This is a genomic window from Rhizobium sp. C1 (genome assembly GCF_021026335.1).
Taxonomy (GTDB): domain Bacteria; phylum Pseudomonadota; class Alphaproteobacteria; order Rhizobiales; family Rhizobiaceae; genus Ensifer_A.
In genome coordinates this window covers 171,111-226,766 of the sequence record NZ_JAJNCY010000007.1, presented here as the reverse complement: position 1 = coordinate 226,766, position 55,656 = coordinate 171,111, and the positions used below count along the sequence as shown (strand labels likewise).

The window sequence follows — 55,656 nt, the reverse complement described above, 5'->3', positions numbered from 1 at the left end:
CAGCGGGAAACGACCTGCGCGACATTGTCTGGGGTCACGACCTCCTGAACCATGGCCTCCGCGCCGGAACCGTCATGCTCTTCGGCAGTCTTGAGCTCCTTTTCGAGACCGGGGATCACGCCATAGGCAAGCTCGCCGGCCTTCTGGAATTCGCCGTTGCGCTGGGCAATCGCCAACTCGTTGCGGGCCTCATCAAGCTTACGCTTGAGTTCGGCGGCATGACCCAGTTTCTGCTTTTCGGCCTGCCAGCGGGCGGTCAGCGCATTGGCGCGCTCTTCCAGATCGGAGAGATCGTGCTCCAGCTTTTCGAGCCGGTCCTTTGAGGCTGTATCGGTTTCCTTCTTCAGCGCTTCGCGCTCGATCTTCATCTGGATGATGCGTCGATCGAGTTCGTCCAGCTCTTCGGGCTTCGAATCCACCTGCATGCGCAACCGCGATGCGGCCTCGTCCATCAGATCGATGGCCTTGTCCGGCAGGAAGCGATCGGTGATGTAGCGGTTCGAGAGCACGGCGGAGGCAACCAGCGCCGAGTCCGAAATCCGGACCTTGTGATGCTGCTCGTATTTTTCCTTCAGACCGCGCAGGATCGAGATCGTATCCTCGACCGTCGGCTCGGAAACCATCACAGGCTGGAACCGGCGGGCAAGGGCCGCATCCTTCTCGACATGCTTGCGATATTCATCGAGCGTGGTCGCACCAACGCAATGCAACTCGCCGCGCGCCAGAGCAGGCTTCAGCAGGTTGGACGCATCCATCGCGCCATCGGCCTTGCCGGCTCCGACCAGCGTGTGCATCTCATCGATGAACAGGATGATATCGCCATTTTCCGACTGCACTTCCGAAAGCACGGCCTTCAGACGTTCTTCGAATTCGCCACGATACTTCGCGCCGGCAATCAGCGCGCCCATATCGAGCGCCATCAGCTTCTTGTCGCGCAGCGATTCCGGCACGTCACCATTGATGATGCGCAGGGCCAGACCTTCGGCGATCGCCGTCTTGCCGACGCCGGGCTCACCGATCAGAACCGGATTGTTCTTCGTGCGGCGCGACAGGACCTGGATCGCGCGACGGATTTCATCGTCGCGGCCAATGACCGGATCGAGTTTGCCGTCACGGGCATCCGCGGTGAGATCACGGGCATATTTCTTCAGCGCGTCAAAGCCCTGTTCGGCATTGGCGCTATCGGCGGTGCGCCCCTTGCGGACATCGTTGATGGCCTGGTTGAGTGCCTGCGGCGTCACACCGGCCTTCTTCAAGGTCGCCGATGTGGAAGCCGAAGACTCGATGCTGAGCGCCTGAAGCAGACGTTCGACGGTCACGAAACTGTCGCCGGCCTTCTTGGCGGCCTCTTCAGCCGTTGCGAAAACCTTGGCCAGCGGCTGAGACAGGTAGACCTGACCGTTGCCGCCCGAAACTTTCGGAAGCTTGGCAAGCGCTGCATCATTGGCAATGCGCGCCTCGCGCGGATCGCCGCCCGCCTTCTGGATAAGCGCCGAAGCCATGCCCTGGTCGTCATCCAGAAGCACTTTCAGCACATGTTCGGCGGTGAATTGCTGGTGTCCGGCAGCAAGAGCGCCGGTTTGAGCCGATTGCAGGAAACCGCGCACGCGCTCGGAATATTTCTCGATATTCATGTCTGTCCTCCGTTCCTCGTTCCGCCCTCGCTGAGGCACGGATCGACGGGTTTGAGATAGGCTCCCTGATAGGCGAACCTTCGATGTGAGATATGGGCGCGGCGCCGCGTTTTTAAAGAGCTTTAAATGCAAAAATCCCCGGAACTTTCGTCCCGGGGATCGTAGAACCCTGAAGGTTTGATATTCGTCATTCGCCGGCTTCGGCAAGCGCAGGCTGCTCCGCCGGAGCCTCGCTGGCTTCGCCTTCGGCAGCTGCATTCTGCCGACGGCGCTGCGGACGGCGGGGACGACGCTGACGCGGCTCCTGCTCGGCGGCGGCTTCCGCGGGAGCCTCTTCGCCCAGGATGACCTCGGCAGGAATACCTTCGATATCGGGCTGCGGACCGCTACCGTCATAGGGCTGTTCCGCCTGCGGCGCGGTCGGCTGATGCGAACGCTGCTGCGGCTGCGACTGCTGTACCGGTGCGGCGTCCGAACCGTTATCGTCCTCGTCTCGATCCGCATAATCGTTGCGGTCGTCGCGCTGGAAGCGTTCCTGCATCTGCGCCTGGGCGCTTGCGATGATACGGTTATAGTGTTCGGCGTGCTGGAGATAGTTCTCCGCCATCACCCGGTCCCCGGAGCTCTGGGCATCACGGGCAAGCTGCGCGTATTTCTCGGCGATATGCTGCGCGGTCCCGCGAATCTTGACGTCCGGTCCGGAGCTGTCATAGGTCCGCGTCAGAGGGTTGGAACCCTTGCGCATATTTCCATTGTTGTTGTTATTGTTATTATTGTTGTTGTTATTGTTGTTACGCCCGCGACCGCGTTTGTTCTGCTGTCCTGGCCTCATCGATGGCTCACCTGAACTTCTTTCTAAATGACCACAAAATGGCTCCGGCCTGCTCTGTCTATGAGACAGGACTTGCGAGCCGCAGCGTTCGCGCGTGACCGCACCTTCTTGCCGCTTGTGAGTTATTGAACAGATTTCCGCACAGGGACTGTCGGTACCCCAGAAACTCTTGTTAAGAGAGCAACCATCTTGGCGAAAGCTGACCCGGGAATAAATTTCGCCGGCGCTTCAGCCCTAGTGCGCACAGGCAAACTAGCCCGCTTCCCCCTCAAATCCAAGCGTTTTTTTCGCGGTCGCGAGATTATTCGCCGGAAAAGCCGGGCTTTCGCGCGAAAATCAACGCCCTGTCGCGCCCGCCATAATCCCGTACGGCTTGGTGAACGGCAAAACCGGCGGCCTCGAAGATCGACTGAACGGCTGCCAGCTGATCCCACCCGAACTCGACTCCGATATATCCGTCCTCCGCAAGATATTGATCCGCCTGATTCGCGATGATTCGATAGGGGTCCAACCCATCCGCACCGCCATCAAGCGCCGCCAGCGGATCATGCTCCCGCACTTCGCGATCGAGGCCGGCGATGTCGGCAGACGGAATATAGGGCGGGTTGGAGACGATGATGTCGAACCGCCCTCGCACCTGCGAAAACCAGTCGCTCTGCCGGACCTCGAACCGCGAGCCTAGACCGTTAAGCTCGGCATTGGTCTTTGCTGTTCCAACGGCATCTTCGGAGATATCGGTCCCTACCCCGCTCGCTTCGGGGCATTCATGAAGCAGCGCCAGACAGATCGCCCCTGTGCCGGTTCCCAGATCCAGAAGGCGCGGTTTGCGCCCGCGCCCAACGATCTCGTGAAGCAACGGCAGTGTTGCATCAATCAGGACCTCGGTATCGGGCCGGGGCTCAAGCGTTCCTTTCGAAAGCCGAAGCCTCAAGCCGTAAAACTCGCGCCAACCGAGAATGCGATAGATCGGCTCTCCGCCAATGCGCCGCCGCGCCGCCGCGCGAATTCGTTCTATGTCATCGACAGACACGGACGAACGCCCGCGCGAAATCATCGCGGCCGGCTCAAGGTCCAGAAGACCACTCACGAGAATGCGCGCTTCCAGCGCCGGATCATCCAGATCGGCTTCGCGAAAGAGACCCCGGACCTCAGCCATCACCTGATCAACGGTGAGATCAGGCTCAGGCATGCTCGTTCCCAAGCTGCGCCAGCTGACCCGCCTGATAATCGGCGACCAGCGCATCGATCACTTCATCCAGCTCGCCCTCGATCACCCGATCCAGCTTGTAGAGCGTCAGGTTGATCCGATGGTCGGTCAGGCGCCCTTGCGGAAAATTATAGGTGCGGATGCGCTCGGACCGGTCGCCCGAACCGACCTGACTCTTGCGCGATGCCGAGCGCTCGTTGTCGGCGCGCTGCCGTTCGATATCATAAAGCCGCGCGCGCAGAACCTGCATGGCCTTCGCCCGGTTCTGGTGCTGCGATTTTTCAGAACTCGTGACGATGATGCCAGTCGGCAGATGGGTGACGCGCACCGCCGAGTCGGTCGTGTTGACGTGCTGTCCGCCCGCACCGGATGAACGCATCGTGTCGATGCGAATGTCTTCGGGCCGAATTTCGATATCGATCTCTTCTGCTTCCGGCAGAACCGCGACGGTCGCAGCGGATGTGTGAATGCGCCCGCCCGCTTCCGTTTCCGGCACGCGCTGAACACGGTGGACGCCGGACTCGAACTTCAGCTTCGCGAAAACGCCGCGCCCGCTGACAGTTGCAATGATTTCCTTGTAGCCGCCCGCCTCACCTTCGCTTTCGGAGAGGATTTCAACCTTCCAGCCGTGTGTCGAGGCATAGCGCTCGTACATTCGGAATAGGTCGCCGGCGAAAAGTGCCGCTTCGTTGCCACCGGTACCGGCGCGAATTTCGAGGATCGCGCTCTTCTCGTCCGCCGCATCCTTCGGCAGAAGCAGGATCTGCATTTCGCCTTCGAGCGTTTCGATGCGCGCCTTCAGCTCCGGCAATTCCATTTCCGCAAGATCGCGCATCTCGCGATCCGTTGCCTTGTCGGCCAGCAGCGTTTCGAGATCGGCAATCTCGCTTTCCGTCTTCTGGAACTCGCGGATCTTCTTCACCACCGGCTCGAGCTCGGAATACTCGGCAGCCAGCTTGATATAGACATCCGCCGCCGGCCCGGCCGACATCCGGGCCTCAACCTCGCTGAACCGGCGCTCCAGTTCGCGCATTTTCTCTATGGGCAGTTTGGCCAAGTTTAAGATCCTAGAGCGGCAGGTTGTTCGCCTGCGCGAACTTTTCCAGGATATGCCGCATCGGCTCGCGCGGGAAACCTTCGTCCAGCGCCGCGTTCATCATGTCGGAAAGCTGCCTGACGTCGAGCCCGAGCAGCATCGCCTTGACCGGGCCGATCGAGGCCGGCGACATGGAGATCGAGCGGAAGCCGAGACCCAAAAGCGCCATGGCCGAGAGCGGCTTACCCGCCATTTCGCCGCAAAGTGTCAGGGACGTCTTGTTGCGCTCGGCAGCGCGAACGATATCGCGCAGGATGCGCAAGAAGGGTCGGCCCAGAATGTCGAAGCGGTCTGACACACGCGCATTGCCGCGATCGACGGCCATCGAAAACTGGAACAGGTCGTTGGAGCCGACCGAAACGAAATCGACTTCGGCCATCAGCTCGTCAAGCTGCCACATCAACGCGGGCACTTCGAGCATCGCGCCGAACTGCAGTTTCTTCGGCAGTTCATAACCGAAGCGCGACAGGTGCTGGAATTCCTTCTGCATCAGCTCCCGCACCGCCCGAAGCTCGGCAACTTCCGTCACCATCGGGATCATCATGCGCAGTTCCTGACCGCTGGCGGCGCGCAGCAGCGCCCGCAGCTGCGTCCGGATCAGGCCAGGCCGGTCGAGCGCCAGACGGATTGCCCGCCAGCCGAGCGCCGGGTTTTCCTCATCCGCCCCCCGGAAATAGGGCACGACCTTGTCGCCGCCGATATCCAGCGTCCGGAATGTGACCGGCCGCCCTGAAGCCTGCCGCAATACGCTGCGATAGAACGCCTCCTGCTCTTCGAGCTTCGGCATGTTCGAGGCGATCATGAATTGCAGTTCGGTGCGGAAAAGTCCGATCCCGATCGCACCCGATTCGTTGAGCTGCGGCAGATCCACCAGCAGGCCCGCATTCATTAGCAGATTGATGCGCTGGCCATCCTTTGTGATGGGCTCGACCGAGCGCAACGCCCGGAACTGTTCCTGCCGGCGGGCGCGGAAGCGCACCTTCTCCTCATAGGAGACGCGCAATTCAGCCGCGGGGCGCAGATGCACGCTGCCGCCATCACCGTCGATGATGATCGGATCGCCGTTTTCGGCCAGCGCAACGAGGCCGGCGGCCTGACCGACAATCGGCACACCCATGGCGCGCGCGACGATCACGACGTGGCTGGTGACAGCGCCCTCTTCGAGCACAAGACCGCGAATATGTTCGCGCGGATAATCCAGAAGTTCGGCCGCCCCCATGGCGCGCGCCACGATGATCGCATCCGTCGGCAACCCGCCGCCGCCCTTCGGGCCATAGCCCGTCAGCTGGCGCAACAGGCGGTTCGCGAGATCGTCGAAGTCGTGCATGCGTTCGCGCAAATAGGGATCCGTCAGGCGGATCATGCGCGCCTTGGTGTCGCTCTGCACCTTCTCGACGGCCGCTTCGGCCGTCAAGCCGTTGCGAATTGCCTCTTCGAGCTTCCGCACCCAGCCGCGGTCGTGGGCAAACATGCGGTAGGTTTCGAGAACCTCGCGATGTTCGCCTTCCATCGACACATCGCGCCGCGAGAGAAGATCGTCGATGGAAATGCGCAGCGAGTCGAGCGCTTCGGTCAGCCGCTTCAGTTCGAAGTCGGTGTCTTCATTGAGCAGATTGGTGACGACGATGCGCGGCTCGTGCAGCACGACATGGCCAAGCCCGATACCTTCGCCATAGCTGTCACCTTCGATCGAAACAGGGCGCGACAGGTCGAGTTCGAGACCGGGACGGGTGATCTTCTTCAGTTCACCCGTAGCAATCATTTCGGCGATGACCATCGCCGTGGTTTCCATCGCCTCGACTTCTTCTTCGCGATAGGTGCGCTGCGCCCTGTTCTGCACGACGAGAACACCCAGCGCGCGACCGGCACGCAGGATCGGCACGCCGAGGAAGGAGTGGAAGATTTCTTCGCCGGTCTCCGGCAGGTAGCGGAAGGCGGGATGCGACTGCGCGTCCGAAAGGTTCAGCGATTGCGCAGACGCAGCAATCGTACCGACAAGACCCTGACCCATCTTGAGCTGGGCAAGGTGCACGGCGTCCTTTTTAAGACCTTCGGTGGCGTAGAGTTCGAGCACGCCGTCCGATCGGAGCACATAGACGGAACACACTTCCGCAACCATGTTCTGGGCGATCTGCTGGACGATCTTGTCGAGGCGTTCCTGCGGTTCAAGCGCTTCCGCCATCAATTCGCGGAGACGCTTGAGAAGAACGCGCGGACCCTGTGAAAGGCCTTTCATCGCGCATGTGCTCCCGGTTCTGGAGTTATTCCGGGCGAGCCGGTGGCAGGATCACTGCCACCGGCGCATCGGAATCGTTTTTTAACTCTTATCGAGACCGTAGCAGGAATGCAAAGTCCGAACAGCAAGTTCGGCATAGGGACCGTCGATCAGGATGGAAATCTTGATTTCCGAGGTCGTGATCGCCTTGATGTTGATGCCCTTCTCGGCCAGCGCCCGGAAGGCCGTGGCGGCAACGCCGGCATGGCTACGCATGCCGATACCGATAACGGAAACCTTCACCAGACCCGTTTCGCTCTGGATGACGTCAAAGCCGATCTTGTCCTTGTTCTGCGCGAGAACGGAAAGCGCCTTCTCGGCATCGCCCGAAGGAACCGTGAACGTCATGTCCGTGCGGGTTCCGTCTTCGGAAATGTTCTGCACGATCATGTCGACATTGATATGCGATTCCGCAAGCGGCCCGAAAATGGCGGCAGAAACGCCCGGACGATCCGACAGACGGCGCAGCGAGATCTGCGCTTCATCCTTGGCGTAAGCGATGCCGGTGACTACTTCCTGTTCCACGATTTCATCCTCGTCACAAATCAGCGTGCCCGGCGGGTTCAGAAGGTCGCCCATTCCCGGAGCATCGGGGTCAACGAAAGAGGAGCGCACGAAGGTGCGCACCTTGTGTACCATGGCCAGTTCCACGGAACGCACCTGCAGAACCTTGGCGCCGAGAGAAGCCATTTCGAGCATTTCCTCGAAGGCGATCTTTTTCATGCGGCGCGCCTTGGGCTCGATGCGCGGGTCGGTCGTGTAGACGCCATCGACGTCGGTATAGATGTCGCAGCGGTCGGCCTTGACGGCAGCGGCAATCGCAACGGCCGAGGTATCGGAACCACCGCGGCCGAGCGTCGCAATGCGGTTATCCGGGCCGATGCCCTGGAAGCCGGCAATCACGGCAACCTGCCCCATCTCGAAACGGCGGATCAACTCGTCGCCATCGATCTCCTGGATACGTGCAGCGCCATGCGCGTTGTCAGTCTTGATCGGGATCTGCCAGCCTTGCCAGGAGCGGGCATCGATATCCATCGACTGCAGCGCAATGGCGAGAAGACCGGCGGTTACCTGTTCGCCGGAGGCAACGACGGCGTCATACTCGCGCGCATCATAGAAAGGCGACTTCGCGCCCGTGACCTTGGGCATGTTCTGAACCCAGGCGACAAGCTCGTTTGTCTTGCCCGACATGGCCGATACGACGACGGCGACCTGGTGACCCGCATCGACTTCGCGTTTGACATGGCGCGCGACGTTATAGATCCGGTCGAGGTCTGCGACGGACGTGCCGCCGAATTTCATCACGATGCGTGCCATTTCAAATGTCCGGTCATGGCCCGCGCGCAACGCGCGGGAACTCAGTCAAACAATCGAAGGCTCGACCCTTGAAAAAGGATCGAGCCCAAAGTTGGCGGTCTCTTAGCGAAAAACCGACCTGACTGCAACAGCAGGCGGCTCGGTTCCGGTACGGTCCCGAACGAGCGAGATCAGTTCTCGCGCAAGGGCGAAATGTGGATTTCGACGCGGCGGTTCTGGGCGCGGCCCGCCTCGGTCGCATTGCTGGCCACCGGCTGCGCATCTGCAAAGCCGACGGCCGACATGCGACGGGCATCCACGCCCTGGCTCGCCAGATAGTTGGCAACCGAAATGGCACGGCGCTGCGACAGGTCCTGGTTATGCTTGAAGCTACCGGTTGAATCGGTGAACCCGTTCACGTCGATCAGCGTCTTGTTGAACTTCTTCAAGACGATCGCAACAGAGTTCAGCGTCGGATAGAATTCCGATTTCACCGCATCCTGATCTGTCGGGAAGGTAATGTTGGACGGCATGTTCAACACGATGGAATCGCCATCACGCGTCACGGAAACGCCCGTGCCCTGCAGCTGGCGGCGCAACTCCGTTTCCTGACTGTCCATGTAATTGCCGATCAGGCCACCGCCGAGCGCACCAATGCCGGCGCCGATGAGCGCTGCATTGCGCCGCGAATTGGCGTCCTGGCCCACGAGCAGACCAGTGACGGCGCCAAGGCCCGCACCGATCATCGCCCCACCGGCAGTGTTCGACATCTGCGGCTGGCCTGTATACGGGTCAGTCGTCGTGCAGGCCGACAGGAAGGTTGCGGCAAGGAGGCTAAGAGCGATTTTCTTGAACATGCGACGGGTCCGTCCTGACGAGGAATCAATGGGTAGGATTTTTGATGTTTGTCTGACGGAAGTCAAATGCCGCGATTCAGGCGAGAACACGGCAGAAATGCTTTCTGAAAGAAGCGCCCCACGTTTTTTTGGCAATGGCGACGAAGAGCCCGATGCGGCGATCCGCGGCAAAATCCGGCCTTGACTTTCAGGCGTAGCAGACCGACTTGAAAAGCGACCAAAAAGGATGTGAACGATGAGCGACGCAGCAAGAACCACAATCGACCAGGCCGAAGTCGACCGCTTCACCGCCATGGCGGCGGAATGGTGGAACCCGGCGGGCAAGTTCAAGCCGCTCCACAAGTTCAATCCGGTTCGCATCCGCTATATTCGCGACAAGGCCGCCGCCCATTTTGGCCGCGAGGCCAGCAGCCACAAGCCGCTGGAAGGCCTGCGTGTTCTCGATATCGGCTGCGGCGGCGGGCTTCTCTCCGAACCCATGGCACGCATGGGCGCAACCGTCATCGGCGCCGACGCGTCCGAGCGCAATATCGGCATCGCCTCGACCCATGCCGCCCAGACGGGCGTGAACGTCGATTACCGCGCCGTCACGGCCGAGCAACTGGCTGCCGAGGGCGAAAAATTCGATATCATTCTCAATATGGAAGTCGTGGAGCACGTCTCCGACGTGGATTTCTTCATTTCGACTTGCGCCTCCATGGTGAAGCCGGGCGGCATGATGTTCGTCGCCACGATCAACCGCACCATGAAGGCTATGGCGCTCGCGATCATTGGTGCGGAACACGTGCTGCGCTGGCTGCCAAAGGGCACCCATCAATATGAAAAGCTGGTCCGCCCTGAAGAACTCGAAAAGCCGCTGACAGCGTCCGGCATGCAGATCGACGAACGCACCGGCGTCTTCTTCAATCCGCTGATGAACCAGTGGAACCTGTCGAAGGATATGGACGTGAATTACATGATGCTGGCGACGCGCCCGGCCGAATAAGGGGCCGAACGCTCAGTTCGCATCTTCCGGCAGGACCGGCAGCGGCGCGATCTCGATGCCTTCTTCAAGAAGCGCGCCGATCTCTTCCTGCTTCGCCTGCCCGATAATACCGCGCGCAGGCGCCTCGCCGTAATGAATCTTGCGCGCCTCCTCAGGGAAGCGTGTGCCGACATCCTCGGAACTGGCCCGGATCTGCGTCACGACCTCGCGCAGTTTTGCGATCATCTCAGCGGGAACCCCGCCGCCCGCCATGGGCATCGGAACCTGGGCATCGGCGGCATGCGCCGTCGCAACCGCCGGAGCCATCAAGGCCTTGCTGACCGAAGCCGAGCCGCAGACAGGGCAGGTCACAAGCCCACGCGCCTGCTGACCGTCGAAGTCGCTGCCCGACGAAAACCAGCCTTCAAAGGCATGATCGGCTTCACATTTGAGCGCATACTTGATCACGGCCGCTAATCCTCAAGCACCGACCGTTTCAACGGCGAATTCGCGCGCGTTCTTCAGATTCGGGATCTTGCCGCGCGCGGCGGCCACCTCAGCCGTGTCGATTTCCGCGACGATCACCTCTTCGCCAGCCCCGCCGGCGCGTGCCAGGATCTGCCCCCACGGGCTGACGATCATCGAATTGCCATAGGTCTCGCGGCCATCTTCATGCACGCCGCCTTGTGCTGCGGCAATCAGGAATGCGCCGTTCTCGATCGCCCGGGCGCGCAACAGGATTTCCCAATGCGCTTCGCCCGTCTGCCTGGTGAATGCAGCCGGGACCGTCAGGATTTCAGCGCCAGCCAAAGCCTCGGCACGGAATAGCTGCGGAAAACGGACATCATAGCAAACGGCAAAACCGAGCTTGCCGAAGGGAAGTTGTGCCACGCGAGCGGCAGCACCCGGATTATAGGTCCGGCTTTCGCGCCAGCTCTCGCCGTTGTCCAGATCGACGTCGAACATGTGGATCTTGTCATAGGAGGTGATCAGCGATCCGTCAGGGCCGAACAAAAAGCCGCGATTGGCGACCTTGTCGCCGCCGAGAGCAATCGCCGTCGAGCCGACATGCACGTAGATCTTGTGCGTCGCGGCCAGTTCCGATGCCGCGCGATAGACGAGATCATGCGCCTCGGGCTTCAGGGAGGCCATCAGCGCCTCGCGGTCGCGTTGCAGCGCGCCCGTCATCTCCGGCGTCTGAACATATGTCGCACCCTGCGCAGCAGCCTCAGTGACGAGCGCGCGCATGCGTTCGACATTCTTCTGCACCGACACGCCGGAGCACATCTGGACGGCAGCAACCTTGACCTTGGTCATCGTCAATTCACCTCACCCGGCCAGCAGGGCGTCGAGCTTGCCCGCGCCGTCGAGCGCATGCAGATCGTCGCAACCGCCGACGTGCTTGTCGCCGATGAAAATCTGCGGGAAGGTCGAGCGGCCGGAACGGTCCATCATTTCCTGACGCAGCTTCGGGTCGAAGCTCGCGTCATGTTCGGTATAGCTCACACCCTTGCGATCGAGCAGCGCCTTGGCGGCGGAACAATAACCGCACATCTGGCGGGTATAAATCGTGACAGGAACCATCTATCTCTCCTCTCGCGGCTCTCGGGGGCGCGCGTTGTCTTAATCGCTATATAGGCTCCGGCAGCGCCATTGAAAAGACGAGCACGGTGATGTCGCCGACACCTGCCCTCCGCAGCGCCCTGGATGCCGCCGTCACCGTTGCTCCGGTCGTATAGACATCGTCGACCAAAAGAACCCGACGGCCGGAAAAGACCATTTTGCCGGCATCGCTGACGGCAAAGGCTCCGCGCACATTGTCCTCACGCGCCCGCTCTCCAAGCCCGACCTGATGAGCGGTGCGCCTGACGCGCTTGAGGTCGACGGCATTAAACGGCTTGCCGCACTGCAGGGCCAGATGCCGCGCCAGTTCTGCAGACTGATTGAACCGCCGCGTAAAAAGACGGGTACGGTGCAGCGGCACCGGCACGATGACATCGGCGTCGGAGAGAAGATCACCTGCCGCCCGCGCCATCCAGCGGGCCATGAGTGGTGCGAGGTCCAGCCGATCATTATATTTCAGCCGATGCACCAGCGTTTGGCAGATCCCGTCGTGGGCGGCCACGGCACGCAGGCGATCGAACACCGGCGGATGCGCGATCGCCTGAGCCGATAGAATGCCGGGACCGAGATCATGGGTGAACGGGGTGCCCATCACCTCGCAGTAAGGCCGCTCGATGAAGCGGATCGTCTGCCAGCATGAAGGACACACGGCCCCGTCGCGCGCGGAAAACCGGCCGCAGCCCGAACAGACCGGCGGATAAATGAAATTGACCAACCCCGAAGCCAGTTGCGCCGGAACCCCGCGCAAGAAAGCCAGAGCCTGTCGAGTTTCTCCTTCACCCATCGGTCGATCACCTGTAGACAGACAAGCCTCGGGCCGCCCGGCGGCCGATTTCAATTTTCAGCAGCGCAAGGCCCAAGATGCAACTGGTTTTTGATCCCGAACTCGTCGAAAGGAACCGGCTCCGCGCCGCACGGATCGGCGACCGCAGTGCAGGCTTTCTTCTCGATATCGCAGCTGAGGAGCTGGCAGACCGGCTCTCCGCTGTCGAACGTCATTTCGCCGTAGGCGTCGAATTGCACGGTATGACCGGAATGACGGCTGCGCAGATCATGGCGACAGGCAAGGTCGACCGCATGATACGGGTCGAGACGAACCAGGAATTCGGCACCGAAAACGGCCCGCTCACGCTTGCGCCGTTGGAGCAGTTGCCGCTCGCGCCGGAAAGCGTCAATCTGATCGTCTCGCCGCTGTCGGCCCACCTGACCAACGATACGCCCGGCCTTTTCATCCAGGCGCGCCGGGCACTGAAACCGGACGGGCTATTTCTCGCGGCGATCCCCGGCGCCGGCACACTGGCTGAATTGCGCGAGGCCTTGCTGAGCGCGGAAGAGGAACTGACCGGCGGGGTGAGCCCACGCGTCATTCCCTTTATCGACGTGCGCGACACCGGGGCTCTGCTGCAACGCGCCGGCTTTACACTGCCGGTTGCCGATGTCGAGACCTACACAGTGCGTTACGATTCAATTTTCCCGCTGATGCGTGACCTTCGCCACATGGGCATGGCCAATCCGCTCACCGGCCGCTCTCGTACGCCGCCGGGCCGGAAACTGTTCGTCAGGGCAGGTGAAATTTACGCCGAACGTTTCTCCGATCCGGATGGCCGCATCCGGGCGACGTTCTCGATCGTCTACGTCTCGGGCTGGGCGCCTCATGAAAGCCAACAAAAGCCGCTTCGTCCGGGCTCCGCAAAGGTCAGTCTGGCAAAGATTCTGAACGACAAATCGGGCCCGCGCTAAGCGGGCCGACCGTCACGCGGCACTCACGGGGAAGCAAGCGTTCCGTTGCCAAGCGCCTGCGTGGATACGTTGTTGAACGTCGTGCCGATGGCCGAGCCGACCTGAGTGACACCCGCAATGATGGCAATGCTCAAAAGCACGCCAATCAGACCGTATTCGATTGCGGTAGCTCCGTTCCGGTCCTTCAAAAGTCGACGCAAGATCAGCATCCGCAAGTCCTTCCAATTCGGCGCAAGACGCCGCAAGTCAAAAAATAAAGTTCAGCAACCGCTCGTCGAGCCGTCGCTGTTGATAATGCATACGGCCCCCGGCGTGTCCTGAAGGACACTGCGCCGGACGATATAGCGCTTAGGGCCGCTATTCGTTGAAATAGAGCCCGTCACGATCTCATCATAGGCCCCGGGCGCCACCGTTCCAGCCAGCCGAGCACTTTTGCGCTCGATGACAGGTGCGAGAATGAGCGTCAGAGCCACTGCTGCCACGCCGAAAATCACGGCAACATTCAGCGCACCCGATTTGGGCGTTCTGAACGGTGCTGCGGCGACTTCGGTCGATCCGTCATACTGATCTTTTTCGGCCATATCGACTGCCTAACCTATACATGCCGTCTCCAATGCCGAAAAATGTCAGAATCTGATAAAGGAAAGGTAAATTTCCGGCGCCAAAGACTGACCGGATCAGAGAAGGTCGTGCAAAAACGGGATTAGCGGTTCATCCGCAGGTGGCATGGGAAAGTCGCGAAGCTGGGCAGCGCGAACCCATTTGATCTCCTGTCCTTCGGCACCTCGGGCTATGCCCTCGTATCGTCGGCAGACATAAAGCGGCATCAGGAGATGGAAGGTTTCGTAGGTGTGGCTTGCGAAGGTGAGCGGCGCGAGACAGGGAACCTTCGTCTCGATGCCCAACTCTTCGCGGAGCTCGCGAACAAGCGTCTCCTCCGGCGTCTCGCCGGCCTCGACCTTGCCGCCGGGAAACTCCCAGAGCCCCGCCAAGGATTTACCCTCCGGCCGCTTCGACAAAAGGATGCGATTGTCGGCATCGATCAGCGCACAGGCTGCAACGAGGAGAATGGGCCGGGTCATGATGCATTTTCCTTGCGCCAATACCGATAGCGATAGGATTCCTTGAACCCCAGATCCGCATAGAGCGCAAGCGCCGGGGCATTGGAGGCTTCGACCTGAAGCCAGCCCGTGGCCGCGCCGCGCAAACGCGCCCATTTCAGCGCCGCAACCGTGATCTGTCGTCCAAGCCCCTGTCGGCGTTCCGACGGCGCGACGGCGACCTGCTGCAGTCCGGCCATGTCGCCATCATGCACACAGAAGGCCACGGCCTTCGGATGATCGCTGGTCTCGCCAAGGATGAACATTCCCGTTTCCGGCTGGACGGCACGGAAAAGACGCTCCATGGCCACGCGCGGGGTCCGGCTTTTGCCGCCCTCGACCACGAGGCAGGCATCGACGAAGCGGGCGACGTCATGGCTCGGGATCATGTCGAGCCCGGTCGACTGCGCATAGTCGGCAAGCGCCACCGTCTGTACGCTGACTTCGCCTTCGTGGTTCCAGCCGCTCTTGCCGAGCCAATCCAGGAGCGGCTTGGGGCATAATGGCGTCTCCTTGACAACAAGGGGCACACCGGCAGCGGCATACCACGCCTCAATGCGCGCCATGCGCTCCCCAATGTCGCGCGTGTCACCCGGATCGAGCGGCACGAGACAATTCGCCCGCCGCGTCGCATGTCCAGGCGTCAGCCGCTTCTGCCAGCTTCCCTCATATTCGACCGTTTCAGCAGGCCAGGCACGGAAGCCAGCCGCCTCAAGCCGCCGAACGGCGGGAAGGCTCGCCATTCGCTCAGCTCCGGTAATCGCCATTGATGGCGACATATTCCTTGGTGAGATCACAGGTGTAAACCGTTGCCTTGCCATTGCCGAGACCGATATCCGCGCGGATGGCGATATCGTCCTGTTCCATCACGGCAGTCGTTGCCGCCTCGGAGTAATCCGGGTCGCGCTCGCCATCGACAGCGACGCGCACATCACCGAACCAGATCGCCAGCTTGTCGCGATCCGCCATCTCGCCGGACTTGCCGACAGCCATGACGACACGGCCCCAGTTGGCGTCTTCGCCAGCAACCGCCGTCTTGACGAGGGGCGAATTGGCAATCGACAGCGCAATCCGCTTTGCGGCAGCATCGCTTTCCGCACCCGTCACGGTGACGGCAACCATCTTGCGCGCGCCCTCGCCGTCGCGAACGACTTGAAGGGCAAGGTTCATCAGCAGATCGTTCAGCGCCGTCTTGAAGCCCTCAAGGCGCGCATCGCCTGCATCTTCGATCTTCGGCTGGCCGTCGGCAGCGGCTGCGCCCGTTGCGAAAAGAAGCAGCGTGTCGGAGGTGGACGTATCGCTATCGACGGTCACGGAATTGAACGACGGACCAACGCCGGCCGAGAGAAGTCCCTGAAGCGCAGCGGGTGCGATATCCGCATCCGTTGCGACAAACGAAAGCATCGTCGCCATGTCCGGCGCGATCATGCCTGCACCCTTGGCAATTCCGTTGATCGTGACCTTGACGCCGGCAATCTCAGCCGTGCGGGTGGCGACCTTCGGATAGGTGTCCGTGGTCATGATGGCCTTGGCGGCCTCGTACCAGAAGTCCGCCTTGCCATCCTTGGCCAGCGTGTCGAGCACGCCGGCAAACTTCGTCGCATCCAGCGGCTCGCCGATCACGCCGGTGGAAGCAAGAAACACTTCGCTTTCCTTGCACCCCACCGCGGTGGCAGCTGACTTCGCCGTCAACGCCGTCGCCTCACGGCCCTTCTTGCCGGTGAAGGCATTGGCATTCCCGGAATTCACCACAACGGCCCGGGCCGCGCCGCCCGCCAGGTTCTGGCGGCAGAAATCGACCGGCGCTGACGGGCAGCGCGAGCGTGTGAAGACACCGGCGACGGCGGCCGGCTGGTCGAAAACCATCATCAGCACGTCAGTACGGCCTTTGTACTTGATGCCGGCAGAGGCGGTTGCCATGCGTACGCCGCGAAGTGCGGGCATGTCGGGAACGGATTTGGGAGCAAGCGGAGAGACGGTCGTGGACATCAGGCTTCCATCAAAACAGGTCGGACATCAGAAAACGAGCGGGGTCCCGTCAGGACCCCGCATCACAACAGGTTACTGCTGCGGCTGCTGCTGTTCTTTGTTGATCTCCTCGTAGCCCTTCTGCAGGGTCGGATCCACGATCTCGATCTTCGTGCCTTCCTTGGCCTTGGCCAGCAGGGCAAGATACTTGTCCCGCATGACGAGCTGACGGATCTGGTCCTTGACCTGATCAAGCGCCGGCGGCGGTGCGATACGCGTGTCTTCGACCTTGATGACATGGTAGCCGAACTGAGTTTTGACCGGCGTCTTGGTGTATTCGCCCTTCTTCAGCGCGAAAGCCGCATCTTCGAATTCCTTGACCATGCGGCCCTTGCCGAAATAGCCGAGATCGCCGCCTTCAGACTTGTTCGGGTCGGAGGACTTGGCCTTGGCCAGTTCCGCGAAATCCTTGCCGGCGTCCAGATCCTTGATGATGGCCTTGGCTTCGTCCTCGGTCTTCACGAGGATGTGGCGGGCGTGAATTTCTTCCTGCGGCGGGATTTTCTTGATCTCGGCGTCATAGCGCGCCTTGATCTCGTCGTCGGTAACCGTGTTGACAACATACTTGCGGAAATAGGCGTTGTGCAGCTCACGCTCACGCAGGAATTCCAGACGCTTCTTGAAATCGTCCGTCTTGTCGACGCCGTCAGCCTCAGCAACCTTGGCAATCGCCTTCACGTCGATGGCGGCGGACAGGGCTGCGAGTTTCTTCTGCTCGTCGGGAAGCTGGGCAAGCTGCGGATCGAGATTGGCGACGCCGAGATCGATGTCCGACTGATGAATTTCCTGGTCGCCGACCTTGGCCACCACGGGATCGGCGCCGTCGGCGGCATAAGCCGCGCCGGACAATCCGAATGCGGTAACAACGGCCGCAAAGAGCATTTTCTGACGATTGAGCATGTTGAAACCTTTCAAGATGTGAGCGCTGACGGGGATCAGCACCCCTTGTTCGAAGTCACGGCCACTCGAATGTGGCGTTTTGATAGCAGTCCACGGTCGGAACTCTTTGCTCCCTGCGCGGCTGCGCCTCGACGCGCCGGCGCAGCCGGATCAAGATCCCAAATCCCCTCGGAAGCCCGCCATTACCAGCTAAGGGCTTCAACATGAAGGATTTTTTACCCATTCAGCAAGTGCCCACACGTTTTCCGCCACAAAGAGCGCAGAAAGCCCGCAAAGCGCCTGCCCGCAAGGGCCGTTGACATCACTTGGCCCCCCTCTTATCTGTCACGCAACTTCGCGTCCAGATGGGTTTCTGGGCTCAACGCGGTTCCCGTCGTTTTTTTGATGGCTGGGATCGCGATAAGCAACCAAACGAGAAAGGACCATCCTGATGGTCAGCCTTGGCGGCATCGCCCGCAAACTGTTCGGCTCCTCAAATGACCGCCGCATCAAGTCCTATCGTCCTGACGTCGCCGCCATCGGTGCGCTGGAAGACAGCATGAAGGCCCTGAGCGACGCTGAACTGGCCGGAAAGACGGCGGACTTCAAGGCGCAACTGGCGGCAGGCAAGACAACGGACGATCTCGTGGTCCCGGCCTTCGCCGTGGTTCGCGAGGCAGCGCGCCGCTCGCTCGGCATGCGTCCCTTCGACGTCCAGCTCATGGGCGGCATGATCCTCAACGACGGCGCCATCGCTGAAATGAAGACGGGTGAAGGCAAGACGCTTGTGGCAACGCTTGCCGTCTACCTCAATGCACTCGCCGGCAAGGGCGTCCACGTCGTCACCGTCAACGACTATCTCGCAAGCCGCGACGCCCAGCAGATGGGCAAGCTCTACGGCTTTCTCGGGCTTTCGACCGGCGTCATCGTTCACGGTCTGGACGATGAACAGCGCAAAGCCGCTTACGCCTGCGACATCACCTATGCCACCAACAACGAACTCGGCTTCGACTATCTGCGCGACAACATGAAGTTCGAGCGCGGCCAGATGGTCCAACGTGGCCATTACTACGCCATCGTCGACGAAGTGGACTCGATCCTCGTTGACGAAGCGCGCACGCCGCTGATCATCTCCGGTCCGCTCGACGACCGTTCGGACCTCTATAACACGATCGACGCCTTCATTCCGATGCTGTCGGAAGGTGACTATGAAATCGACGAGAAGCAGCGCTCCGCCAACTTCTCGGAAGTCGGCACCGAGAAGCTCGAGAACCTGCTGCGTCAGGCCGGCCTGCTCAAGGGCGAAAGCCTCTACGACATCGAGAATGTCGCAATCGTTCACCACATCAACAACGCGCTGAAGGCCCATAAGCTCTTCACCCGCGACAAGGACTACATCGTCCGCAACGGCGAAATCGTCATCATCGACGAATTCACCGGCCGCATGATGCCCGGCCGCCGCTATTCGGAAGGCCAGCACCAGGCGCTGGAAGCCAAGGAAAAGGTGCAGATCCAGCCCGAGAACCAGACGCTCGCCTCGATCACCTTCCAGAACTACTTCCGCATGTATGACAAGCTCGCCGGCATGACCGGTACGGCCTCGACGGAAGCGGAGGAATTCGCCGACATCTATAACCTGAGCGTCATCGAAGTCCCGACGAACCTGCCGATCAAGCGTATCGACGAAGACGACGAAGTCTACCGGACGGCGGAAGAGAAGTATCAGGCGATCATCACCGAGATCAAAGCCTCGCACGAGAAGGGCCAGCCGGTTCTCGTCGGCACGACCTCGATTGAAAAGTCGGAACTGCTCGCCGAACTCCTGCGCCGCGCCGGCTTCGACAAGTTCGCGGTTCTGAACGCCCGCTACCATGAGCAGGAAGCCTTCATCGTCGCGCAGGCCGGTGTGCCCGGTGCCGTGACGATCGCCACCAACATGGCCGGCCGCGGTACTGACATCAAGCTCGGCGGCAACGTCGAGATGCGTATCGAACAGGAACTCGGCGACCTGCCGGAGGGTCCGGAGCGCGAGGCGGCCATCAAGGCCATCGAGGCCGAAGTTCAGGTCCTGAAGGAAAAGGCGCTCGCCGCCGGCGGTCTCTACGTTCTGGCCACCGAACGCCACGAAAGCCGCCGCATCGACAACCAGCTGCGCGGCCGTTCCGGCCGTCAGGGCGACCCCGGCCGCTCGAAGTTCTACCTCTCGCTTCAGGACGACCTGATGCGCATCTTCGGTTCCGAGCGCATGGACGGCATGCTTCAGAAGCTCGGCCTGAAGGACGGCGAAGCCATCGTCCATCCCTGGATCAACAAGGCGCTGGAACGCGCCCAGAAGAAGGTCGAAGCCCGCAACTTCGACATCCGCAAGAATCTTCTGAAATACGACGACGTGCTGAACGACCAACGCAAGGTCATCTTCGAGCAGCGCATCGAAATGATGGATGCCGAGGACCTGTCGGAAATCATGACCGACATGCGTCATGAAGCCATCGACATGATCGTCGAGAAGCATATCCCCGAGCGCGCCTATGCCGAACAGTGGGATGCCGCCGGCCTCAAGGAAAGCATCGCGGAAATCCTCAACCTCGACATTCCGGTCGAGGAATGGATCGCCGAAGAAGGCATTGCCGAGGACGACGTCCGCCAGCGTCTCATCGAACTGTCCGACAAGGCAGCCGCCGAAAAGGCCGAGCGCTTCGGTCCGGAAATCACCATCTATGTCCAGCGCTCGATCCTGTTGCAGACGCTCGACGGCCTGTGGCGCGAGCATATCGTCAACCTCGACCACCTGCGCTCCGTCGTCGGTTTCCGCGGCTATGCCCAGCGCGACCCGTTGCAGGAATACAAGTCGGAAGCGTTCGAACTCTTCCAGGCGCTGCTGAACAACATGCGCCAGGTCGTCACCAGCAACATGTCGCGCGTCGAGATCGTGCAGGAGCCTCAGCCGCAGGAACTGCCGCCGATGCAGGCACATCACATCGACGGTTCGACAGGCGAGGATGAGTTCTCCGCCATGCAGACCCTCATGGCCACGGCACCGGATGAACGTGACCCGAACCAGCCCTCGACCTGGGGCTATGTCGGCCGCAACGAGCCCTGCCCCTGCGGTTCGGGCAAGAAGTACAAGCACTGCCACGGCGCGCTGAACGCCTGATCGGCTCTGGAAGAAAGACATCGAAACGCCCTGCAGCCCGCGCTGCGGGGCGTTTTATTTTGGCTCTTAGGCTTTCAGATAATCTCTGTAGGACGCAATCGTCTTTTGCAGCCCCTCATCGAAGCTGAAGGCCGGACGCCAGCCAAGCACATCCCGCGCCTTGGCGCAGGACAGCTGCATGTCGGGAATTTCCGACTTCGCCGTGTCGTGGATGACGATCTTCGGCTCGACGCCCATCAGCGATCCGATGCGGGCGACCAGCTGCAGCATGTTGAGGTTAGCCTCCAAGGAGAAGTTGAAGGCCTCCCCAAAACCGTCCTTCGCCCCTGCAAAGCGCTCGATGAGCAGATGGTTCACCAGCACGGCATCCTCGATATAGAGGAAATCGCGCGTGAAGCGTCCGCTGGAGCGCAGCGTCACAGGCTGGCCTTCGAGCAACTGTTTGATCGTGAAGGGGATGATGCGGTTGAAGTTGAAGTCGTAGCCGCCGAAATAATTGCCGCAGCGCACCGTTACGGTCTTCAATCCATACTGCTTGGCATAGGTCGCCGTCAGGTGCTCCTGCGCCACCTTCGCCACTTCGTAGATATGCGTCGGTGTCAGCGGCATATCCTCGGTAAAGGGGATCGGGTTGCCGGAATAGACCTTGTCGGTCGTGTGCGAGATGAACAGCGTTTGCGGGCTCAACCGGCGCAGCGCGTCGAGCAGATTGAGCGTCGAGCGCGCGCTCGTTCCAAAGGTCAACGCCGGGTTCTGCGCCGCCAGCGTCACGTCGCCAACGGCAGCCAGGTGGATGACGACATCCGGGCGAACCGTAGCAACCAGCTCGTCAACGACCGCCGGATCGAGAAGATCGACGCGCGCTTCCTCGCATCGCTTATCGAGGCCGCGCATGTAGTACTGCGCCAGATCGTTCTTGCGGATGGAGCTGCCCGGATTGATCAGGGCAACCACGCGATCGCCGCGATCAAGAAACGACGAAACCAGCCATCCTCCGAGAAAGCCTGTCGCCCCCGTCAGGAGGATCGTCTTTTTCTCCACGCCTGCATCAATCATCGGATTTCCCCGCTCTTTCTCAACAAAGTTCTAAACATTATGGTCAGGAATAGCGAGGCGCCCACACCTTTTCTTAACGCTGATTATGCGATGTTTTTGAGAGGGTTCAGACAAGACAGGCCATGACTGCGTTCGAAGAACTGGGCAAGACGCCGGATGCGCAAGGACATGCGCGTGTGCGGCAAGCAATGGTGATGCTGGTTGCCGTCCTCAAGGGCGGCGATGCGCAGGCGCGCGCCCAGCGCATGGCGCTGTCCGCGTTTGCCATTCGCGTCGTCAGCGCCGCCATCGCCTTCGTCTCGCAGATCATCCTTGCACGATTGATGGGCAATTTCGAATACGGTCTTTTCACCTTCGTCTGGGTGATGACGATCCTGATCGGCAACCTGTCCTGCCTCGGCTTTCACACGACGATCATACGTTTCCTTCCCGAATATCGTGAGGCCGGCGCGCATGCCGAAATCCGGGGCCTCACCTCCACCGCCCGGCTCTTTGCCATGACTGTCGCCACCACAATTGGCGGCCTCGGGCTCGTGGCTCTCCATTTTCTCGGCGACCGGATTGAATCCTACTATGTTGCGCCGCTCTTCCTGGCCGTCTTCGCGCTACCGATGGTCGCGCTGGGCGATGTTCAGGAGGGCACGGGACGCGCCAACAGCTGGCCGATCGCGGCCCTGACGCCGACCTATATCATCCGCCCGCTTCTCATCCTGATCTTCATGGCAGCCAGCGTAAAGGCGGGCTATCCGCCGACCGCGCATACGGCCATGGTCTCGGCGCTGGCCGCCGTCTATCTGGCCTCGATCGGGCAGTTCATCTTCGTCATCACGCGCATCGGCAAAAACTATCCGGCCGAAGCGAACCGGATCGACTTCGGCAACTGGTTCAAGGTCGCGGTGCCGATCTTCTTCATCGAAGGTTTCGTCTATTTGCTGACCAATTCGGACGTCGTGATTGTCGGCTTCTATCTGAACCCCACCGACGTCGCGATCTACTTCGCCGCCGCCAAGACGATGGCGCTGGTCCACTTCGTCTTCTTCTCGGTCAAAGCCGCTGCCAGCGCCCGCTTCTCCATGCTGTGGGCTGCCGGAGACCGCGACGGGCTTGCCAACTTCGCGCGTCAGGCTGCACGCTGGAGCTTCTGGCCCTCACTCGCCATCGGCCTACTGGTGCTGCTGGCCGGCAAGTTGCTGCTGTCGCTCTTCGGCCACGCATTCGTCGCCGGCTATCCGCTTCTGGCCATTCTTCTGGTCGGCATTCTGGCCAAGGCTTCCATCGGCCCCGGCGAGGCTTTGCTGGCGATGGTCGGCGAGCAGCGCCGCTGTGTCGCCATCTACATCATGGCGCTCGCCGTCAATCTCGCCCTCAACATGACGTTGATCCCCGTTTACGGGCTCTACGGCGTGGCGATCGCCACATCCGGCGCCATGGTTTTCGAGGCGCTGGCTCTCCACATCACGATCCGTCGCAGACTGGGCATCACGCTTTCTGCCTTTGTCTTCGCTCCGACGAAATCCGAAAATCGAGGTGAAACATGATCGATCCTGCCTTTCCCTTTCGGGCCGAATCGACCGACAACTCCGCCCCGATGGCAGAGGAGTTCGTTCGCGAAACCCACAGGATCGACGTGGGACGTCCGGGCCGGGCCCTCTATCTCTATGACGCAGAGGCCGGTTTCGAACTGCAAAGCGAACTCGACTACCTCTCGAACCGCGCCGTGGAGGCAAACGTATTCTTTGCCGGCCAGTTTCTGGCCCCGGCACTGCCGCGCCTGGAAGAGCGCCAGATCCGCCTTGCCATCCTACGCGATGTTGAAGGCCGCAAACGGGCGCGCTTCCTCATGCCGTTTTCCGTCGAACGGCCGGGTCTTGGGATCGGCTCATCGATCATGCGCGTCTGGGCCAACCATTTCGCGCCGCTCGGCACGCCGCTGATCGACGCGGAAGGCGCTGCCGAGAGCATCGACAACGTTCTGGAGGCGCTGGCCAATCCGAATTCCGGACTGCCGCAGGTTCTGGTGATTCCGGATCTGAAGATCAACCGGCCGGCGGCCCAGCTGATCCGCGCCATCGCCATGAGCCGCAACCTGCCGCTGGCCATGGTCGACGAACGTCTGCGGCCAATGCTGGAAAGTCTTCTAGACGGCGAAGCCTATCTGAGCGAAACCGTCTCCTCCAAGCATAATCACGAGATGCGCCGCCAGTGGCGCAAACTCTCCGAAAAGGGCGAGGTGGCCTATAACGTCGCCCGCCAGCCGCGCGACATCGTCAAGCGCATGGAAGAGTTTCTGCTGCTCGAATCGAGCGGCTGGAAGGGCAAGGAAAAGACGGCGCTCACCATCGACCGGCTGCGCTCTGCTTTCGCCCGCGAGGCCATCTACAATCTTGCCTCTGCCGACAAGGTGCGTATCCACACGATAGACCTCGACGGACGCGCCATCGCCTCGCTGGTCGTCTTCATGAGCGGCGGTGAGGCCTATACGTGGAAAACGGCCTATAACGAGGCCTATGCCTCCTGCTCGCCGGGCAAGATCCTGATGTCGAAGGTGACGGAATGGCATCTCGATGACGCCAATATCGTGCGCACAGACTCGCTTGCCGTTCCGGATCATCCAGTCATGAGCCGGCTCTGGCGCGAGCGCGAGACGATGGCGACGCTGATCGTCGGCCTCACTCCCAACCGCGACCGTGACGTGCGCCAGATCGCCACGCAGCTCCACCTCTACCAGAACACGCGCGACGTCGCCCGCAAGCTGCGCGACCGGATCATGTCGCTGCGCCGGCGCAGATGATCAGGCGCGCGCTCTCAGTTCGCGACGAATGATCTTGCCGGTCGTCGTCATCGGCAAGGCGTCGAGAAACTCGATCTCGCGCGGATATTCATGCATCGAGAGCCGGTGCTTGACCCAGTCTCGGATTTGCACGGCAAGTTCGGCCGTCGCCGAATAGCCGTCCTTGAGCACGACAAAAGCCTTGACGATCTCGGTGCGCACAGGGTCCGGCTTGCCGACGGCCGCCGCCAACCGCACGGCCGGATGGCCCAGAAGACAATCCTCGATCTCCCCGGGTCCGATGCGATAACCCGACGATGTGATGACGTCATCGTCCCTGCCGAAGAACTCGAAATAGCCGTCTTCGTCCATCACGCCCTGATCGCCCGTGGTCATCCAGTCGCCGATGAATTTCTTCCGCGTCGCCGCCTCGTTGTTCCAGTATCCCAGAAACATGACAGGATCCGGCCGCAGAACCGCAACCTGGCCCGCGACGCCAGGCGGCAGGATATTGCCCGCCTCGTCGATGATGGCGACGCGATGACCCGGAACCGGCTTGCCCATGGAACCCGACTTCGTGACGCCGTGGCGCGCGCTCGCCGAAAGCACGAAATTGCATTCGGTCTGACCGTAGAACTCGTTGACGGTGATGCCGAGATGGGTTCGAGCCCATTCATAGGTTTCGCGCCCGAGCGATTCGCCGGCAGACCCGATCGTGCGCAGCTTCAGATCATAGCGCGAAAGCGGATTGTCGACCGGCCGCAGCAGTCTGAGCGCCGTCGGCGGAATGAAAGCGTTGCGTACGCCCATCTCCGCCATGATCCGGAAGGCCATGTCGGGATCGAACTTCTGTCCCGGCGACGACACGACGGGAACGCCCAGCAGGAGCGCCGGCAGGAGACAATTGAGAAGCCCTCCCGCCCAGGCCCAGTCGGCCGGCGTCCACATCTTGTCGCCGGCCTGACCGAGATCTGGATGGGCAAACTGGATGCCGGGCATATGGCCGGGCAGCACCCGGTGAGCATGCAGGGCGCCCTTCGGCGGCCCGGTCGTTCCAGACGTATAGATCATCAACGCCGGATCGTCCGGCCCGGTCGCAGCCTGCGCCTCCAGCGGCGCATGATCGGCAATCAGGCGCTCCAACGACAGTGCGCCCTCCCCCGCATCTCCGGTCATGATGACATGCTTCAAGGCGGGCAAGGCACCGCCAATATCCTGAAGCTTGGAAAAGCCGAAGCGGTTCGTCACGACGGCCGCGGCGCCGGAATCGTTCAGGCGATATTCAATCGCATCCGCACCGAACAGAAGCGCCAGCGGCAGCGCCACCGCGCCGATCTTGTAGGCCGCGACATGCGCGATCACCGTCTCGAAACCCTGCGGCAGCAGGATGGCCACGCGGCTCCCCCGCGTGACGCCCAGAGAAGCCAAGGCTGCGGCAAACCGGGAAGACCGGTCGGCCAACTGTTGGTAGGTCAGGCTGCCATGCGCGCCATCCGGACTGAAATGTTCGAGGCAGACCCGATCCGGCGCGCGCGCGGCCCAGGCATCGCTGACCGCACGGCCGATATTGAAGTCCTGCGGAATGTCCCAGACGAAATCCCGGACAAGCTCTTCGTAAGTCTCGCGTAACGGCAGCAGCATGAAACATCGATCCTTTTGTGCGGTGCGAAATAGCACCCTTCGCGCCAAAGGATCAAGCTTCAAACATCGTCACGGCTTCAGGCGGGCGACGACGATTGTCTGCAAACGCCCGGAGACATTGGTGTTCCAGGCGGTGAACGAACCCAGTTCGACCAGCCTGTCGGCATGATCGAGCGCCTTTAGCAACTCGTACTGCTCACGCGTTGCAACAAGGGCGCTTTCGCCCGGCGAGGTGAGGAAGGCCATGCGTCCAGCCTGATCGCCGGGAACGTCGCGTATGGGGCTATCGACCGGCCAGCCGAGATAAAAGACCAGGCTGGGTTCCAGATAATCTGCGTCGAACACGGGCGTACCCGGCTTGAAGTCCTTGCGCAGCAATTCGGCGACGGGCTTGGACAGCTTGATATCGCGCTCGAGCACCGGAATGACGAGCAGGAACATGCTTTCCATCAGCAGAACGACGGAAACCAGCGCAGTGCGCATGGCCTGTTCATAGTCACTCAGCCGGTGCAGGAGCGAAATGCGGAACGCAAAACCGATGCAGCCGACGGCAATGACGACGAGCGCGATCTTCAAGAGCAATGTCGGCGCCAGCGCCACAACGGCCAGAAGTGCGGCGGCAAGGCCTGCGATCTGAAGAATATAGAGCCAGCGTCCGATCCGCAGCGAGGTCGTGCCGGCGCTTAGCCGGCCGGCTATAACGCCACCTGCCGCAATCGCAAAGGCGGGGATCATCGGCTCGATGTAATGCGGCAGCTTGGTCGCAGCCAGTGAGAACATCACGAAGCCAGGAACGATCCAGGATAGAAGGAACAGCCGCGGCGAAGGGGTACCTTCCGCTGCCGGCTTGCGCACAATGGCCGACAGCGCCGCCGGCAGGAAAAGGGTCGCCGGCATGAAGCCGATGAAAAGCGTCGGAATATAAGCCGGCAGGAAGGCCAGATAGCCAAGCAGTCCCGGCGCACCGTGGCTCTGCATGGGGTTAAGCGCACGATGGATGACATGTTCGCCAAAGCCGGTCTGCAGCATTTCTCCGTGGCTCATGTTATTGGCGGGGACCGCCCAGAGCAGAAAGATGCCGACGCCGATAAAGGTGGATGCCGCCAGCACGACCATCTGCCAGAAGGGCGGCCGCTCGCCCCGCCGGGAGAAGAACCAAGTGATGGCCACCGCAGGCACGATGATGGAAGGTCCGACCGGCCCCTTGGTCAAGAGCGACAGGGACATGGCGACGAGGAAGATCGCCGCCTTGCCCCAGAAACCCTCACGCTCCTGCATGATCGCAACGAAAGCCCACAGTGCCAGGCAAATGAAACAAACCAGAACGGCATCCAGCATCGCCGTAATGCCGAGATAGATCGTCAGCGTCGATGAGGCGAAGACCAGCATCGACCAGAGGCCGGCGCGGCGGTCGAAAAGCCGGCTGGCGATCAGGAAGATCAGGAAGGCCGATGCCGCAGTGGCAGGCGCGGATGCAAAGCGCGCACCGAGTTCGTTCTGGCCGAAAATGCTCATGAAGAACATCATCAGCCAGTAGATCAGCGGCGGCTTGTCGGGGAACACCGCATCATTATAGGTCGGCAGAATCCAGTTGCCGGACTGAAGCATCTCGACGGCAGCGCGCGCGTAGAAGGCCTCGTCGCGATCCCAGAACATGACCGTGGGCATTAGCGTGATGAGAAAAACAGCAATCCCGATCGAAATCAGGAACGGCAGCCAAAGACTGCCAGCACGGTCAGCCGGAGAGTTCGCATGAGCGCTCATCTAAACCTCAAAAGTCTGTGCCGCATGCGGCGTCCGGCGGTCTTTTAGTGCGCCATCGTGGAAATTGGAAGGAAAAGCTGTCAACCGGCTGTGGAGGCGGGCAGCTCGCAGGTGCGGGGGATCAGGTAGCGCCGCGCGGAAATATCCCCCGTCACAACGTTCACATAAAAGTCCCCTGGCCACGCCAATATCGGGATCATCACGCCGTCGGTGCGCCAGGTCGGGCATCCGCCGGCGCCGGCAAACTGAGCCATCGCCACGAAGCCCCCGAAGAGCAGATAGAGGACAGAGCCCGCAATCAGCGACTTCCAGCCCATGCCGAGAAACACGAAAAGGCCACTGATCAACGCCAGCGCGATAACGGAAAGCAGGACCATCATCGCAACATTCTGCATCAAAAACGCACCTTGAGCCTCGGGGGTGAAAGCCAGTGGTGCCCCATGCCGGGGTCGAACCAGCACTCCTTGCGGAACTCGATTTTGAGTCGAGCGCGTCTACCAATTCCGCCAATGGGGCATTGCCGCAAACCAGGCAAAGCATGGCCGCGGACGCGCCGGACTATACGGACAGCCTATCGCCGGTCAACCGGAAAATGTCGTCACACAGCTGCCATTCGCTTCCGATTTGACAAACAGTTGAACGGCAGCCGAATTTACAGACCGTCCAAAGCCCGCTATTGCAGCACAGCAAAACCGCAAACGCGCGCCGCCGGGCGAACCCGCGAAGGACTTCCATGCTCCGCAGACTTTATGATTGGACGATCTCGCTGGCCGGGAAGAAGAGTGCAGAAGTCTGGCTTGCCATCATCGCCTTCGTCGAAAGCTCGTTCTTCCTCGTTCCGGCCGACGTTCTCTTCCTGCCGATGGCGCTGGCCCGGCCTGAGCGCGCCTGGCGCTATGCTCTCGTCGCAACGGTCTTCTCCGTGCTTGGCGGCATTCTGGGCTGGTATATCGGACACTATGCCTTCGAGGCGGTGGCCAAGCCGGTGCTTGAGTTCTACGGCAAGCTGGAGACCTTCGAGCGGCTGAAGACCGAGACCGGCTTCGGCATGATCGTGCTGCTTCTGATCACGTCCGGCCTTGCCCATCTGCCGCCGATCAAGGTCGTGACGATCCTGGCCGGCGTCGCAAATGTCAATCTCGGCCTCTTCATCATGACTGCAATCGTAGCGCGCGGCGCCCGCTTCTTCCTGCTGGCCGCGCTCCTGAAGATCTACGGCGAGCCAATCCGCGAATTCATCGAAAAGCGGCTCGGCCTGATCGCCGGCGTGATCGCCGCCATCCTGATCCTTCTCTATCTCGTGCTGCATTACCTGCACGCATCCTCATGATCGGCAAAACCATGAACGCGTCCGCAAAGCCCCAGTTTCTTCCTGCAATCCTGCTGGCAGTGGCCATGGCGGCGACTGTCGGAACGGCGCTCGGCTTCCAGTATATCGGCGGCTATATCCCGTGCGCGCTCTGCTACATGGAGCGCGAGCCCTATTACTATGCGATCCCCGTCGCGATCGTTGCTGCCATCGCGGCGCTCATCAACATGCCGAAATGGATCGTCAAGGCGCTGATCGCCATCGTGATGATCGCCATGCTGATCGGCGCGGGGCTCGGCACTTACCATGCCGGCGCCGAATGGAGCTTCTGGCCTGGCCCATCGACCTGCTCGACCCCGGTCAACGCCGTGACCAAGGACGCCGGCAACCTGCTGAGCGACCTCAATTCCGTCCATGGCCCGTCCTGCACCGAAGCGGCCCTGCGCGTCCTTGGCCTCTCCTTCGCCGGCTGGAATGTCGTTGCGAGCCTCATCATCGCCGGCGTCGCGGCGTGGGGTATCCGCCGCAAAGGGTAAGGCTTCAAATTCGCGCCAACGGTGCCGATTTCAGATCGGAAATTCGTCGGGATGAGTCGAAAACGGTGCTGCCGGGAGCCGGAGCGCAGCGTACTTGAAGGTACGTGAGCACCGGAAGCGCAGGCAGCGCCGTTTGCAGGCCATCCCGGCGGATTTATATCTGAAATCAGGGTTGGAGTTCGCTGTCCCAATAGAGATAGTCGATCCAGCTTTCATGCAGATAGTTCGGCGGGAAGAAGCGGCCATTATTGTGCAGCTCCTGCACCGTCGGATGCCAGGGCTTCTGGCGCGGATGCATGTTGGCCTGATGCGGCAGCTTGGAGCCCTTGCGCAGATTGCAGGGCGCGCAGGCCGTCACGATATTGTCCCAGCGGGTCTCGCCGCCATGGGCGCGCGGGATCAGGTGGTCGAAGGTGAGTTCGTCCTCCGACCCGCAATACTGGCATTCGAACTTGTCGCGCAGGAACACGTTGAAGCGCGTGAATGCGGGATAGCGCGCCGGCTTCACATAACTTTTCAGGCAGACAACGCTTGGCAACCGCATCGAGAAGCTCGGCGACGAGACGGCATGATCGTATTCCGCGATGATGTTCACGCGGTCAAGAAAGACCGCCTTGATCGCGTCCTGCCAGGACCACAGCGACAAGGGATAATAACTCAGTGGCCTGTAATCCGCGTTGAGCACCAGCGCGGGCAAGGACTGCGGTGAGACTGCAATCGTCAAGGCGTTCTCCTGATCGATTCGGCATCTTCACTTCCTATACTAGGCTTGTTTTGACGCTATTGTGAAGCCCCCGCAAAAAGCCGGAATTACATCGCTTTCCCGTGGCTTGCGCCAGCGCAAGAGACGCTCAGCCCAAGGGGTCGGCAGCGCGCCGCACCTGCCGGGAATAAAAGGCCCAGAAGAGTCGCGCTGCGACAGATCGCCACGGCGACCAGCATTCGGCAAAACTCGCCAGCCTGCGACCGTTCAGCTTTGCTTCATGCGCAAAGGCGTGGTGCACTGCATGGACCAGCGCAATATCCCCGACAGGGAAGATATCCGGATGGCCGGCGCAGAACATCAGATAAACCTCCGCCGTCCACGGCCCGACGCCCTTGATGGCCGTCAGATGCGCCATCGCCTGCGAGATTTCCAGCCGGCAGACGCCCTGCAGATCCAGCTGCCCGGCAAGTTCCGCATCCGCGATCGCGAGCAGTGTCGAGGCTTTGGCGCGCGAAAGGCCGACGGAGAATAGGCCGTCAGCGCCGAGCGCCATAACGCCAGCAGCCCCCACCTCGCCGTCAAGCCGCACTGCAAGTCGGCCCCAGATCGCCGACGCCGAGGCCTTGGAGACCATTTGCGAAACTACGATTTCCGCCAATCCCGCATAGCCGGCAGGCTGAAGCCGCAGCGGAACCGGCCCGGCATGCACCACGATATCGGCGAGCCGCGGATCGAGCACCACAAGCGCCTCGAGCCCTGCCGCAACGTCGGCTTCGCAGGTGATCGGCTTCACCACACCCTCCTTGGCACCGCCCAAAATTTCTGAAATGAAACGCTATGCCTGAAAAGCCCGCGATCATGCCACCCGTTTTCCGCTTCGCTCCAAGCCCCAACGGCTATCTGCATCTCGGCCACGCCCTTTCAGCCCTTCTCAACGACGAGATGGCGAAGGCCGCCGGGGGGCGCCTTCTGCTGCGCATCGAGGACATCGATATTACCCGCTGCCGTCCCGAATACGAACAGTCGATCCATGATGACCTTGCCTGGCTCGGCATCGCATACGAGCGCCCCGTGCGCCGCCAGTCGGAACATACCGAGGACTATCGCGCTGCACTGGACAGATTGAAGGCCATCGGCCTCGTCTATCCGGCCTTCATGAGCCGCGGCGAGGTCAAGCGCTATGTCGCGGACCACGAGGCGGCGGGCCGGGATTGGCCGCGAGATCCCGACGGTGCGCCGCTCTATCCGCCAATCGACAAGGCCAGTCCGCAAGCCGAAGCCGCCGCCCGCATTGCCGCCGGCGATCAGCATGTCTGGCGGCTCGACATGGCAAAAGCGCTTGCCGAAGCCGGCGAAACGCCATCCTTTGTTGAAACGGGTCCGGCCTGTGCCGGTACGCTGGCGCTCGATCCAGCCCTGTGGGGCGATGTGATGCTCTGGCGCTGGGATGCCCCATCGAGCTATCACCTGTCTGTTGTGGTGGACGATGCGCTTCAGGGCGTGACGCATGTCGTGCGCGGCCTTGATCTTTTCGCCGCCACACCGGTTCACCGGCTGCTGCAAAACCTGCTCGGCCTTCCAGCACCTGTCTACCATCACCACCGCCTGATCCTTGACACGGACGGCCGCAAGCTCTCGAAGAGCCAGGGCGACACCGCGCTAGCGGCGCTGCGCGCGGCCGGTGTTTCGCCCCTCGACATTCGCCGCCGCGTGGGGCTCTGAATCAGCGATCTCGGGCAATGACCGAAAACCGGACCGGCCAAACATGCGGAACACCCTGAACTTCATCATGGCGGCATTGATCTCGCCTCCGATGATGAAGATCACGCCGGTCATGTAAAGAAACACCAGCACGATCATGATCGAGGCGAGACCCGCATAGGTGCGGGTATAATTGGCAAAGGTCGAGATGTAATAGGCAAAGACATAGGCCGAAAGCGCCCAGGCGATCAGCGTGAAGGCAATGCCCGGAACGACCTGAATGAGACGCCGCCGCCCCGCCGGCATGTAGAGATGGACGATGAAGAGGGCTGCGGTCAGCACGATGATTGTGCCCCAGACACGCCAGCTCTCGATCAGATTGATGATCGTCGCGGTCCATGGAAGCCAGCCTTCGACATAGCCGGCCGCTAGCGGCACGACGACGAGAAACACGCTGACGGCTGCCAGCGCCAGCACCGCGGCGAGAACATAGATCAGGCTGATCGCACGGGTGATGTACCAGGGGCGCATCTCGTGAACGCGATAGGCGCGATTGAGCGAGATGCGCAGCGCCTCGATGCCGTTGGAGGCGAAGTAGGCCGCAGCCAGAACCGAGACGGTCAGCAGCCCGCCATGCGGGATGGTCAGAACCTGCACGACCTCCTTGGCGATCGGCTCGGCAATCGTCTCGGGCCAGGTATCGAAGATGAGATGCACGGCCGTTTCGGCAAATTCCTTCGCACCCAGAAAGGTCGCGAGCGTCGTGCCGAAGATGAGGAACGGGAAGATCGCCAGCAGCGACGAGAGCGCCACGTGGCTCGCCATGGCCCAGCCGTCATCGTCGGTGAAGTGGTAGAGCGCGTCATAAAGCACCCTGTAGATCAACTTCCCAAATATCCGCACCGGACCCCCGTCTTCTTCTGTGGTGATGCGCTCAGCTTTGCGAACCGTGGCCATCTCGTTGCGTCACCTTCTCGAATATGGGAAATGCAGATGAGTTTGTACAGGAACCCTCCATGACATCTGGCAAAACGATTCTCATCACCGGCAGTTCCACAGGCATCGGTGCATTTTGCGCCCGTGCACTTCGGGAAAAAGGCTGGCGCGTCTTTGCCACCGTCCGGCATGAAGAGGATCGCGCGCGCCTTGAGGCCGCCGGCATAGAGACCTTCCTGATGGATTATGCCGATCTCGGCAGCATCCGCCGCCTCGTCGCCGATGTGACGGCCAGAACTGGCGGCACGCTCGACGCCCTCTTCAACAATGGCGCTTATGGCCAGACGGGCGCGGTCGAAGACCTGACGGTGGAGGTGCTGAAGGCTCAGTTCGATGCCAATTTCTTCGGCTGGCATGAACTCACCCGTCTGATCGTCCCGGTCATGCGCAGACAGGGCCATGGCAGGATCGTCCAATGCTCCTCGATCCTCGGCGTCGTCCCCGCGCCCTATCGCGGCGCCTATACGGCCTCCAAATTCGCCCTCGAAGGCTTGTCCATCACGCTGCGGATGGAGCTTGCCGGAACAGGCATCCATGTCTCGCTGATCGAACCGGGCCCCATCGAGTCGCGTTTTCTCGCCACCGCGCTGGAAAAGTTTCTCGCCAACATCGATTATCACAACTCGGTTCACGCCGCCTCCTACGAGCGCCAGCTCGGCCGCTTGAAAGGCGAACGCCGCGCGAAAGGCAAGCTCGGGCCGGAGGCCGTGATGGCGGTTCTTGAAAAAGCGCTCACCTCAGCCAATCCAAAGGCGCACTATCCCGTAACCACAGTGGCAAAACAGGGAATGCTTTTGAAAAAGCTGCTTCCTGCGGATATGTTTTACAGACTGATCACAAGAGTCGGCTGAACGCCGCGAAAAAGGAAACATCATGGGGGGATTCACCTATATTCTGGCGATCATTTTCATGGTCGCCACCGCCCTCGTCCTCATCCGGGGCCTTTGGAACCTCCTGAAAGGCGGCAGCGGCAACACATCCAACAAACTGATGCAGATGCGCGTGGCGCTTCAGGCGATCGCGGTCGCGCTGATCATGCTGACGCTTTGGCTGACCGGCGGAGGCCGCTGATACGACATGGTAAAACTGAACAAGATCTATACCCGCACCGGTGACGACGGCACGACCGGGCTTGCAGGCGGCGACCGCGTTTCGAAGACCGACCTGCGCGTCGAAGCCTATGGCGTGGTCGATGAGACCAATTCCTTCATCGGCGTGGCGCGCCTGTCGACGGCAGACATGCCTGAACTCGACCCGATCCTGGCCGCCATCCAGAACGCGCTTTTCGATCTGGGTGCCGACCTCGCCTCCCCCGGCACCCCGGAAGAACTGGGCTATGAGCCGCTGCGTGTGACGCAAAAGCAGGTCGATGATCTCGAACATGCCATCGATGCGCTGAACGCCGGCCTTCAGCCGCTGAAATCCTTCGTTCTGCCTGGCGGTTCGCCGGCCTCTGCCGCGCTCCATGTCGCCCGCACGGTGTCCCGCCGCGCCGAGCGCCTGATGGTGGCGCTGAACCAGCGCGAGCATGGAGGCATCAACCCGGCGGCAATGCGCTACATCAACCGCCTGTCCGACCTGCTCTTCGTCGCCGCCCGCGTCGCCAACGACAACGGCGCCAGCGATGTGCTCTGGGTGCCGGGGAAGGACAGATAGACACATGTTCCTGCCGATCCACGACCAGAACGGCCTGAAATACATCAAGCGCGCTTACGTGAATTATGCGCTGATTATTGCCAACATTCTCGTCTGGATCGTCTTGCGGCGTGAAACGGTGCTCGAACAGAACACAGTCCAGATGGCGCTCGGTTTCATCCCGGGCGTGCTCTTCAACGGCGACCATCTCGACCCATCCATCGTGCTTGTGCCGACCTGGGCGACCTTCGTCACCTATGCGTTTTTCCACATCGACTTCATGCATATCGCGGTGAACCTGCTCTTCCTCTTTGTCTTCGGCGACAATGTCGAAGATGCGCTCGGGCATTTTCGATATGCCGTGTTCTATCTTGCCTGCGCGGCCTTCGGCGCGCTGGTGCACGGCCTGACGGACCCGACATCGCAGATCCCGCTGATCGGTGCATCGGGCGCGATCTCCGGGGTTATTTCCGCCTACGTGCTGCTGCATCCGCGCGTCCGCGTCTGGGCGCTCGTGCTCTTCGGCATCCCGCTCCCCCTGCCCGCCTTCATCCCGCTTCTCTTGTGGATTGGCGAACAATTCTACATGCTGGCGACCGACAATAGCGGCATGGTCTCATGGGGCGCACATACCGGCGGTATCGTCGCGGGTGCCATCCTCGTGATCCTTCTGAAAAGGCCCGGCGTACCGCTTCTGGACCGCGGCGCCGAACAGAACGGACCACCGATACGGTAAACGGCGACGGGACATTTTTTCGCATTCCTGAATTTCACGGCTCTGCTGATCCAGCCGTGAATATTATTGACCTTGACGTAAACGTAAGATAGAGAAGTCCGGAGTTCTGGGAGGGCTGGCGATGCGGTTCCATCGCGCACCGTCTCCAGACGCCGAAAAAAATCCCCCCGGCGATGGGATGCGCGTTGAATTTGGAGGAAAAACGCTTATCCATGTCGCCAACCGGCAATTGGCCGCGTGTGGATTAACGCATGTTCCTCCAGGAAATTGCGAAGGAAGGGCTCCATGAAGATTGTTGTCACAGTGAAGCGCGTTGTCGATTACAACGTGAAGATCCGCGTCAAGGGCGACGGAACGGGCGTTGAGCTCGCAAACGTCAAGATGTCGATGAACCCGTTCGACGAAATCTCCGTCGAGGAGGCGCTTCGCCTCAAGGAAGCCGGCAAGGCGGATGAAGTCGTCGTCGTCTCGGTCGGCCCGGCCAAGGCCGAAGAAACCATCCGCACCGCACTCGCCATGGGCGCCGACCGCGGCATTCTGGTTGAAACGGAAGAAACCGTCGAGCCGCTCGCCGTTGCCAAGATCGTCAAGGGCGTCGTCGAAGCCGAACAGCCTGGCCTCGTCATTGTCGGCAAGCAGGCGATCGACGACGATTCGAACCAGACAGGCCAGATGCTCGCAGCCCTGCTGGGCTGGGCTCAGGGCACGTTCGCATCGAAGGTCGAAATTGTAGACAGCTCCAAGGCCAACGTGACGCGCGAAGTCGACGGCGGTCTCCAGACCATCGAAGTCAAGCTTCCGGCCATCGTCACCACCGACCTTCGCCTCAACGAGCCGCGGTATGCCTCGCTGCCGAACATCATGAAGGCCAAGAAGAAGCCGCTCGACAAGAAGTCGCCCGCCGACTACGGCGTCGACGTCTCGCCGCGCCTCAAGGTCCTGAAGACCGAAGAGCCGGGCGGCCGCAAGGCCGGCGTCAAGGTCAAGACCGTGGGCGAGCTGGTTTCCAGCCTCAAGTCCGCCGGCGTCCTCTAAGAAACGGAAGGGAGATCCAATCATGACCATTCTTCTCGTTGCCGAACACGACAACAAGACCCTTTCCGACCAGACAGCCAAGGCGCTCACGGCTGCCACCAAGATCGGTGGCGACGTTCATGTGCTGGTCGCAGGCAGCGGCGCTGCCGCCGTAGGCGAACAGGCTGCCAAGCTTGCAGGCGTTGCCAAGGTTCTCGTCGCTGACGATGCCGCCTATGGCCATCAGCTGGCAGAACCGGTTGCGGCCCTCATCGTGTCGCTCGCCGGCTCCTATGACGCGATCGTGGCCGCAGCCACCGCCACGGGCAAGAACATCCTGCCGCGCGTCGCAGCGCTTCTCGACGTCGCACAGATCTCGGAAATCATCGAGGTCGTTTCGGCCGACACGTTCAAGCGTCCGATCTATGCCGGCAACGCCATCCAGACCGTTCAGTCGACCGACGCCAAGAAGGTGATCACGGTGCGCACCGCATCCTTCGCCGCTGCCGGTGAAGGTGGTTCGGCCTCCGTCGAGACCGTTGGCGCTGCCGCCAACCCGGGCGTTTCGTCCCATGTCTCGGATGCACTCTCCTCGTCTGATCGTCCGGAACTGACCTCCGCCAAGATCATCATCTCGGGCGGTCGTGCACTCGGCTCGTCGGAGAAGTTCCAGGAAGTCATCCTGCCTGTTGCCGACAAGCTGGGCGCTGCCGTTGGCGCATCACGCGCTGCCGTCGACGCAGGCTACGCCCCGAACGACTGGCAGGTCGGCCAGACCGGCAAGGTCGTGGCACCCGAACTCTACATCGCCTGCGGCATTTCCGGTGCCATCCAGCACCTCGCCGGCATGAAGGACTCGAAGGTCATCGTCGCCATCAACAAGGACGAGGAAGCCCCGATCTTCCAGGTCGCCGACTATGGCCTCGTCGCGGATCTGTTCGAAGCTCTGCCGGAGCTTGAAAAGGCGCTTTGAGTCGAGCGGGAATATAGATTGAAACGGGTCGGCATTCGTGCCGGCCCGTTTTGCGTTTGCGGGTGAGGTTCCCCCTCTGGCTGAAGCCATCTCCCCCACAAGTGGGGAGACGGAAAGAAGCGCCTGCATCGCCCCGATTGAGCACCGAGTTTTTCACGCCGTTTGTGATCGATGGCGCACTTATGGGTGCCGCACGGTCTCCCTCCCCCTTGTGGGGAGGGTGGGGAGGGGCCTTAATCTCCCGCAAACGCCGGATTTACCCCAGCCGATCCCTCAACGCATACCACGTCATCGCCAGCACCAGCAGCGGCAGCCGCATGGCCGTTCCGCCCGGAAACGGCACCGACGGCAGCGAAGCCATCAGATCGAACCGCTCGGCCTGCCCGGCAATCGCATCCGCAATCACCTGCCCCGACAGCGTCGCCAGCGCCACACCCTGTCCGGAGAACCCGCCCGCCGTCAGGATATTCCCGGCGTGCCTGCGGAAATGCGGCATCCGGCTCATGGTGATCCCAAGCGTTCCGCCCCAGCGGTAATCGAAGGGCACATCCTTCAGATGGGGGAACACCTGGCTCATCGGCCGCCGCACGATGCCATCGAGATCGGCCGGGAAACGATAGCCGTAGCTCTCACCGCCACCGAAGAGCAGCCGGCGATCCTGTGTCAGGCGGAAATAGTTGATGACGAATTTCGAGTCCGCGACCGCGTAGTCCTGGGTCAGCACCCGCGCCGCCTCGTTCTCCGTCAGCGGCCGCGTCGTCCCGATATAGGCATTGATCGGCATGACATAGGGCGCGTCTTCGCCGACCAGCCTTCCACCATAGCCGTTGACGCCCACCACGACATGATCGGCCCGGATCGTCGCCCGATCCGTCTTCACGATCGCCGGACTACCCTTTTCGATGGAAACGACCCGCGCATTCTCATGCAGCAGCGCGCCATCGGCCTGCGCGGCGCGGGCAAGCCCGAAAAGATAGTTCAGCGGATGCAGATGCCCCGCATCACGATCCAGCAGGCCGCAGCAATAGAAATCCGTCGGCAGCAGCGCATGCAGCGCGTCGCGCTCAAGCAATTCCATCGACGTGACGTCGTAATTCTCGCGCATCGTCGCGGTGAGTTCAGCGAAATGACGCGCATCACCGGCGCGGTGAGAACTGTGAATGACCCCCGGCTTGAAGCCGCAGTCGATCTTATGTTCGGCAATCAGTGCCTTGACCAGATCGACCGCCTGCGTGGCCACCGTCCAGAGCCGGCGCGCCGTCTCGCGCCCGTATTTCGCTTCCAGCACCGGCTGGTCGAGCCGCATGCCGGTATTGACCTGCCCGCCATTACGCCCCGACGCACCCCAGCCGATGCGGTTCGCCTCCAACAGCACAACCCTGTAGCCGCGTTTTGCCAGATGCAGAGCGCTGGACACACCGGTAAAGCCGCCTCCGATGATGCAGACATCGCAGCGAATTTCGCCTTCCGGTGGGGGCGCCGCTTCAAACGGATGCGCGGTCGCCGCGTAATAGCTTTTCGGATAGCGGCCGGTATCGCCGTTGATCGTCAGGATGTCCACGCCGTCACCTTCATGCGCCGGAGAACCGCTTGCGTCCGAGATAGCCCGCCCCATCCTGAATGTCGGAAACGATGGCGCGGCGCAGGGCCTCTGCATCCTTGTCGCGGATGGCCTGCATGGCCTCGGCATGCCGGTCAAAACGATAGGTCTCTTCCAGATTTTCGGTGGCTTCCCGCATGAATGGCCCGAGCCGCACCCAGACAGACTCGATCAGCGGCAGCAGGACCGCGGACGAACGCGTCTCGTAGAGGCAACGGTGGAACGCAAAATTGCGCTCTATCCCGCTTTCGATATCGTCGGCGTCATAGGCCTCATCGATCTCGGCATCGAGCTTCTGCATGCGGGCAAGTCTCGCCTCGTCGACATGCAGCATGGCGCGTTCGGCTGCGAGCGTTTCGAGCGCGATGCGCGCCGAGAGCGTCTCGTCGAATTTCTCCGGCGTCATGTTGGGCACGCGCACCCGGCGATTGTCCATATGCTCGAGCGCCCCATCGGCGACCAGCAGATGCAGCGCCTCGCGGATCGGCATGGCCGACACGCCCAACTCCTCCGCCAGCCCGGTAATGGTGACGGCCTGTCCCGGCGGCAGACGCCCCGTCATCACCGAATGGCGCAGCGACCGGTAGGTCCACTTCTTCACGCTTTCCCGCGTATTCCTGTCCAATGGCTTCAGCAATGTCGTCCCGCTCACCCGACGATTGATCAAATCTGTTCGGCGAAGATTATAGCCAGTTGCGCCGCGATGCCAGTGCCCGCAATCATCAGGTTCATCAATGTCCCGTCAGTTTGTCAGCGAAGCGGGCCAACCGCGACGTGCGCCCCAGCCCCTCCGCTTCGCGCCGGTCCGCAATCTTGTACAGCTGATACATCGTGTGAACGCCGAGCCAGCGCAGCGGTTCCGGCTCCCAGCGGCGCACCGTACGATTGACCCAGGGCAGGCGCGCGAGTTCCGTATCGCGCTTCAGCACCAGATCGGCGAGCGTGCGACCGGCAAGGTTGGAACTGGAAACCCCAAGCCCCACATATCCGCCCGCCCAGCCAATGCCCTTCGCAGCGTCGAACCCCGCCGTCGTGCACCAGTCGCGCGGCACACCCAGAACACCACACCAGGCATGATCGATGCGCACACCTTTGAGCTTCGGAAACAGCCGCAGCAGGATCGCATGAAGCTGCGCGATGGTCGCATCCTGCGTCTGTCCGTTCACATCGGTGCGCGAGCCGAAACGATAGGGCACGCCGCGCCCGCCCATGGCGATGCGGCCCTCGCGGGTGCGCTGTGCATAGCAATAGGCATGCGCGCCCTCGCCGAGCAATTCATGTCCCCGCCAGCCGATCTCGTCCCACAGCGCCTCTGGCAAGGGCTCGGTCACGATCTGCGCGCTGTTGAGCGGCAGCCATTCGCGTTCATGCCCCGGAAGCCCTGCGGTGAACCCCTCCGTCGCCCTGAGAATGACCGGCGCGCGCACGCTGCCGCGATCCGTCTCGACCACGCCCTTGCGATAAGCGGTAACTGCCGTTCCCTCGTAAATCGTCACGCCCAGCCGCTCGACAGCGTCGGCGAGCCCCCGCGCAAGCTTCGCCGGCTGCACCCGCGCCATGCCGCGCACGACGAGGCCGCCCTGAACGCCCTCGACCCGAACCCGTTCCGTCGCCTCGCGCGCCGACAACAGCGCCACCTTCTCGGCGGGAACCTCCCAATCGCGCATCGACCTATAGTCATCCGCCAGCCGGCCCATCTGCGCCGCATTGGTCGCCACGACAAGATTGTCGGCCCTCACGATATCCGCATCGATCCCCTCGGTCTCCGCCACCCGGATCACCTCGTCCACCGTTCCCGCCATGGCGCTTTGCATGGAAATCACGGCCTGACGGCTCGAGGTCTTGAGATACTTCTCCCGCGACCAGTCGAACCCGCCGGAAAGCCAGCCGCCATTGCGTCCCGACCCGCCGAAGCCGGCGAACTCCCGCTCGACAATGACGATGGAGAGCGAAGGATCAGCCTTCTTCAGGTAATAGGCGGTCCAGAGCCCTGTATAACCCGCGCCGATGATGCAGATATCCGCCTCGCGATCGCCCGGCAGAGCGGCACGTTTCTCCGGCAGGCCACCCAGATCGGCATACCAGAAGGAGACGTTACCGTTCATCTTGACCTGCATAAGTGTGGCAACCTTTTTACACTTGAGAAAATCGCAAATCCAAATCGATTGAAATCATCTCGCACTTGCGAAATGACTGGTCATCGAGAAAGTCTGACGTTATCACTAGACAAGGCTCAGAAGCCAAAAGATTTCAAGGGTTACAAGCAGCAAGACTTGGGGGAGACGACACCATGGCCATCGAACAGATCGGCGTCATCGGAGCAGGCCAGATGGGAGGCGGCATCGCGCAGGTGAGCGCGCTGGCCGGCTACAAGGTCGCAATCTACGACATCTCCGCCGAGCGCGTCGAAGCCGGCATTGCCACGATCGGCGCCAACATGGCCCGCCAGGTCGCCGGCGGCAAGATCACCGCCGAAGCCCGCGAAGCCGCCATGGCCCGCATTTCCGGCGGCGCCGACATGGCCGTTCTCTCCGAAGCCGATCTCGTCATCGAGGCGGCGACCGAAGACGAGACGATCAAGCGCAAGATCTACGCCCAGCTCTGCCCGCTCCTGAAGCCCTCGGCGATGCTGGCGACCAACACGTCGTCGCTCTCCATCACGCGCCTTGCCTCCGCCACCGACCGGCCGGAGCGCTTCATGGGCATCCATTTCATGAACCCGGTTCCGATCATGAAGCTGGTCGAACTGGTACGCGGCATCGCCACCGACGACCCGACCTTCCAGGCGGCGCGCGCCTATGTGACGGCGCTGGAAAAGACCATCACCGTGTCGGAAGATTTCCCCGCCTTCATCGTCAACCGCATCCTGCTGCCGATGATCAACGAGGCGATCTACACGCTCTATGAAGGCGTCGGCTCGGTCGAGGCTATCGACACGGCCATGAAGCTCGGCGCCAACCACCCGATGGGCCCGCTACAGCTCGCCGACTTCATCGGCCTCGACACCTGCCTCTCCATCATGCAGGTCCTCTACGATGGCCTCGCCGACAGCAAATACCGCCCGTGTCCTCTGCTGGTCAAATATGTCGAAGCCGGCTGGCTTGGCCGCAAGACGGGCCGAGGGTTCTACGACTATCGTGGCGAAGTGCCGGTTCCGACACGCTGATCCGGATCGCTAGCCCTCGCAGGGCGGCTTGCTCCGCAGGCAGAAGCCTGGCGCGCTCCCGCATGTCGGGCAGAGCGCCGTTGCGATTTACCGCAACCTCATGAAAATGCGGGCCCAAACGGGGAGGAGACCATCATGACAGCGGAAAGCACCCGGACAGCTCCCTCGCGCCGCGCGGACTACCGAACCTTTCGCACCATCCACACGCGCTGGATGGACAATGACATCTACGGCCACATGAACAATGTCGTGCACTATTCGCTGTTCGACACCGCTGTGAATGGCTGGCTGATCGAGGCCGGGCTTCTGGACCTGAAAGCCGGCACGGAGGTCGGCCTTGTGGTGGAAACAGGCTGCCGCTACCACGCCGAAATGATGTTCCCGGATGTCATCACCGCAGGCATCCGAGTTACCCGCATCGGCTCGTCCTCGGTACGCTACGAAGTCGGGCTCTTCCGCAACGACGAGGACACGGCGAGCGCTGAAGGCTTTTTCATTCATGTCTATGTGGATCGAGCGACACGGCGACCGAAAGCCTTGAGCGACACCATGCGCAAAAGGCTGGGAGAGATAGAGGCTTGAGGCCCCGCCGCAGGGATCGGCGAGGCCTCTGAGCAATTCCAGCAAAAGCGGAAACCGCCTTCGCGTCCGGAATTGCGTCTAACTTTCCGAATGTCACGCCGGCATGAACGAGCCGAACGTGACCTCCGTATCGATGACCGGAACCATCGCGCCGCGGGAATGCGAGTAGACATCGCTGGTCCCCGTGACCTGAAAGCCCAGCTTGTCCTGCACCTTGAGCGACGCCGGATTGTCAGCAATCGCGCCGGCAAACAGCGTTTCGCCCATCATCCGGCCGAAGAAGCGCTCGATGATCGCGCTGACGGCCTCGGTCATGTAGCCGTCGCCCCAGTGGGAGGGCGACAGCCAGTAGCCGAGGTGCCAGCCGGTGCGCTCGCCCGCTTCCCGCCATTCGATGGTGATGCAGCCTTCCAGCGCACCGCCGTCGAAGGTGATGGCATAGGCCCAGCCATTCATCTCGCCGGCTCCCCAGAGCCGGATCCAGTCCAGCGCATCGTCGCTGGCATAGGGGACCGGAACCGAGGTCAGCATGCGGACGACCCGGATATCCTGCATGGCGGCAGCAATCCGGTACTGGTCCTCCGGCTTCAGCTTGCGCAGGTTAAGCCGCGGCGTGCGGATCGTCGGCTGGGTGGCGAAGTCAAGGCTGCGGGCGGGAGCCGACGCGTGCCTTTGGCTCCGCTGTGGAAGTGCGAGCGCGCTCATCTCGAACCTCCCCAGCTTCTCAACGACATCCAGGTCCGCCGGTCGAGCCTGTACCATTCGACCGGAACCGGCCCGCCCATGGCGAGAACCGAGACCATGCCGGTGCCCTGGAACTGGAACCCGCACTTGTGAATGACCCGCCGCGAGGCGACATTGACGACGCGACAACGCGCATCGATCGTCTCGATCTGTCCGGAGCGGAAGGCCATGTCGACGAGAACCTGTGCGGCCTCCGTCGCATAGCCCTGGTTCCAGAACGGCTCGCCCAGCCAGTAGCCGATCTCGGCACGGGTGGGGTCGCTCGTGTCCTGCTCGATCCCGCAGCAACCTAAAAATCGACCGTCATCCGCCTTCGTGATGGCATAGACGGCCTTGCCAATCCCGCCATGGGCGGCGCGGCCGACAAAGGCTCGGGCATCCGCCACCGTGTAGGGGTGGGGCATGCGCGATACCATCGTGGCGACTTTGGCATTGTTGGCGAGATGGGCAAGGGCGTCGATGTCATCAATGTGGGGAGCGCGCAGAACCAGCCGCTCGGATAACAGGACGGGGGACGCACTTAAGGCCCTTTGCGGTGCAGATGGCAACTCTGCCCGCTCTAGCGGGGACCGGGATGGTCCCTCTCTCAACAGTTCGCTTTGCATCGGTTCAGTCCTTCTTGAGACAAAAGAAAAAGGGGAGTTGGGTATCGCCCCATCTCCCCTTTTTGTCTCTGGCCTGAACCTGTTTCCAGGGTGTGCCAGCCGGGTCCATGGGACGCCGGCTGTTTTAGAGCGCTACCGGCTTATTCCGCTGCTTCCGCCGCTTTCGGCATCACGGACACGTACGTGCGGCCGTTGCCTTTCGTACGGAAGTTCACATTGCCGGCGGTAAGCGCAAAAATCGTATGATCCTTGCCGAGGCCGACATTGTCACCAATGTGCCACTGCGTACCGCGCTGACGCACGATGATGTTGCCTGCTACGACGGCTTCGCCGCCGAACTTCTTCACGCCAAGGCGCTTGGACTGCGAGTCGCGACCGTTGCGCGAGGAGCCGCCAGCTTTTTTGTGTGCCATGGGAGTTCTCCTTTAAACCTAGTTCTTACTTGCCGGCCGCGATGTCCAGGATACGGACAGTCGTCTGATGCTGGCGATGGCCACGGGTGCGCTTGGAGTTCTGCCGGCGGCGCTTCTTGAAGGCGATGACCTTCTTGGCGCGGCCCTGCTCGACAACTTCCGCCGTCACGACAGCGCCTGCCACAACGGGAGCGCCGATCTTCGTGCCAACCATGAGAACTTCAGTGAATTCGATCTTGGCGCCTGCTTCGCCTTCCAGCTTTTCAACTGTCAGAACGTCGTTGGCGGCCACGCGGTACTGCTTACCGCCGGTCTTGATGACTGCGAACATTTTTTAACCTTTCATGTCCGTTCCGGCTCTTATCTTGCGATTTGCGAGACAGGCCGTCTTTTTATCAGTCGATTGAGCAGGGAAATCAAAGCCTTGCAGCCTCGGCCCACCTGCCGGTGAAACCCGCAAATCCCGCGGAACCAAACAGCGGACAGAGTCCATGCCATTTGACCGTCGCGGGATACGTGAAGGTTGAATGACTGTCAACCCAAGGCCCGATGATTTCTTGCATTTTCGCTCTTGCCAGCCCATCTATCTCTCGCTATGAGACAGCCCGCGCGTCAAACCGCGCCGACCAGACATGCGGAGAGGTGGCAGAGTGGTCGAATGCACCGCACTCGAAATGCGGCATACCTTCACGGGTATCGTGGGTTCAAATCCCACCCTCTCCGCCATCGTACAAACACTCTCCTCCAATTTCGCCGCAAGTGTTTGAGCCTAATACGCTTTTCTGAGTGATCTGCCCTCAGCCAAGGGCCAGAATCTTGACCAAGAAGCCAATTGTATCGTCCATTGTATCGTTGGATGTATCGTCCATTGTATCATCGGAGACCCACGGGACTGAACATCCGAACGTCGAAGCCTCTTCCGTTTCGAAACGGAATCGTAAGCCGCGTGCGCGATCTTCAGACCGCTATCTTCTGCGATCAGGCGCGTCTTGGATGTTCCAGATTCGCATCCCCGCAGCAGCAGGCGGCAGGGGTTTGCGGCCGATCCGCATCGGGCTAGGTGTGCTGTCGAAAGCCGAAGCGCGCGAGATTGCCGATCGGTTGGCAGCAGTCGCGCGGATGAAATTCAGGGAGCTTGCAAAAAGCATGGTTGGTACAGAACCGGACGGACTTGACGACGACGAGCAGCAGGCCCTGCTCCTCACGCAATTGACTATCATGATGAAGTCAGCGCTTTTCGACATCCGCAACCCGCCATCGGAACCTCCAGCCGATGAGGCCCGTGGGCTCGCATTCATGAAGGATGTCGTCAGTTATGCGCAGCAGCTTTCTGCCAAGCAGCAAGGCCTGCCGCATCAGTCCGTGATCGCCGACAACGCGGAGGCTCTCGCCACCCTCCGATATCAGAAATTCGAGAAGGAACTTCGAGACGGGAAAGCCTCCGAGCCTCAGCTCTTTGCTTCACCGCCACCTACACCCCTGACGGCAGCCGAGCCGAGGGCTGGGCAGCCAGAGCCGAATTTCGCTGCCGCCCACTCGCCATCGGGCGCACTTACGAAGAAAGTAGACGCGCCCATAATTACAGCACGCAGTGCATCTGGTCGCATCAAGGTCGACAGGACACCTGCCTATGAGCAGGACCGCAAATCAGTCGTCCGCGCTCCATCGACAAAGCCTTTGTTCAGCGAGATCGCGAGCGAATATCTTTCAGATCGCTATCAGAGCAAGACCGAAAAAGCAAAAGACGTTCAAACCGCCGAAATGCGCCTCAACATGTTCGTCGAGCTGATCGGCGATCATCCGATCGATACCTACACGGCGGCGGATCTTCAGGCCTTCGTCCACCTCATGGGCAAATGGCCAGCAAAGGAAAAGGAACGCCCGGCAGGGATGTCCACAATTGACATAATCCGCTGGAACGCAGAACTGCAAGTCTTGCCACTCGCCAAGGCGACCTTGGAGGACGGCTACGTCGCGGTCGTCAAATCAGTCTTCGGCTCGCGGACCACAAAGTACGACTACGTAAATCCGATGCGAGACACTTCTTTGCGCTATCCCGATAGCGCGCGAAAAAAAGTTTCGGCAGAACCACTTGGTGCCGACAAGATCTCAAAGCTTTTCGAAGTGGGAGTAAACTCGGGGTTCATGGACGAGGCAATGCTACCGCTTATCGGCTTGATGACTGGCCGGCGGATAGGGCTTCTCGTTCATCTCCGCGGCAGCGATATCCGCAAGAAATACGACGACGTCGCGGTGGCACAAGTCACCAATCTCATCCAGGTCGGCGGCCGTTGGAAAACCGTCCCGGTCAAGACCGATGACAGCGTCAAGTTCTTTGTGCTTCACAACTTCCTGAACGAGATCGGATTTGTCGACTGGACTCAGACGATTGGCGACGAGTTTATCTTTCCGGAGCTGATGAAGAAAGCGGATCCATCCAAGACAGCGTCTCAATATATGGGGCGGCTCTACGCGCGGGCTGGCATCAAAGATACTCGAGGTGAGGTTTTCCACTCGCTTCGCGGTGGTTTTATCGCCGAAGGCCGTGATCAGGATGTTCGTGATCGAGATCTTCGGCTCCAGGCGGGTCACGACGCCGGGGAAGACGAGCATTCGAAGTACGGTTTCAGGCACATCACCGAAAAGTCGGCGCATAACATTGCCAACCTGCCGCTCAATCCGGCTATTGATTTCTCGATGTTCAGGGGACTGGATTTCGACGCGATGTGGAAGAAGAAACGGACTTTGGGACGGGCAATCGGAACCAAGCTCGAGAAGCTGGAATGACGCTGCGCCGAGAATGGCAAAGCGGAAATAATTTCCGCATTGGAGCCCTGCCTACCAGGACATCCAAGACACTCCTACGGAAGCAAAAGCGGTGACATTGCTATGATATGTTGGCATGCCGACCGACAACATGTAGAAAATTTAGGGAGGAGTGACCTGAATGCCACCCGGGATTGGCAGCGGCTTAGAGAAAGAAATAGGGGCGAATGTCGTCTTCATCGGACCAGAAACAACAGATTGTTGTGTCTTGGCACTGTAAGAAAGAGTCGCTCAGCCAAATTTTCTGAAATATCGAATTAGAACGGATTCTGGGGTGGCCTATACGAGAGCGGACTTTCGTGCCTTGAAGACAAGTCTTCACAGGACGCTGATGGATGAAAACAAAGAGCCCCTGTCCTGTGTTCTTTACGAATCTCCGTCAGTTCACGGGGCGCTGATTGTTCAATTCGATGATGGTGTTGAGGACCATTATCACGTTGCCGAAGCGTGCAACATTGCCGCCGTCATCAACTCTGTCCGCCGCATCCTGAGCCTGCCCAGGTCGGAGATTGCGTGCGAGGAAATGTCTGAGGTTCTCATTCTGAGACTGGATGTACTCAGGGAGTATATCCGAGCTACGGTGGAGACCTCTCATAAAGGCAGCTATTCGGAAAGCGAGGCTGACAAAATGATCCGGCGGTGGGCGGGCTTTCTTAAGCACCCTTCCGACTACGTTTTCGCGCACAGGTGCCTTTCGTCTGACGGCGTTACCTATGAGCCACCAGCGATCGAAATCGATTGCGCATTTTTGACCCGATGGGATAGTCTCAAACCAAGAGAGCGCGATATGATGAAAGCTGATTTGAAGAACCAGATAGTCACAGTCGGACTTCCGGCGGTTGACCAACTTGAGGCTTTTCTGACTTCTTCCGCGCAACACATCAACGATTTGATTGAAGCGAACGCCAGGCACTCGGTGCTTTGATTCGGCCGGCTGCATTCTTAGGGCGACCGTCTTTCTCGTAGCTGCCAATTGCGAAAGTATGGTGAATTGACAAGTCTCTGCGCCATCAGGACCAGGCGCAGTACTTGGCGGCATTGTTGATCCGGAAATAATTTCCGCTTTGGGGCCGTGAGGGGACTGTCCGCTTCTGACGGATGAAGCACAGAAGCGGACATATATCATCGCCAACGGAATAATTCAGATTTCGGTTCGTTCGGCGAGTTCCAAGGCATCCTCAATGTCGACGCCGAGATACCTCACTGTGTTCTCGATCTTGGTATGGCCAAGCAGGATCTGGATCGCTCGGAGGTTGCCGGTGGCTTTGTAAATCATGGCAGCCTTTGTTCGTCGAAGGGAATGCGTGCCATAGTCCTCCCGACGCAGCCCAATCGCTGTCACCCATTCATCCACCAGTCTGGCATACTGTCGAGTGCTAAGATGATCGGTATGGTCGACACGACTGGGAAAGGCATAGTCGTCGACTGTTCCTCCCCTTCGTTGAAGCCAAGCAAGCAGACTGGCTCGGACCTCAGTCGTAATTTCGAACTGCACCGGCCGGCCGGTCTTCTGCTGGACGACTATCGCTCGAGTTCGGATTTCATGGCCAGTGACGAGGGTCCCGATTTTGAGTTTTACCAGATCGCAGCCGCGGAGCTTACTGTCGATCGCAAGATCGAAAAGCGCACGATCTCTCATCCTTCCTTCTCGGTCGAGGTAGAAGCGGACTGCCCAAATCTGGCGTTGTTTCAGGGGCTTCTTGACGCCAACTTGCTTTCCTGCGTTCCAAGCCGGTTTACCCAGTGCAGCAGGATCATATTGTGAGATACCCATTTTAGTTCTCCTACGGCCACATTGGCCAGAGGGAGAATGAACGGTTTTGGCTCCATGGCGGGGCCGATTGCAAATCGTCGGCACGGTCTGAGCCGGAAATTATTTCTGTTTTGACGACTGGCGGGCAGTGGATTGTGTCTGCCCGGCGCAGCGCGTCAGGAAAGGGTGTAAGATTTGGCGTTTGCGGACGACTAGCGTTGGTAAGTTCACCTGTTTAAGAGCTACGGCACCATGGCGATGGAATATTCCAGGAGAAATGTCATTCGAGTTTTTGGTTTAGCTGCGGTTGGCAGCGTGGCTGATCTGACAGAGCCATCGAGCGAACCATGACGCGGATTTTTCTGGTGGGTGGTGGACATGCTCATCTGATTGTCATGGAGGAGCTTGCGAAGAAGCGCCGCGATGATCTTGAGGTCGTAATGGCGACGCCTTCGCCTTGGCAGTATTATTCGGGAATGTTGCCGGGGCTGATATCAGGCCGCTATGCAGAAGATGACTGCAGGATCGATATCCGGCCCCTTGCCGCGAAGGCGGGTGTTCGACTGATCCTTGAGCCTGTCGCTGCCATCGATGCCGATCGCAACATGGTGTGCTTTGCTGACGGACGGGATTTGGGTTATGATTTGATGTCTCTCGACATCGGTAGCGAGATCAATGCTGGATGGCTTGCCAGCCTTTCAGACAAGCTTCTGCTCCCCAAGCCGATTGATGGCTTCGTGGCTCAGTGGCATCAACTGCTTGACCGCGCGAAGGCCGAAGCACAGGTTCGCCTCGTCGTTGTCGGCGGCGGCGCGGCCGGGGTCGAACTGGCGCTCGCAACGAAACGGGCGCTCGACTCAGCTTCAGTCACGGCAGAGGTTTTCCTTATTGCCGGCCGCTCCAGCGTCCTTTCCAGCCATGGTGCGAGAGCACGCAGGCTGGCCACACATGCGCTCGCTCGAAGCGGGATCATGGTCATCCAGGAGCGCGCGGCCGGCAGCGCGAATGGTGTGCACCTATCGAATGGCCAAACCTTGGACGCCGACTATGTGATTGCCGCGACGGGTGCCCGCCCCGCTTCATGGCTCGAACTGTCCAGGCTGTCGCTCGATGAACACGGTTTTGTTCTGGTCGACGCCGCGCACAGGAGTGCTTCCCATCCCAACGTGTTTGCGGTGGGCGATGTCGCGGCAAGAACGGATGTGACCATGGAGAAATCGGGCGTTCACGCAGTTCGCGCCGGACCGGTGCTGGCACGAAACCTGATCGCGGCATCAAAAGGCGAAAGCCTGCAACCCTACTTCCCGAGGAAGAGATCCCTCTACATTCTGGCGAGCGGACCCGGAACTGCAATCGCCTCCTGGGGTGCGCTGAGCGCTGAGGGAAGATGGGCATGGCGTTGGAAGGACCGCATCGATCGAAACTTCATCAATCGCCTCAAAGTATGATCACATTTACGGGAGCGCCGATCGAGGTAAAGGGGAAGGTCGATTCCGCAGGAACATACCGCTCACCATGGCGCAGGTCTCGCGCTTTCACGAGAACTTGAACGACGCGACTAGGTTTCTGTGACACCTTGCCAGCCAATCCTTTTCATCTCATCCGCACGGGGCAATAATGACGAAGCCGGAACCTGCCTTCGATAATCCAGAGTTCCTAAGGGAACTGCGAGGGCAAATGCTCAAATTTGCGATCCTGCAACTCTCTGATCCTGTTGTTGCGGAGGATGCCGTTCAGGAGGCCTTGGCCGGAGCGCTCAAGAACGTTTCGACCTTTGCCGGTCAGGCTGCCATCAAGACCTGGGTCTTTGCCATCCTTAAAAACAAGATCATCGACACGATCAGACAGAGACAGAAGCTTGCCCAGCTTGCGCCCTTGGTCTCGTTCGATGGCGAGGCAGATGATGTGGATACCCTGTTCGACAGGCGCGGCATATGGAAGGCGCAAAACAGGCCGACCGATTGGGGTACTCCCGAGGATAACGTCCTTGGGCGCGATTTCTGGCGTGTCTTCGATGCATGCCTCAATCATCTTCCCGCGCAGCAGGGCAAGGTCTTCATGATGCGGGAGTTCATGGACATGGCGACTGCGGACATATGCGTTGATGCAGGCGTTTCTGTCTCTAACCTCAACGTGCTTCTTCACCGCGCGCGGCTTCGGCTGCGCAATTGTCTCGAGAAACACTGGTTCCAAGGGGAGAAGCGGGCATGCTGAACTGCTGGAGCGCGACGAAGCTTGCTTCGGATTCCCTGGACCGGAAGCTGACGCTCGTGGAGCGGATGCGGCTGGGAACGCATCTTGCCATGTGTCCCGCCTGCCGTCGCTTTTCGCGTCAGGCCGCGGATCTGCGCCAATTGTCGAGGCTTTACTGTTCCGTTCCGGACGACCTCTCCAGGCCTTCCGAAACGGACAGCGAGCGGTGACTGTAAGAAAGGCTCAGATGCGCCGACAAATGGCCAAGTAACCGAACAAAAATAGGAGTTTGGCTCTTGAAACGAGCGCTGGTTTTCATCGTGCTGGCCGTTGTTCTGCTGGCTGTCTATGCTCTAGCGGGCCATGCTCTTCCCGACATTGGCGACTTGAAGGCAAACCTTCAGCCATTGACCGAATGGGTAACGGCCCGCCCGATAGGTTCGGCGCTTGTCTTTTTCGTCTTGTATGTGGTGATTGCCTCGCTTTCCGTACCCCTCGCGACCGTCGCGACTTTGGCAGCAGGCGCGCTTTTCGGTTTCTGGAAGGGGCTTGCGCTTGTCTCATTTGCGTCGAGCCTCGGTGCGACGCTCGCCTTTCTCGCCGCCCGGCTCTTGCTCCGCGATGCGGTGCAGGAGCGCTTTTCGAACCGTCTTGTCGCGATCAATGAGGGTTTCCGGAAGGACGGGGCCTTCTATCTGTTCACGCTGCGGTTGCTGCCAATCGTTCCGTTCTTTCTGGTCAACCTCACAATGGGCCTGACGCCGATCAAGGCCAAGACCTTCTACTGGGTCAGTCAGGTGGGAATGTTGGCCGCGACGGCGGTCTTTGTGAATGCGGGAACACAGATCGCAAAGATCGATAGTCTTAAAGGAATTCTCTCGCCCGCTTTGATCGGATCCTTCGTCCTGATCGGCCTTTTTCCGTGGTTTGCGAAGATCTTCGTTGATTGGCAAAGACGGAAAAACGTCTACGCGCGCTGGTCCCGCCCGAAGCGATTTGACCGCAACCTCATCGTCATTGGTGCAGGTTCGGCAGGACTCGTCAGCGCGTATATTGCGGCGGCTGTGAAGGCAAAGGTGACGCTGGTCGAAGCCAACAAGATAGGCGGCGATTGTCTGAACTACGGCTGCGTACCGTCCAAGGCGCTCATCAGGAGCGCGAAGCTCGCCGCACAGATACGCAAGGCCGACCGGTTCGGGCTTTCAGGCTCGGAACCGCATTTTTCATTTCCTTCGGTCATGCAGCGCATTCGAGATGTCATCGCGCAAATTGCACCGCATGACAGCGTCGAGCGATATGAAGGTCTCGGCGTCGAGGTCCTTTCGGGCTATGCGCGCATCAAGGACCCCTGGACCGTCTCCGTTCGACTGGCCGATGGAACCGATCGGCATTTGACCACCCGTTCGATTATCATAGCCACAGGAGCGCGCCCCTTCGTGCCGCCGCTGCCTGGCATAGAGGATTCGGGCTATGTCACCTCCGATACGCTTTGGGACCGATTTGCGAATTTGAGCGAACCGCCGAGGCGGCTCGTCGTCCTTGGCGGCGGACCCATCGGTTGCGAGCTTGCGCAAAGCTTTGCGCGACTTGGTTCTGAGGTGACCCAGATCGAGATGGCCGATCGCCTTCTGGTGCGGGAGGATTCGGACGTCTCCGACTATGTCCGCAACGCGCTTGAGGCAGATGGCGTTCGGGTTCTGACATCGCACAAGGCGCTAGCCTGCGGCAGGGATGGCGACCAGAAACACATCCTTGTAAGCGACGGAAAGCGGGAGATGCATATCCCCTTCGATGAACTCGTCTGCGCGGTCGGACGCAGCGCGCGCTTGACGGGATTTGGTCTCGAAGAGCTTGCCATCCCCACCGAGCGCACTGTCACGACCAACGCCTATCTGGAAACGATCCTGCCCAATATTCTGGCGGCGGGCGATGTCGCGGGCCCTTACCAGTTTACCCATACCGCTGCGCATCAGGCGTGGTTTGCGACGGTTAACGCGCTCTTCGGTACCTTCAAGAGGTTCAAGGCGGATTATAGAGTAATCCCCTGGACGACCTTTACCGATCCCGAGGTTGCTCGCGTCGGGATCAATGAACAGGAGGCCCGGCAACAGGGCATCGCTTACGAGGTCACCCGTTTCGCCATCGACGATCTTGATCGCGCCATCGCCGAGAGCGCGGGACACGGTTTCATCAAGGTTCTGACCGCGCCGGGCCACGACCGGATCCTCGGCGTGACGATTGTCGGCGAGCATGCCGGCGATATCATCGCGGAATTCGTGTTGGCGATGAAGCACGGCCTCGGCCTCAACAAGATCCTCGGAACCATACACGCCTATCCGACATTCGCGGAAGCGAACAAGATGGTGGCCGGCGAATGGCGGCGGGCGCATGTGTCCCGGCGGCTGTTGGCCATATTGGACATCTATCATCGTTTCATGCGGGGCGCTTCGTCATGATCGATAGCTACATCCTGCCAACCCAGAAGAGGTTCCTGCAACCGCTTGCAAACCTGCTCGTAAGATCGCGGGTTTCCGCAGACAATATCACGGTGGTCGGCTTCCTCGTGGGGCTTGCCGCCGCGCCGCTGCTAGCCTTCGGTCATTACGGTGCCGCGCTGGCTGTCATCCTGATCAATCGGATCTTCGACGGGCTGGATGGCGCGGTCGCGCGGACGTCAGGGCCGACGGATCGCGGGGCCTATATCGACATAGCCTTTGACTTCTTTTTCTACGCGACCATTCCATTCGGCTTCGCGCTTGCCAATCCGGAGCAGAATGCCTTGGCGGCGAGCGCACTTGTCGCCGCTTTCATGGGCACCGGATCAAGCTTCCTGGCCTTTGCCACGATCGCCGCGAAACGCGGCATTTCGGCGGATGCCTATCCCCAGAAGGGCATCTATTATCTCGGAGGCCTGGCCGAAGGTGCGGAGACAATTGCTGCCTTTGCGGCCATGTGCATCTGGCCCGACCATTTTGCCGCGATCGCCTGGAGCTACGCGGCGATCTGCATGGTGACGACCGTGACGCGCTGGCGGCAGGGCTGGGTCGTCTTTTCTGAGAAAGAGCCGGAAAAGAATGTAAGGAACGCAGCCGGCACTCGACCAACACGGGAAGATCAAAATTCTCTAAGGGAGCCTTCATGAAACGACCACTCCTTCTTGCGGCAGCGCTCGCTTTGGCCGCGCAGCATGGCTTTGCGGCCGATGACTGGAACGCAACGCTGGCAAAGGCGAAGGGCCAAACGGTCTACTGGAATGCCTGGGGCGGGGATGAGCGGACGAACGCCTTTATCGCCTGGGTAGGTCAGGAGACTGAAAAGCTCTACGGCGTGAAGGTCAAGCAGGTGAAGCTTTCCGATACGGCTGAGGCGGTGAACCGCGTGATTGCTGAAAAGCAGGCAGGCAAAACCGAGAATGGCTCCGTCGATCTGATCTGGATCAACGGACCGAACTTCCTGTCGATGAAGGAAAAGGGACTTCTCTACGGTCCCTTCGCACAGACGCTGCCCAATGCAAGGTTTCTCGATCTGACGCCGGGCTCCGCAAACGTGGTCGATTTCACCGTGCCGGTGGACGGCTACGAATCGCCCTGGAGGCTTGCTAAATTCGTCTTCAACTACGATAGCGCCAAGGTCTCCGACCCTCCAAAGACCATTGAGGCGTTTGTCGACTGGGCGAAGGCGCATCCCGGTCGCTTTACGCATCCCGCCGTCAGCAACTTCATGGGAGCCACTTTCCTCAAGCAGGCTCTGATCGCCTTGACGCCCGATCCGCAGATCTTGCAGTCTCCAGCAACGGACGCAAATTTTGACGCTGCCGTTGCCCCCCTTTGGCGCTGGTATGACCTGCTGAAACCGAATCTCTGGCATGGAGGCGCAGACTTTCCTGCGAATGAGGCTGTGCAGGACCAGCTTCTGGGCGATGGTGCGATCGACATTTCCATGTCATTCGATCCGGCAAGCGCCGCATCGGCGGTCGAAGACGGCAGACTGCCGAAGAGCGTTCGCACCTATGCCCTGTCCGGAGGCTCGATCGGTAATGTGAGCTTCGTGGCCATCCCCTTCAATGCCGCGCACAAGGAGGCGGCGGAAGTGTTGGCGAATTTCCTGCTTGCGCCCTCCACGCAGGCTCATATGCAGGACATCCGCGTATTGGGCAGCTATTCGGTTCTGGATTGGTCGAAGCTGGACGATGCACAACGAAAGGCGTTTGACGACTTGCCCAAGTCGGCCTCACTGCCCGGCAACGACGCGC

Annotated in this window: 57 protein-coding genes and 2 tRNA genes (2 of these 59 running past the window's edge); 26 read left to right on the top strand and 33 right to left on the bottom strand. The window is 60.6% G+C overall.

Annotated elements, in window-relative coordinates; all coding sequences use genetic code 11:
* The 7 genes from clpB to LQK83_RS16265 all read right to left on the bottom strand — a co-directional run.
* Window positions 1–1,634, bottom strand: the 5' portion of a protein-coding gene (gene clpB / locus LQK83_RS16295; RefSeq protein WP_230838440.1) for an ATP-dependent chaperone ClpB. It extends 970 nt beyond the left edge of the window; the window shows 1,634 of its 2,604 coding nt (coding positions 1–1,634); the start codon lies at window positions 1,632–1,634; its stop codon lies off the left edge, out of view.
* Between the two features lie 187 nt (window positions 1,635–1,821).
* Window positions 1,822–2,466 (bottom strand): DUF4167 domain-containing protein, encoded by a 645-nt coding sequence (locus LQK83_RS16290; RefSeq protein ID WP_230838439.1) that lies wholly within the window; start codon window positions 2,464–2,466, stop codon window positions 1,822–1,824.
* A 301-nt stretch (window positions 2,467–2,767) separates the two neighbouring features.
* Window positions 2,768–3,655, bottom strand: a complete 888-nt coding sequence (prmC, locus tag LQK83_RS16285) for a peptide chain release factor N(5)-glutamine methyltransferase (protein WP_230838438.1) — start codon at window positions 3,653–3,655, stop codon at window positions 2,768–2,770.
* On the bottom strand, window positions 3,648–4,730 hold the full coding sequence (prfA, locus tag LQK83_RS16280; protein ID WP_230838437.1) for a peptide chain release factor 1: 1,083 nt from the start codon (window positions 4,728–4,730) through the stop codon (window positions 3,648–3,650). Before prfA ends, prmC begins: the two co-directional genes overlap by 8 nt.
* A gap of 10 nt (window positions 4,731–4,740) precedes the next feature.
* Window positions 4,741–7,005, bottom strand: coding sequence for a phosphoenolpyruvate--protein phosphotransferase (gene ptsP, locus LQK83_RS16275; RefSeq protein WP_230838436.1), 2,265 nt, complete (start codon window positions 7,003–7,005; stop codon window positions 4,741–4,743).
* 81 nt (window positions 7,006–7,086) lie between these two features.
* Entirely contained in the window at window positions 7,087–8,361 is a 1,275-nt protein-coding gene (locus LQK83_RS16270; RefSeq protein WP_230838435.1) for an aspartate kinase, read from the bottom strand.
* A 170-nt stretch (window positions 8,362–8,531) separates the two neighbouring features.
* On the bottom strand, window positions 8,532–9,197 hold the full coding sequence (locus LQK83_RS16265) for an OmpA family protein (RefSeq protein ID WP_230838434.1): 666 nt from the start codon (window positions 9,195–9,197) through the stop codon (window positions 8,532–8,534).
* Between the two features lie 28 nt (window positions 9,198–9,225).
* On the opposite strand from LQK83_RS16265, the gene LQK83_RS16260 reads away from it, so the two are divergent.
* Both LQK83_RS16260 and ubiG read left to right on the top strand, forming a co-directional pair.
* Window positions 9,226–9,381, top strand: coding sequence for a hypothetical protein (locus LQK83_RS16260; RefSeq protein ID WP_230838433.1), 156 nt, complete (start codon window positions 9,226–9,228; stop codon window positions 9,379–9,381).
* 51 nt (window positions 9,382–9,432) lie between these two features.
* The gene (gene ubiG, locus LQK83_RS16255) at window positions 9,433–10,182 is read left to right on the top strand and encodes a bifunctional 2-polyprenyl-6-hydroxyphenol methylase/3-demethylubiquinol 3-O-methyltransferase UbiG (RefSeq protein WP_230838432.1); all 750 of its coding nucleotides are present in this window, start codon (window positions 9,433–9,435) and stop codon (window positions 10,180–10,182) included.
* 12 nt (window positions 10,183–10,194) lie between these two features.
* Here the strand turns inward: ubiG and LQK83_RS16250 are convergent, their stop codons facing one another.
* Genes LQK83_RS16250 through LQK83_RS16235 form a run of 4 tightly spaced genes read right to left on the bottom strand, consistent with a single transcriptional unit; the run spans window position 10,195 to window position 12,568 of the window.
* Window positions 10,195–10,629 (bottom strand): DUF1178 family protein, encoded by a 435-nt coding sequence (locus LQK83_RS16250; RefSeq protein ID WP_230838431.1) that lies wholly within the window; start codon window positions 10,627–10,629, stop codon window positions 10,195–10,197.
* 12 nt (window positions 10,630–10,641) lie between these two features.
* Entirely contained in the window at window positions 10,642–11,478 is an 837-nt protein-coding gene (locus LQK83_RS16245) for a carbon-nitrogen hydrolase family protein (RefSeq protein ID WP_230838430.1), read from the bottom strand.
* 12 nt (window positions 11,479–11,490) lie between these two features.
* Window positions 11,491–11,745: a glutaredoxin 3 gene (gene grxC / locus LQK83_RS16240; RefSeq protein WP_230838429.1), complete on the bottom strand. Its 255-nt coding sequence runs from the start codon at window positions 11,743–11,745 to the stop codon at window positions 11,491–11,493.
* A gap of 46 nt (window positions 11,746–11,791) precedes the next feature.
* Complete coding sequence (locus tag LQK83_RS16235; RefSeq protein ID WP_230838428.1) at window positions 11,792–12,568, bottom strand: ComF family protein; 777 nt, start codon at window positions 12,566–12,568, stop codon at window positions 11,792–11,794.
* A gap of 77 nt (window positions 12,569–12,645) precedes the next feature.
* Between LQK83_RS16235 and LQK83_RS16230 the strand changes: the two genes are divergently transcribed.
* A complete protein-coding gene (locus LQK83_RS16230; RefSeq protein ID WP_230838427.1) occupies window positions 12,646–13,524 on the top strand; it encodes a methyltransferase domain-containing protein in 879 nt (292 codons plus the stop codon).
* A gap of 23 nt (window positions 13,525–13,547) precedes the next feature.
* Here the strand turns inward: LQK83_RS16230 and LQK83_RS16225 are convergent, their stop codons facing one another.
* The 6 genes from LQK83_RS16225 to LQK83_RS16200 all read right to left on the bottom strand — a co-directional run bounded on the left by LQK83_RS16225 (window position 13,548) and on the right by LQK83_RS16200 (window position 17,552).
* Window positions 13,548–13,733, bottom strand: coding sequence for a Flp family type IVb pilin (locus tag LQK83_RS16225; protein WP_230838426.1), 186 nt, complete (start codon window positions 13,731–13,733; stop codon window positions 13,548–13,550).
* A gap of 51 nt (window positions 13,734–13,784) precedes the next feature.
* Window positions 13,785–14,105 (bottom strand): hypothetical protein, encoded by a 321-nt coding sequence (locus LQK83_RS16220; protein ID WP_230838425.1) that lies wholly within the window; start codon window positions 14,103–14,105, stop codon window positions 13,785–13,787.
* A gap of 96 nt (window positions 14,106–14,201) precedes the next feature.
* Window positions 14,202–14,606 (bottom strand): 8-oxo-dGTP diphosphatase MutT, encoded by a 405-nt coding sequence (mutT, locus tag LQK83_RS16215; RefSeq protein WP_230838424.1) that lies wholly within the window; start codon window positions 14,604–14,606, stop codon window positions 14,202–14,204.
* Window positions 14,603–15,367, bottom strand: coding sequence for a GNAT family N-acetyltransferase (locus tag LQK83_RS16210; protein WP_230838423.1), 765 nt, complete (start codon window positions 15,365–15,367; stop codon window positions 14,603–14,605). Before LQK83_RS16210 ends, mutT begins: the two co-directional genes overlap by 4 nt.
* Window positions 15,368–15,371: 4 nt before the next feature.
* Window positions 15,372–16,613: a bifunctional glutamate N-acetyltransferase/amino-acid acetyltransferase ArgJ gene (gene argJ / locus LQK83_RS16205; RefSeq protein ID WP_230838422.1), complete on the bottom strand. Its 1,242-nt coding sequence runs from the start codon at window positions 16,611–16,613 to the stop codon at window positions 15,372–15,374.
* 72 nt (window positions 16,614–16,685) lie between these two features.
* Window positions 16,686–17,552 carry a peptidylprolyl isomerase gene (locus tag LQK83_RS16200; protein ID WP_442966779.1) on the bottom strand — a complete coding sequence of 289 codons (867 nt, stop codon included), beginning with the start codon at window positions 17,550–17,552 and terminating at the stop codon, window positions 16,686–16,688.
* Window positions 17,553–17,982: 430 nt separating this feature from the next.
* Here LQK83_RS16200 and secA point away from each other — a divergent pair, with 430 nt between their 5' ends.
* Entirely contained in the window at window positions 17,983–20,685 is a 2,703-nt protein-coding gene (gene secA / locus LQK83_RS16195; protein ID WP_230838421.1) for a preprotein translocase subunit SecA, read from the top strand.
* A 66-nt stretch (window positions 20,686–20,751) separates the two neighbouring features.
* Here secA and LQK83_RS16190 read toward each other — a convergent pair whose 3' ends face one another.
* Complete coding sequence (locus LQK83_RS16190; RefSeq protein WP_230838420.1) at window positions 20,752–21,741, bottom strand: NAD-dependent epimerase/dehydratase family protein; 990 nt, start codon at window positions 21,739–21,741, stop codon at window positions 20,752–20,754.
* Between the two features lie 188 nt (window positions 21,742–21,929).
* Between LQK83_RS16190 and LQK83_RS16185 the strand changes: the two genes are divergently transcribed.
* Both LQK83_RS16185 and LQK83_RS16180 read left to right on the top strand, forming a co-directional pair.
* On the top strand, window positions 21,930–23,279 hold the full coding sequence (locus tag LQK83_RS16185; protein ID WP_230838455.1) for a lipopolysaccharide biosynthesis protein: 1,350 nt from the start codon (window positions 21,930–21,932) through the stop codon (window positions 23,277–23,279).
* Between the two features lie 50 nt (window positions 23,280–23,329).
* Entirely contained in the window at window positions 23,330–24,532 is a 1,203-nt protein-coding gene (locus tag LQK83_RS16180; protein ID WP_442966781.1) for a GNAT family N-acetyltransferase, read from the top strand.
* Here LQK83_RS16180 and LQK83_RS16175 read toward each other — a convergent pair whose 3' ends face one another.
* The 4 genes from LQK83_RS16175 to LQK83_RS16160 form a co-directional block, all read right to left on the bottom strand.
* A complete protein-coding gene (locus LQK83_RS16175; protein ID WP_230838418.1) occupies window positions 24,533–26,152 on the bottom strand; it encodes an AMP-binding protein in 1,620 nt (539 codons plus the stop codon).
* 69 nt (window positions 26,153–26,221) lie between these two features.
* Window positions 26,222–27,916, bottom strand: coding sequence for an ArnT family glycosyltransferase (locus LQK83_RS16170; protein ID WP_230838417.1), 1,695 nt, complete (start codon window positions 27,914–27,916; stop codon window positions 26,222–26,224).
* Window positions 27,917–27,996: 80 nt separating this feature from the next.
* Window positions 27,997–28,311: a hypothetical protein gene (locus tag LQK83_RS16165; RefSeq protein WP_230838416.1), complete on the bottom strand. Its 315-nt coding sequence runs from the start codon at window positions 28,309–28,311 to the stop codon at window positions 27,997–27,999.
* Window positions 28,312–28,347: 36 nt separating this feature from the next.
* Window positions 28,348–28,432, bottom strand: a tRNA-Leu gene (locus LQK83_RS16160).
* Between the two features lie 217 nt (window positions 28,433–28,649).
* On the opposite strand from LQK83_RS16160, the gene LQK83_RS16155 reads away from it, so the two are divergent.
* Entirely contained in the window at window positions 28,650–29,246 is a 597-nt protein-coding gene (locus LQK83_RS16155) for a YqaA family protein (RefSeq protein ID WP_230838415.1), read from the top strand.
* An 11-nt stretch (window positions 29,247–29,257) separates the two neighbouring features.
* Entirely contained in the window at window positions 29,258–29,761 is a 504-nt protein-coding gene (locus tag LQK83_RS16150) for a disulfide bond formation protein B (protein WP_230838414.1), read from the top strand.
* 166 nt (window positions 29,762–29,927) lie between these two features.
* On the opposite strand, the gene LQK83_RS16145 is transcribed toward LQK83_RS16150, so the two are convergent.
* Window positions 29,928–30,485 (bottom strand): HNH endonuclease, encoded by a 558-nt coding sequence (locus tag LQK83_RS16145; RefSeq protein ID WP_230838413.1) that lies wholly within the window; start codon window positions 30,483–30,485, stop codon window positions 29,928–29,930.
* 127 nt (window positions 30,486–30,612) lie between these two features.
* Window positions 30,613–31,260: a DNA-3-methyladenine glycosylase family protein gene (locus tag LQK83_RS16140; protein WP_230838412.1), complete on the bottom strand. Its 648-nt coding sequence runs from the start codon at window positions 31,258–31,260 to the stop codon at window positions 30,613–30,615.
* 44 nt (window positions 31,261–31,304) lie between these two features.
* Here LQK83_RS16140 and gluQRS point away from each other — a divergent pair, with 44 nt between their 5' ends.
* Window positions 31,305–32,189: a tRNA glutamyl-Q(34) synthetase GluQRS gene (gene gluQRS / locus LQK83_RS16135; RefSeq protein WP_230838411.1), complete on the top strand. Its 885-nt coding sequence runs from the start codon at window positions 31,305–31,307 to the stop codon at window positions 32,187–32,189.
* On the opposite strand, the gene LQK83_RS16130 is transcribed toward gluQRS, so the two are convergent.
* Window positions 32,127–33,053, bottom strand: coding sequence for a YihY/virulence factor BrkB family protein (locus LQK83_RS16130; RefSeq protein ID WP_269065659.1), 927 nt, complete (start codon window positions 33,051–33,053; stop codon window positions 32,127–32,129). The genes gluQRS and LQK83_RS16130 overlap by 63 nt on opposite strands.
* 131 nt (window positions 33,054–33,184) lie before the next feature.
* Here LQK83_RS16130 and LQK83_RS16125 point away from each other — a divergent pair, with 131 nt between their 5' ends.
* The 6 genes from LQK83_RS16125 to LQK83_RS16100 all read left to right on the top strand — a co-directional run bounded on the left by LQK83_RS16125 (window position 33,185) and on the right by LQK83_RS16100 (window position 37,522).
* On the top strand, window positions 33,185–34,015 hold the full coding sequence (locus tag LQK83_RS16125) for an SDR family oxidoreductase (RefSeq protein ID WP_230838409.1): 831 nt from the start codon (window positions 33,185–33,187) through the stop codon (window positions 34,013–34,015).
* A gap of 22 nt (window positions 34,016–34,037) precedes the next feature.
* Window positions 34,038–34,235, top strand: coding sequence for a twin transmembrane helix small protein (locus LQK83_RS16120; RefSeq protein WP_230838408.1), 198 nt, complete (start codon window positions 34,038–34,040; stop codon window positions 34,233–34,235).
* 6 nt (window positions 34,236–34,241) lie between these two features.
* Window positions 34,242–34,820, top strand: a complete 579-nt coding sequence (locus tag LQK83_RS16115) for a cob(I)yrinic acid a,c-diamide adenosyltransferase (protein ID WP_230838407.1) — start codon at window positions 34,242–34,244, stop codon at window positions 34,818–34,820.
* 4 nt (window positions 34,821–34,824) lie between these two features.
* On the top strand, window positions 34,825–35,535 hold the full coding sequence (locus LQK83_RS16110) for a rhomboid family intramembrane serine protease (protein WP_230838406.1): 711 nt from the start codon (window positions 34,825–34,827) through the stop codon (window positions 35,533–35,535).
* Between the two features lie 285 nt (window positions 35,536–35,820).
* Window positions 35,821–36,570 carry an electron transfer flavoprotein subunit beta/FixA family protein gene (locus tag LQK83_RS16105; RefSeq protein ID WP_230838405.1) on the top strand — a complete coding sequence of 250 codons (750 nt, stop codon included), beginning with the start codon at window positions 35,821–35,823 and terminating at the stop codon, window positions 36,568–36,570.
* A gap of 22 nt (window positions 36,571–36,592) precedes the next feature.
* Window positions 36,593–37,522, top strand: a complete 930-nt coding sequence (locus LQK83_RS16100; protein ID WP_230838404.1) for an electron transfer flavoprotein subunit alpha/FixB family protein — start codon at window positions 36,593–36,595, stop codon at window positions 37,520–37,522.
* 256 nt (window positions 37,523–37,778) lie between these two features.
* Here LQK83_RS16100 and LQK83_RS16095 read toward each other — a convergent pair whose 3' ends face one another.
* From LQK83_RS16095 to LQK83_RS16085, 3 genes are all read right to left on the bottom strand, one after another.
* On the bottom strand, window positions 37,779–39,083 hold the full coding sequence (locus LQK83_RS16095) for an NAD(P)/FAD-dependent oxidoreductase (protein WP_230838403.1): 1,305 nt from the start codon (window positions 39,081–39,083) through the stop codon (window positions 37,779–37,781).
* Between the two features lie 10 nt (window positions 39,084–39,093).
* Window positions 39,094–39,723 (bottom strand): GntR family transcriptional regulator, encoded by a 630-nt coding sequence (locus LQK83_RS16090; RefSeq protein ID WP_230838402.1) that lies wholly within the window; start codon window positions 39,721–39,723, stop codon window positions 39,094–39,096.
* Window positions 39,724–39,853: 130 nt separating this feature from the next.
* Window positions 39,854–41,239, bottom strand: coding sequence for an NAD(P)/FAD-dependent oxidoreductase (locus LQK83_RS16085; protein WP_230838401.1), 1,386 nt, complete (start codon window positions 41,237–41,239; stop codon window positions 39,854–39,856).
* A 173-nt stretch (window positions 41,240–41,412) separates the two neighbouring features.
* Between LQK83_RS16085 and LQK83_RS16080 the strand changes: the two genes are divergently transcribed.
* Together LQK83_RS16080 and LQK83_RS16075 are read left to right on the top strand one after the other, a co-directional pair.
* Complete coding sequence (locus LQK83_RS16080) at window positions 41,413–42,288, top strand: 3-hydroxybutyryl-CoA dehydrogenase (protein ID WP_230838400.1); 876 nt, start codon at window positions 41,413–41,415, stop codon at window positions 42,286–42,288.
* A gap of 135 nt (window positions 42,289–42,423) precedes the next feature.
* The gene (locus tag LQK83_RS16075) at window positions 42,424–42,870 is read left to right on the top strand and encodes an acyl-CoA thioesterase (protein ID WP_230838399.1); all 447 of its coding nucleotides are present in this window, start codon (window positions 42,424–42,426) and stop codon (window positions 42,868–42,870) included.
* 93 nt (window positions 42,871–42,963) lie between these two features.
* Here the strand turns inward: LQK83_RS16075 and LQK83_RS16070 are convergent, their stop codons facing one another.
* From LQK83_RS16070 to rplU, 4 genes are all read right to left on the bottom strand, one after another.
* Window positions 42,964–43,575, bottom strand: coding sequence for a GNAT family N-acetyltransferase (locus LQK83_RS16070; protein ID WP_230838398.1), 612 nt, complete (start codon window positions 43,573–43,575; stop codon window positions 42,964–42,966).
* Window positions 43,572–44,219, bottom strand: coding sequence for a GNAT family N-acetyltransferase (locus tag LQK83_RS16065; protein WP_230838397.1), 648 nt, complete (start codon window positions 44,217–44,219; stop codon window positions 43,572–43,574). The genes LQK83_RS16070 and LQK83_RS16065 overlap by 4 nt, the downstream gene beginning before the upstream one ends.
* Window positions 44,220–44,359: 140 nt before the next feature.
* Window positions 44,360–44,632, bottom strand: a complete 273-nt coding sequence (gene rpmA / locus LQK83_RS16060; RefSeq protein WP_109856461.1) for a 50S ribosomal protein L27 — start codon at window positions 44,630–44,632, stop codon at window positions 44,360–44,362.
* Window positions 44,633–44,657: 25 nt separating this feature from the next.
* On the bottom strand, window positions 44,658–44,963 hold the full coding sequence (gene rplU / locus LQK83_RS16055) for a 50S ribosomal protein L21 (RefSeq protein ID WP_112628730.1): 306 nt from the start codon (window positions 44,961–44,963) through the stop codon (window positions 44,658–44,660).
* Between the two features lie 305 nt (window positions 44,964–45,268).
* Here rplU and LQK83_RS16050 point away from each other — a divergent pair.
* The 3 genes from LQK83_RS16050 (at window position 45,269) to LQK83_RS16040 (ending at window position 48,383) form a co-directional block, all read left to right on the top strand.
* Window positions 45,269–45,358 (top strand) — tRNA-Ser (locus LQK83_RS16050).
* 267 nt (window positions 45,359–45,625) lie between these two features.
* Window positions 45,626–47,419 (top strand): hypothetical protein, encoded by a 1,794-nt coding sequence (locus LQK83_RS16045; RefSeq protein ID WP_230838396.1) that lies wholly within the window; start codon window positions 45,626–45,628, stop codon window positions 47,417–47,419.
* Window positions 47,420–47,789: 370 nt separating this feature from the next.
* The gene (locus LQK83_RS16040) at window positions 47,790–48,383 is read left to right on the top strand and encodes a hypothetical protein (RefSeq protein ID WP_230838395.1); all 594 of its coding nucleotides are present in this window, start codon (window positions 47,790–47,792) and stop codon (window positions 48,381–48,383) included.
* 216 nt (window positions 48,384–48,599) lie between these two features.
* Here the strand turns inward: LQK83_RS16040 and LQK83_RS16035 are convergent, their stop codons facing one another.
* Window positions 48,600–49,232 (bottom strand): tyrosine-type recombinase/integrase, encoded by a 633-nt coding sequence (locus LQK83_RS16035; RefSeq protein ID WP_230830186.1) that lies wholly within the window; start codon window positions 49,230–49,232, stop codon window positions 48,600–48,602.
* A gap of 326 nt (window positions 49,233–49,558) precedes the next feature.
* Between LQK83_RS16035 and LQK83_RS16030 the strand changes: the two genes are divergently transcribed.
* The 6 genes from LQK83_RS16030 to LQK83_RS16005 all read left to right on the top strand — a co-directional run.
* Window positions 49,559–50,659, top strand: coding sequence for an FAD-dependent oxidoreductase (locus LQK83_RS16030; protein ID WP_230830185.1), 1,101 nt, complete (start codon window positions 49,559–49,561; stop codon window positions 50,657–50,659).
* Between the two features lie 169 nt (window positions 50,660–50,828).
* Window positions 50,829–51,425 (top strand): sigma-70 family RNA polymerase sigma factor, encoded by a 597-nt coding sequence (locus LQK83_RS16025; RefSeq protein ID WP_230830184.1) that lies wholly within the window; start codon window positions 50,829–50,831, stop codon window positions 51,423–51,425.
* Entirely contained in the window at window positions 51,419–51,634 is a 216-nt protein-coding gene (locus LQK83_RS16020) for a zf-HC2 domain-containing protein (RefSeq protein WP_230838394.1), read from the top strand. The genes LQK83_RS16025 and LQK83_RS16020 overlap by 7 nt, the downstream gene beginning before the upstream one ends.
* Before the next feature lie 66 nt (window positions 51,635–51,700).
* On the top strand, window positions 51,701–53,860 hold the full coding sequence (locus tag LQK83_RS16015; RefSeq protein ID WP_230838393.1) for an FAD-dependent oxidoreductase: 2,160 nt from the start codon (window positions 51,701–51,703) through the stop codon (window positions 53,858–53,860).
* The gene (locus LQK83_RS16010; RefSeq protein ID WP_230830181.1) at window positions 53,857–54,546 is read left to right on the top strand and encodes a CDP-alcohol phosphatidyltransferase family protein; all 690 of its coding nucleotides are present in this window, start codon (window positions 53,857–53,859) and stop codon (window positions 54,544–54,546) included. Before LQK83_RS16015 ends, LQK83_RS16010 begins: the two co-directional genes overlap by 4 nt.
* A protein-coding gene (locus LQK83_RS16005; protein WP_230830180.1) for an ABC transporter substrate-binding protein crosses the window boundary here: on the top strand, window positions 54,543–55,656 show its 5' portion. Its footprint extends 80 nt past the window's final position; only the first 1,114 of its 1,194 coding nucleotides appear in the window; it begins with the start codon at window positions 54,543–54,545; its stop codon lies beyond the right edge, outside the window. The genes LQK83_RS16010 and LQK83_RS16005 overlap by 4 nt, the downstream gene beginning before the upstream one ends.

Excerpts from the sequence above, each read along its gene's own strand:
- LQK83_RS16065 (WP_230838397.1), bottom strand. The coding sequence starts at position 44,219 with ATGCAAAGCGAACTGTTGAGAGAGGGACCATCCCGGTCCCCGCTAGAG.
- rplU (WP_112628730.1), bottom strand. The coding sequence starts at position 44,963 with ATGTTCGCAGTCATCAAGACCGGCGGTAAGCAGTACCGCGTGGCCGCC.
- LQK83_RS16045 (WP_230838396.1), top strand. The coding sequence starts at position 45,626 with ATGTTCCAGATTCGCATCCCCGCAGCAGCAGGCGGCAGGGGTTTGCGG.
- LQK83_RS16175 (WP_230838418.1), bottom strand. The coding sequence starts at position 26,152 with ATGCTGCTGCCGTTACGCGAGACTTACGAAGAGCTTGTCCGGGATTTC.
- LQK83_RS16115 (WP_230838407.1), top strand. The coding sequence starts at position 34,242 with ATGGTAAAACTGAACAAGATCTATACCCGCACCGGTGACGACGGCACG.
- LQK83_RS16150 (WP_230838414.1), top strand. The coding sequence starts at position 29,258 with ATGAACGCGTCCGCAAAGCCCCAGTTTCTTCCTGCAATCCTGCTGGCA.
- LQK83_RS16125 (WP_230838409.1), top strand. The coding sequence starts at position 33,185 with ATGACATCTGGCAAAACGATTCTCATCACCGGCAGTTCCACAGGCATC.
- LQK83_RS16185 (WP_230838455.1), top strand. The coding sequence starts at position 21,930 with ATGGTGATGCTGGTTGCCGTCCTCAAGGGCGGCGATGCGCAGGCGCGC.
- LQK83_RS16035 (WP_230830186.1), bottom strand. The coding sequence starts at position 49,232 with ATGGGTATCTCACAATATGATCCTGCTGCACTGGGTAAACCGGCTTGG.
- ptsP (WP_230838436.1), bottom strand. The coding sequence starts at position 7,005 with ATGAAAGGCCTTTCACAGGGTCCGCGCGTTCTTCTCAAGCGTCTCCGC.
- LQK83_RS16120 (WP_230838408.1), top strand. The coding sequence starts at position 34,038 with ATGGGGGGATTCACCTATATTCTGGCGATCATTTTCATGGTCGCCACC.
- LQK83_RS16080 (WP_230838400.1), top strand. The coding sequence starts at position 41,413 with ATGGCCATCGAACAGATCGGCGTCATCGGAGCAGGCCAGATGGGAGGC.
- LQK83_RS16070 (WP_230838398.1), bottom strand. The coding sequence starts at position 43,575 with ATGAGCGCGCTCGCACTTCCACAGCGGAGCCAAAGGCACGCGTCGGCT.
- LQK83_RS16200 (WP_442966779.1), bottom strand. The coding sequence starts at position 17,552 with ATGCTCAATCGTCAGAAAATGCTCTTTGCGGCCGTTGTTACCGCATTC.
- LQK83_RS16105 (WP_230838405.1), top strand. The coding sequence starts at position 35,821 with ATGAAGATTGTTGTCACAGTGAAGCGCGTTGTCGATTACAACGTGAAG.
- rpmA (WP_109856461.1), bottom strand. The coding sequence starts at position 44,632 with ATGGCACACAAAAAAGCTGGCGGCTCCTCGCGCAACGGTCGCGACTCG.
- LQK83_RS16170 (WP_230838417.1), bottom strand. The coding sequence starts at position 27,916 with ATGAGCGCTCATGCGAACTCTCCGGCTGACCGTGCTGGCAGTCTTTGG.
- LQK83_RS16155 (WP_230838415.1), top strand. The coding sequence starts at position 28,650 with ATGCTCCGCAGACTTTATGATTGGACGATCTCGCTGGCCGGGAAGAAG.
- LQK83_RS16235 (WP_230838428.1), bottom strand. The coding sequence starts at position 12,568 with ATGGGTGAAGGAGAAACTCGACAGGCTCTGGCTTTCTTGCGCGGGGTT.
- LQK83_RS16260 (WP_230838433.1), top strand. The coding sequence starts at position 9,226 with ATGGGTAGGATTTTTGATGTTTGTCTGACGGAAGTCAAATGCCGCGAT.
- LQK83_RS16245 (WP_230838430.1), bottom strand. The coding sequence starts at position 11,478 with ATGACCAAGGTCAAGGTTGCTGCCGTCCAGATGTGCTCCGGCGTGTCG.
- secA (WP_230838421.1), top strand. The coding sequence starts at position 17,983 with ATGGTCAGCCTTGGCGGCATCGCCCGCAAACTGTTCGGCTCCTCAAAT.
- LQK83_RS16180 (WP_442966781.1), top strand. The coding sequence starts at position 23,330 with ATGGCAGAGGAGTTCGTTCGCGAAACCCACAGGATCGACGTGGGACGT.
- LQK83_RS16210 (WP_230838423.1), bottom strand. The coding sequence starts at position 15,367 with ATGGCGAGCCTTCCCGCCGTTCGGCGGCTTGAGGCGGCTGGCTTCCGT.
- LQK83_RS16020 (WP_230838394.1), top strand. The coding sequence starts at position 51,419 with ATGCTGAACTGCTGGAGCGCGACGAAGCTTGCTTCGGATTCCCTGGAC.
- LQK83_RS16290 (WP_230838439.1), bottom strand. The coding sequence starts at position 2,466 with ATGAGGCCAGGACAGCAGAACAAACGCGGTCGCGGGCGTAACAACAAT.
- LQK83_RS16190 (WP_230838420.1), bottom strand. The coding sequence starts at position 21,741 with ATGATTGATGCAGGCGTGGAGAAAAAGACGATCCTCCTGACGGGGGCG.
- ubiG (WP_230838432.1), top strand. The coding sequence starts at position 9,433 with ATGAGCGACGCAGCAAGAACCACAATCGACCAGGCCGAAGTCGACCGC.
- LQK83_RS16220 (WP_230838425.1), bottom strand. The coding sequence starts at position 14,105 with ATGGCCGAAAAAGATCAGTATGACGGATCGACCGAAGTCGCCGCAGCA.
- LQK83_RS16075 (WP_230838399.1), top strand. The coding sequence starts at position 42,424 with ATGACAGCGGAAAGCACCCGGACAGCTCCCTCGCGCCGCGCGGACTAC.
- LQK83_RS16110 (WP_230838406.1), top strand. The coding sequence starts at position 34,825 with ATGTTCCTGCCGATCCACGACCAGAACGGCCTGAAATACATCAAGCGC.
- LQK83_RS16025 (WP_230830184.1), top strand. The coding sequence starts at position 50,829 with ATGACGAAGCCGGAACCTGCCTTCGATAATCCAGAGTTCCTAAGGGAA.
- LQK83_RS16165 (WP_230838416.1), bottom strand. The coding sequence starts at position 28,311 with ATGCAGAATGTTGCGATGATGGTCCTGCTTTCCGTTATCGCGCTGGCG.
- prmC (WP_230838438.1), bottom strand. The coding sequence starts at position 3,655 with ATGCCTGAGCCTGATCTCACCGTTGATCAGGTGATGGCTGAGGTCCGG.
- LQK83_RS16100 (WP_230838404.1), top strand. The coding sequence starts at position 36,593 with ATGACCATTCTTCTCGTTGCCGAACACGACAACAAGACCCTTTCCGAC.
- argJ (WP_230838422.1), bottom strand. The coding sequence starts at position 16,613 with ATGTCCACGACCGTCTCTCCGCTTGCTCCCAAATCCGTTCCCGACATG.
- mutT (WP_230838424.1), bottom strand. The coding sequence starts at position 14,606 with ATGACCCGGCCCATTCTCCTCGTTGCAGCCTGTGCGCTGATCGATGCC.
- LQK83_RS16010 (WP_230830181.1), top strand. The coding sequence starts at position 53,857 with ATGATCGATAGCTACATCCTGCCAACCCAGAAGAGGTTCCTGCAACCG.
- LQK83_RS16270 (WP_230838435.1), bottom strand. The coding sequence starts at position 8,361 with ATGGCACGCATCGTGATGAAATTCGGCGGCACGTCCGTCGCAGACCTC.
- LQK83_RS16230 (WP_230838427.1), top strand. The coding sequence starts at position 12,646 with ATGCAACTGGTTTTTGATCCCGAACTCGTCGAAAGGAACCGGCTCCGC.
- LQK83_RS16040 (WP_230838395.1), top strand. The coding sequence starts at position 47,790 with ATGGATGAAAACAAAGAGCCCCTGTCCTGTGTTCTTTACGAATCTCCG.
- gluQRS (WP_230838411.1), top strand. The coding sequence starts at position 31,305 with ATGCCTGAAAAGCCCGCGATCATGCCACCCGTTTTCCGCTTCGCTCCA.
- LQK83_RS16225 (WP_230838426.1), bottom strand. The coding sequence starts at position 13,733 with ATGCTGATCTTGCGTCGACTTTTGAAGGACCGGAACGGAGCTACCGCA.
- grxC (WP_230838429.1), bottom strand. The coding sequence starts at position 11,745 with ATGGTTCCTGTCACGATTTATACCCGCCAGATGTGCGGTTATTGTTCC.
- LQK83_RS16085 (WP_230838401.1), bottom strand. The coding sequence starts at position 41,239 with ATGCAGGTCAAGATGAACGGTAACGTCTCCTTCTGGTATGCCGATCTG.
- LQK83_RS16030 (WP_230830185.1), top strand. The coding sequence starts at position 49,559 with ATGACGCGGATTTTTCTGGTGGGTGGTGGACATGCTCATCTGATTGTC.
- LQK83_RS16265 (WP_230838434.1), bottom strand. The coding sequence starts at position 9,197 with ATGTTCAAGAAAATCGCTCTTAGCCTCCTTGCCGCAACCTTCCTGTCG.